Annotated in this window: 60 protein-coding genes and 1 other annotated feature (1 of these 61 running past the window's edge); of the genes, 11 read left to right on the top strand and 49 right to left on the bottom strand. The window is 30.0% G+C overall.

All coding sequences use genetic code 11. The annotated features are described in order from the left end of the window. Nucleotides 1–121: 121 nt before the first annotated feature. Nucleotides 122–469, bottom strand: coding sequence for a DUF3784 domain-containing protein (locus tag CJ192_RS06235; protein WP_102198166.1), 348 nt, complete (start codon nucleotides 467–469; stop codon nucleotides 122–124). A 1,284-nt stretch (nucleotides 470–1,753) separates the two neighbouring features. Between CJ192_RS06235 and CJ192_RS06240 the strand changes: the two genes are divergently transcribed. Beyond that, on the top strand, nucleotides 1,754–2,413 hold the full coding sequence (locus CJ192_RS06240; RefSeq protein ID WP_004815992.1) for a DUF6198 family protein: 660 nt from the start codon (nucleotides 1,754–1,756) through the stop codon (nucleotides 2,411–2,413). A gap of 294 nt (nucleotides 2,414–2,707) precedes the next feature. On the opposite strand, the gene CJ192_RS06245 is transcribed toward CJ192_RS06240, so the two are convergent. Continuing rightward, on the bottom strand, nucleotides 2,708–3,655 hold the full coding sequence (locus CJ192_RS06245; protein ID WP_102198167.1) for a 2-keto-3-deoxygluconate permease: 948 nt from the start codon (nucleotides 3,653–3,655) through the stop codon (nucleotides 2,708–2,710). Nucleotides 3,656–4,341: 686 nt separating this feature from the next. Here CJ192_RS06245 and CJ192_RS06250 point away from each other — a divergent pair. Together CJ192_RS06250 and CJ192_RS06255 are read left to right on the top strand one after the other, a co-directional pair. Then, entirely contained in the window at nucleotides 4,342–6,303 is a 1,962-nt protein-coding gene (locus CJ192_RS06250) for a sodium-translocating pyrophosphatase (protein WP_004815988.1), read from the top strand. Nucleotides 6,304–6,759: 456 nt separating this feature from the next. Beyond that, the gene (locus CJ192_RS06255) at nucleotides 6,760–7,476 is read left to right on the top strand and encodes a TraX family protein (RefSeq protein WP_102198168.1); all 717 of its coding nucleotides are present in this window, start codon (nucleotides 6,760–6,762) and stop codon (nucleotides 7,474–7,476) included. A 200-nt stretch (nucleotides 7,477–7,676) separates the two neighbouring features. Here CJ192_RS06255 and CJ192_RS06260 read toward each other — a convergent pair whose 3' ends face one another. The 21 genes from CJ192_RS06260 to CJ192_RS06360 all read right to left on the bottom strand — a co-directional run bounded on the left by CJ192_RS06260 (nucleotide 7,677) and on the right by CJ192_RS06360 (nucleotide 26,540). After that, the gene (locus CJ192_RS06260; protein ID WP_102198169.1) at nucleotides 7,677–8,627 is read right to left on the bottom strand and encodes a CorA family divalent cation transporter; all 951 of its coding nucleotides are present in this window, start codon (nucleotides 8,625–8,627) and stop codon (nucleotides 7,677–7,679) included. A gap of 108 nt (nucleotides 8,628–8,735) precedes the next feature. Next, nucleotides 8,736–9,368, bottom strand: a complete 633-nt coding sequence (locus CJ192_RS06265; protein ID WP_102198170.1) for an ABC-2 transporter permease — start codon at nucleotides 9,366–9,368, stop codon at nucleotides 8,736–8,738. Further along, the gene (locus tag CJ192_RS06270) at nucleotides 9,349–10,215 is read right to left on the bottom strand and encodes an ABC transporter ATP-binding protein (RefSeq protein WP_102198171.1); all 867 of its coding nucleotides are present in this window, start codon (nucleotides 10,213–10,215) and stop codon (nucleotides 9,349–9,351) included. The genes CJ192_RS06265 and CJ192_RS06270 overlap by 20 nt, the downstream gene beginning before the upstream one ends. Then, a complete protein-coding gene (locus tag CJ192_RS06275) occupies nucleotides 10,208–10,585 on the bottom strand; it encodes a GntR family transcriptional regulator (protein ID WP_004815996.1) in 378 nt (125 codons plus the stop codon). Before CJ192_RS06275 ends, CJ192_RS06270 begins: the two co-directional genes overlap by 8 nt. 217 nt (nucleotides 10,586–10,802) lie before the next feature. Further along, complete coding sequence (locus tag CJ192_RS06280; protein ID WP_004812909.1) at nucleotides 10,803–11,273, bottom strand: ferritin-like domain-containing protein; 471 nt, start codon at nucleotides 11,271–11,273, stop codon at nucleotides 10,803–10,805. A 9-nt stretch (nucleotides 11,274–11,282) separates the two neighbouring features. Next, nucleotides 11,283–12,308, bottom strand: a complete 1,026-nt coding sequence (gene asrC, locus CJ192_RS06285; protein WP_102198172.1) for a sulfite reductase subunit C — start codon at nucleotides 12,306–12,308, stop codon at nucleotides 11,283–11,285. Between the two features lie 9 nt (nucleotides 12,309–12,317). After that, the gene (gene asrB, locus CJ192_RS06290) at nucleotides 12,318–13,151 is read right to left on the bottom strand and encodes an anaerobic sulfite reductase subunit AsrB (protein ID WP_004812907.1); all 834 of its coding nucleotides are present in this window, start codon (nucleotides 13,149–13,151) and stop codon (nucleotides 12,318–12,320) included. Next, nucleotides 13,151–14,191 carry an anaerobic sulfite reductase subunit AsrA gene (asrA, locus tag CJ192_RS06295; RefSeq protein WP_102198173.1) on the bottom strand — a complete coding sequence of 347 codons (1,041 nt, stop codon included), beginning with the start codon at nucleotides 14,189–14,191 and terminating at the stop codon, nucleotides 13,151–13,153. The genes asrB and asrA overlap by 1 nt, the downstream gene beginning before the upstream one ends. A gap of 293 nt (nucleotides 14,192–14,484) precedes the next feature. Beyond that, nucleotides 14,485–14,979, bottom strand: a complete 495-nt coding sequence (locus CJ192_RS06300; RefSeq protein WP_004812905.1) for an SH3 domain-containing protein — start codon at nucleotides 14,977–14,979, stop codon at nucleotides 14,485–14,487. Between the two features lie 9 nt (nucleotides 14,980–14,988). Next, nucleotides 14,989–15,591, bottom strand: a complete 603-nt coding sequence (locus CJ192_RS06305; protein WP_102198174.1) for an AAA family ATPase — start codon at nucleotides 15,589–15,591, stop codon at nucleotides 14,989–14,991. Next, nucleotides 15,584–16,474, bottom strand: coding sequence for a YveK family protein (locus tag CJ192_RS06310; protein WP_102198175.1), 891 nt, complete (start codon nucleotides 16,472–16,474; stop codon nucleotides 15,584–15,586). Before CJ192_RS06310 ends, CJ192_RS06305 begins: the two co-directional genes overlap by 8 nt. Nucleotide 16,475: 1 nt before the next feature. Next, nucleotides 16,476–17,255 carry a glycosyltransferase gene (locus tag CJ192_RS06315; RefSeq protein ID WP_102198176.1) on the bottom strand — a complete coding sequence of 260 codons (780 nt, stop codon included), beginning with the start codon at nucleotides 17,253–17,255 and terminating at the stop codon, nucleotides 16,476–16,478. Between the two features lies 1 nt (nucleotide 17,256). Beyond that, complete coding sequence (locus CJ192_RS06320; RefSeq protein WP_102198177.1) at nucleotides 17,257–18,402, bottom strand: glycosyltransferase; 1,146 nt, start codon at nucleotides 18,400–18,402, stop codon at nucleotides 17,257–17,259. Between the two features lie 111 nt (nucleotides 18,403–18,513). Beyond that, nucleotides 18,514–19,398 carry an undecaprenyl-diphosphate phosphatase gene (locus CJ192_RS06325; RefSeq protein ID WP_102198178.1) on the bottom strand — a complete coding sequence of 295 codons (885 nt, stop codon included), beginning with the start codon at nucleotides 19,396–19,398 and terminating at the stop codon, nucleotides 18,514–18,516. After that, complete coding sequence (locus tag CJ192_RS06330; RefSeq protein ID WP_102198179.1) at nucleotides 19,395–20,204, bottom strand: tRNA 2-thiocytidine biosynthesis TtcA family protein; 810 nt, start codon at nucleotides 20,202–20,204, stop codon at nucleotides 19,395–19,397. Before CJ192_RS06330 ends, CJ192_RS06325 begins: the two co-directional genes overlap by 4 nt. Then, nucleotides 20,204–20,995 carry an MBL fold metallo-hydrolase gene (locus CJ192_RS06335; protein WP_102198180.1) on the bottom strand — a complete coding sequence of 264 codons (792 nt, stop codon included), beginning with the start codon at nucleotides 20,993–20,995 and terminating at the stop codon, nucleotides 20,204–20,206. The genes CJ192_RS06330 and CJ192_RS06335 overlap by 1 nt, the downstream gene beginning before the upstream one ends. Nucleotides 20,996–21,104: 109 nt before the next feature. After that, on the bottom strand, nucleotides 21,105–21,920 hold the full coding sequence (locus CJ192_RS06340; RefSeq protein WP_102198181.1) for a Cof-type HAD-IIB family hydrolase: 816 nt from the start codon (nucleotides 21,918–21,920) through the stop codon (nucleotides 21,105–21,107). A 285-nt stretch (nucleotides 21,921–22,205) separates the two neighbouring features. Then, nucleotides 22,206–23,501 (bottom strand): coproporphyrinogen dehydrogenase HemZ, encoded by a 1,296-nt coding sequence (gene hemZ / locus CJ192_RS06345; RefSeq protein ID WP_102198182.1) that lies wholly within the window; start codon nucleotides 23,499–23,501, stop codon nucleotides 22,206–22,208. After that, complete coding sequence (locus CJ192_RS06350; protein WP_102198183.1) at nucleotides 23,498–24,775, bottom strand: HAD-IA family hydrolase; 1,278 nt, start codon at nucleotides 24,773–24,775, stop codon at nucleotides 23,498–23,500. The genes hemZ and CJ192_RS06350 overlap by 4 nt, the downstream gene beginning before the upstream one ends. Before the next feature lies 1 nt (nucleotide 24,776). Beyond that, nucleotides 24,777–25,223, bottom strand: coding sequence for a PPC domain-containing DNA-binding protein (locus tag CJ192_RS06355; protein WP_102198184.1), 447 nt, complete (start codon nucleotides 25,221–25,223; stop codon nucleotides 24,777–24,779). A gap of 774 nt (nucleotides 25,224–25,997) precedes the next feature. After that, on the bottom strand, nucleotides 25,998–26,540 hold the full coding sequence (locus tag CJ192_RS06360) for an ECF transporter S component (RefSeq protein ID WP_004816086.1): 543 nt from the start codon (nucleotides 26,538–26,540) through the stop codon (nucleotides 25,998–26,000). Nucleotides 26,541–26,757: 217 nt separating this feature from the next. Between CJ192_RS06360 and CJ192_RS06365 the strand changes: the two genes are divergently transcribed. From CJ192_RS06365 to CJ192_RS06375, 3 genes are read left to right on the top strand one after another with little or no spacing between them, the layout of a single operon-like run. After that, a complete protein-coding gene (locus tag CJ192_RS06365) occupies nucleotides 26,758–27,414 on the top strand; it encodes a hypothetical protein (RefSeq protein ID WP_102198185.1) in 657 nt (218 codons plus the stop codon). Nucleotides 27,415–27,463: 49 nt separating this feature from the next. Then, nucleotides 27,464–28,036 (top strand): uracil-DNA glycosylase family protein, encoded by a 573-nt coding sequence (locus CJ192_RS06370; protein ID WP_102198186.1) that lies wholly within the window; start codon nucleotides 27,464–27,466, stop codon nucleotides 28,034–28,036. Between the two features lie 47 nt (nucleotides 28,037–28,083). After that, the gene (locus tag CJ192_RS06375) at nucleotides 28,084–28,371 is read left to right on the top strand and encodes an AraC family ligand binding domain-containing protein (protein WP_102198187.1); all 288 of its coding nucleotides are present in this window, start codon (nucleotides 28,084–28,086) and stop codon (nucleotides 28,369–28,371) included. A 114-nt stretch (nucleotides 28,372–28,485) separates the two neighbouring features. On the opposite strand, the gene CJ192_RS06380 is transcribed toward CJ192_RS06375, so the two are convergent. The 5 genes from CJ192_RS06380 to CJ192_RS06400 all read right to left on the bottom strand — a co-directional run bounded on the left by CJ192_RS06380 (nucleotide 28,486) and on the right by CJ192_RS06400 (nucleotide 34,002). Further along, nucleotides 28,486–29,709 (bottom strand): ABC transporter permease, encoded by a 1,224-nt coding sequence (locus CJ192_RS06380; protein WP_102198188.1) that lies wholly within the window; start codon nucleotides 29,707–29,709, stop codon nucleotides 28,486–28,488. Further along, on the bottom strand, nucleotides 29,702–30,592 hold the full coding sequence (locus tag CJ192_RS06385) for an ABC transporter ATP-binding protein (RefSeq protein ID WP_102198189.1): 891 nt from the start codon (nucleotides 30,590–30,592) through the stop codon (nucleotides 29,702–29,704). The genes CJ192_RS06380 and CJ192_RS06385 overlap by 8 nt, the downstream gene beginning before the upstream one ends. A gap of 73 nt (nucleotides 30,593–30,665) precedes the next feature. Beyond that, complete coding sequence (locus CJ192_RS06390) at nucleotides 30,666–31,178, bottom strand: FUSC family protein (protein ID WP_004816172.1); 513 nt, start codon at nucleotides 31,176–31,178, stop codon at nucleotides 30,666–30,668. Further along, nucleotides 31,175–32,035, bottom strand: coding sequence for a nucleoside hydrolase (locus CJ192_RS06395; protein ID WP_102198190.1), 861 nt, complete (start codon nucleotides 32,033–32,035; stop codon nucleotides 31,175–31,177). The genes CJ192_RS06390 and CJ192_RS06395 overlap by 4 nt, the downstream gene beginning before the upstream one ends. An 803-nt stretch (nucleotides 32,036–32,838) precedes the next feature. Next, nucleotides 32,839–34,002 carry a M20 metallopeptidase family protein gene (locus CJ192_RS06400; RefSeq protein ID WP_102198191.1) on the bottom strand — a complete coding sequence of 388 codons (1,164 nt, stop codon included), beginning with the start codon at nucleotides 34,000–34,002 and terminating at the stop codon, nucleotides 32,839–32,841. 294 nt (nucleotides 34,003–34,296) lie between these two features. Here CJ192_RS06400 and CJ192_RS06405 point away from each other — a divergent pair, with 294 nt between their 5' ends. Continuing rightward, nucleotides 34,297–35,319 carry a PTS sugar transporter subunit IIC gene (locus CJ192_RS06405; protein WP_102198192.1) on the top strand — a complete coding sequence of 341 codons (1,023 nt, stop codon included), beginning with the start codon at nucleotides 34,297–34,299 and terminating at the stop codon, nucleotides 35,317–35,319. A 48-nt stretch (nucleotides 35,320–35,367) separates the two neighbouring features. Here the strand turns inward: CJ192_RS06405 and CJ192_RS06410 are convergent, their stop codons facing one another. From CJ192_RS06410 to gltX, 7 genes are all read right to left on the bottom strand, one after another. Continuing rightward, on the bottom strand, nucleotides 35,368–35,568 hold the full coding sequence (locus CJ192_RS06410; RefSeq protein ID WP_037376590.1) for a hypothetical protein: 201 nt from the start codon (nucleotides 35,566–35,568) through the stop codon (nucleotides 35,368–35,370). Nucleotides 35,569–35,571: 3 nt separating this feature from the next. Beyond that, nucleotides 35,572–35,748 carry a hypothetical protein gene (locus tag CJ192_RS09315; protein ID WP_180960894.1) on the bottom strand — a complete coding sequence of 59 codons (177 nt, stop codon included), beginning with the start codon at nucleotides 35,746–35,748 and terminating at the stop codon, nucleotides 35,572–35,574. 396 nt (nucleotides 35,749–36,144) lie between these two features. After that, complete coding sequence (locus tag CJ192_RS06415; protein WP_102198193.1) at nucleotides 36,145–37,146, bottom strand: sigma-70 family RNA polymerase sigma factor; 1,002 nt, start codon at nucleotides 37,144–37,146, stop codon at nucleotides 36,145–36,147. A gap of 91 nt (nucleotides 37,147–37,237) precedes the next feature. Next, a complete protein-coding gene (locus CJ192_RS06420) occupies nucleotides 37,238–37,762 on the bottom strand; it encodes an NYN domain-containing protein (protein ID WP_102198194.1) in 525 nt (174 codons plus the stop codon). Continuing rightward, entirely contained in the window at nucleotides 37,749–38,462 is a 714-nt protein-coding gene (gene rlmB, locus CJ192_RS06425; protein ID WP_102198195.1) for a 23S rRNA (guanosine(2251)-2'-O)-methyltransferase RlmB, read from the bottom strand. Before rlmB ends, CJ192_RS06420 begins: the two co-directional genes overlap by 14 nt. Next, nucleotides 38,462–39,880, bottom strand: a complete 1,419-nt coding sequence (cysS, locus tag CJ192_RS06430; protein WP_102198196.1) for a cysteine--tRNA ligase — start codon at nucleotides 39,878–39,880, stop codon at nucleotides 38,462–38,464. Before cysS ends, rlmB begins: the two co-directional genes overlap by 1 nt. Nucleotide 39,881: 1 nt before the next feature. Further along, complete coding sequence (gene gltX, locus CJ192_RS06435; RefSeq protein WP_102198197.1) at nucleotides 39,882–41,363, bottom strand: glutamate--tRNA ligase; 1,482 nt, start codon at nucleotides 41,361–41,363, stop codon at nucleotides 39,882–39,884. Between the two features lie 303 nt (nucleotides 41,364–41,666). Here gltX and CJ192_RS06440 point away from each other — a divergent pair, with 303 nt between their 5' ends. After that, nucleotides 41,667–42,347, top strand: a complete 681-nt coding sequence (locus CJ192_RS06440) for a hypothetical protein (protein ID WP_102198198.1) — start codon at nucleotides 41,667–41,669, stop codon at nucleotides 42,345–42,347. Continuing rightward, complete coding sequence (locus CJ192_RS06445) at nucleotides 42,344–42,922, top strand: AAA family ATPase (RefSeq protein ID WP_102198199.1); 579 nt, start codon at nucleotides 42,344–42,346, stop codon at nucleotides 42,920–42,922. The genes CJ192_RS06440 and CJ192_RS06445 overlap by 4 nt, the downstream gene beginning before the upstream one ends. Here the strand turns inward: CJ192_RS06445 and CJ192_RS06450 are convergent. The 9 genes from CJ192_RS06450 to CJ192_RS06490 all read right to left on the bottom strand — a co-directional run bounded on the left by CJ192_RS06450 (nucleotide 42,919) and on the right by CJ192_RS06490 (nucleotide 52,105). Next, complete coding sequence (locus CJ192_RS06450; RefSeq protein ID WP_102198200.1) at nucleotides 42,919–43,800, bottom strand: radical SAM protein; 882 nt, start codon at nucleotides 43,798–43,800, stop codon at nucleotides 42,919–42,921. The genes CJ192_RS06445 and CJ192_RS06450 overlap by 4 nt on opposite strands. 4 nt (nucleotides 43,801–43,804) lie before the next feature. Then, complete coding sequence (locus CJ192_RS06455) at nucleotides 43,805–44,815, bottom strand: threonine aldolase family protein (RefSeq protein ID WP_102198201.1); 1,011 nt, start codon at nucleotides 44,813–44,815, stop codon at nucleotides 43,805–43,807. Nucleotides 44,816–45,007: 192 nt separating this feature from the next. Beyond that, complete coding sequence (locus tag CJ192_RS06460) at nucleotides 45,008–47,080, bottom strand: heavy metal translocating P-type ATPase (RefSeq protein ID WP_102198202.1); 2,073 nt, start codon at nucleotides 47,078–47,080, stop codon at nucleotides 45,008–45,010. 1 nt (nucleotide 47,081) lies between these two features. Continuing rightward, nucleotides 47,082–47,423: a DUF6110 family protein gene (locus CJ192_RS06465; protein ID WP_102198203.1), complete on the bottom strand. Its 342-nt coding sequence runs from the start codon at nucleotides 47,421–47,423 to the stop codon at nucleotides 47,082–47,084. Between the two features lie 184 nt (nucleotides 47,424–47,607). After that, nucleotides 47,608–47,799 carry a hypothetical protein gene (locus tag CJ192_RS06470; RefSeq protein WP_102198204.1) on the bottom strand — a complete coding sequence of 64 codons (192 nt, stop codon included), beginning with the start codon at nucleotides 47,797–47,799 and terminating at the stop codon, nucleotides 47,608–47,610. A gap of 24 nt (nucleotides 47,800–47,823) precedes the next feature. Next, nucleotides 47,824–49,974 (bottom strand): ferrous iron transport protein B, encoded by a 2,151-nt coding sequence (gene feoB, locus CJ192_RS06475; RefSeq protein WP_102198205.1) that lies wholly within the window; start codon nucleotides 49,972–49,974, stop codon nucleotides 47,824–47,826. Further along, nucleotides 49,975–50,199, bottom strand: coding sequence for a FeoA family protein (locus CJ192_RS06480; RefSeq protein WP_102198206.1), 225 nt, complete (start codon nucleotides 50,197–50,199; stop codon nucleotides 49,975–49,977). It lies immediately after the preceding gene. Next, entirely contained in the window at nucleotides 50,199–50,420 is a 222-nt protein-coding gene (locus CJ192_RS06485) for a FeoA family protein (RefSeq protein WP_004814786.1), read from the bottom strand. The genes CJ192_RS06480 and CJ192_RS06485 overlap by 1 nt, the downstream gene beginning before the upstream one ends. 818 nt (nucleotides 50,421–51,238) lie before the next feature. Next, nucleotides 51,239–52,105, bottom strand: coding sequence for a DegV family protein (locus tag CJ192_RS06490; protein ID WP_102198207.1), 867 nt, complete (start codon nucleotides 52,103–52,105; stop codon nucleotides 51,239–51,241). Nucleotides 52,106–52,260: 155 nt separating this feature from the next. Continuing rightward, nucleotides 52,261–52,494, top strand: a binding site (T-box leader). A 75-nt stretch (nucleotides 52,495–52,569) separates the two neighbouring features. Here CJ192_RS06490 and CJ192_RS09485 point away from each other — a divergent pair. Continuing rightward, complete coding sequence (locus CJ192_RS09485; RefSeq protein ID WP_244897295.1) at nucleotides 52,570–52,731, top strand: hypothetical protein; 162 nt, start codon at nucleotides 52,570–52,572, stop codon at nucleotides 52,729–52,731. Continuing rightward, nucleotides 52,673–53,632: a branched-chain amino acid aminotransferase gene (locus tag CJ192_RS06495; RefSeq protein WP_244897296.1), complete on the top strand. Its 960-nt coding sequence runs from the start codon at nucleotides 52,673–52,675 to the stop codon at nucleotides 53,630–53,632. Before CJ192_RS09485 ends, CJ192_RS06495 begins: the two co-directional genes overlap by 59 nt. A gap of 36 nt (nucleotides 53,633–53,668) precedes the next feature. Here the strand turns inward: CJ192_RS06495 and CJ192_RS06500 are convergent, their stop codons facing one another. The 5 genes in view from CJ192_RS06500 to ilvN are tightly spaced (at most 33 nt apart) and all read right to left on the bottom strand, a layout consistent with a single transcriptional unit that may run on beyond the window. Further along, a complete protein-coding gene (locus CJ192_RS06500) occupies nucleotides 53,669–54,019 on the bottom strand; it encodes a hypothetical protein (RefSeq protein ID WP_102198208.1) in 351 nt (116 codons plus the stop codon). 33 nt (nucleotides 54,020–54,052) lie between these two features. Next, nucleotides 54,053–54,889: a threonine/serine dehydratase family protein gene (locus CJ192_RS06505; RefSeq protein WP_102198209.1), complete on the bottom strand. Its 837-nt coding sequence runs from the start codon at nucleotides 54,887–54,889 to the stop codon at nucleotides 54,053–54,055. Then, a complete protein-coding gene (gene ilvD / locus CJ192_RS06510) occupies nucleotides 54,886–56,550 on the bottom strand; it encodes a dihydroxy-acid dehydratase (protein ID WP_102198210.1) in 1,665 nt (554 codons plus the stop codon). The genes CJ192_RS06505 and ilvD overlap by 4 nt, the downstream gene beginning before the upstream one ends. 8 nt (nucleotides 56,551–56,558) lie before the next feature. Further along, nucleotides 56,559–57,554, bottom strand: a complete 996-nt coding sequence (ilvC, locus tag CJ192_RS06515; RefSeq protein WP_102198211.1) for a ketol-acid reductoisomerase — start codon at nucleotides 57,552–57,554, stop codon at nucleotides 56,559–56,561. Between the two features lie 17 nt (nucleotides 57,555–57,571). Beyond that, nucleotides 57,572–57,671: the 3' portion of an acetolactate synthase small subunit gene (gene ilvN, locus CJ192_RS06520; RefSeq protein WP_102198212.1), read on the bottom strand. It continues 380 nt past the right edge of the window; 100 of the gene's 480 nt are visible here — the last part of the coding sequence; its start codon lies off the right edge, out of view; the stop codon is at nucleotides 57,572–57,574.

Genomic DNA, 57,671 nt, shown 5'->3' on the forward strand with positions numbered 1-57,671 from the left:
TCTATCTATACAATTATTATCCCATAAGAAAGTGGGATTGAGAACAAAATGTAGTATTTATTACTACAACTATAATATACGAGGAGGTTTTATACACAAACTATTTCAAATCTTCTAGGAATTATTTTCTTACAGAATAATTAACAACTACAATTCCTAAAATCGTAATTATTCCAAATAACCCCCATGATCCCATAAGAATATCATTATAAAGCTTAATATTCTTAACAAAAAAACTAGACAAAAAGGCAATAACTAAAGGTATGCTCATTATAAAAGTCATTTTTTTGACTTTAGATAGATATCCTTTTCTTATTAGCTCTTCTTTCTTATCTTCTTCCATAGTATTAAATCCTACTATAATATTTCCATTAGTCTTATCTATCATATATGAAGAAAATAAGCATAAAATAATTGGAATCAGCAAAAATATTTTAACAGTAATATCTTTAGGATCTGCTAAATTCATATGTAAATACCCCTCTTCCAAAAGTTAAAATTTTATCTCAATTTAAAATAGAAAATATCATTATATAGTCATTATACCCATCAGGTTTTAAGTCTTTAAATATTTTTCAAAAACTATCATTTTTTTATATTATCAAATATTTTCTCATTAATATATGAAACGACTCATTGTCTATCATTACTTTAGTATAATCTAATTCGGTTTTATTAAACTAATATATTCATTAAACCTATATTTCAATCTAAAATACAACCTTTAGCCTTCAAATAAATACCATATTTATCCATCTCGAGCTTGTCGAGAGATCTCATTTATAATGTATGCAAAAAATTATAAAATAAGAATATATTGAAAATATTATAAAAACTTATATAATAATATTGAGCATGGTACCGAGTTATATCCATGACCAAACAAAAAGACAGGAGCGGCCACTCCTGTCTTTTTTGTGCTAATTATCGTGTTTATAGTATCTATCTAGCCACTTGATAATATAATGAGCAACTACATTACCTACGACAGATATTAAAATGGTACCGAGTTTTTCCATAACCTCACCTCCCAACTGTTACCAGTTTGGGTACGATAACAAAGTTATTATATCATTTTAAAGAATCGTTAACTATTAAATTGAAATTTCACAGGTAAAAAATAAATTAAAATCCTAATTAATAAAGAGATCTCTCGACTCATTTCATTCCCTCGAGATGGGTTTCGCTTCGTTTTAAATTTTATATTAAAATTTTATAAATAAGTAAAAATCTATAATCTTTTTAAAAATACAAACTTTAGCATTAAAATAAATACCATATTTACCCATCTCGAGCCTGTCGAGAGATCTCATAGATTATTTAAGGCTAATATTAATTTTAAACATAGTAATAATAAGGGAAAAATAAATTAAATCCATCATTAATTCATAAATCTCAAATAACTTCTTCTCTATATAGTTTTGGTTTCTTCAAGTTTGAATTCTCAAAAAACCACTAAAACTTTACAATTTTAAAAAACGAGGTATGATAGTATTCGAAGAACTGTTGTAAAACGGTGGTTGCCGATTTTTGTCGGTAGTTTTTATCTGATGCATGGAAGTTGAGTGTGCCTATTAAGTGCCTGATGTGGGATTTACTTGGCCTTAAATTCTTCTATAAGCTCAGAGTTTTTACAAGAAAAAATAATCTAAACAAAAAAGCATCAACACCAGCCGAAGATTGCGCGATTAGTTATTACTAAGACAGCAGTCTTTTTTGTTTTGCTAATCGCCAGAGATTAGGAGTGAAATTTATGCTCAGAAAATTTCTGAGAAGTTTAGAAGTTACGAAAAAAGAATTTTTGATTATTTCCCTTGGTTGTGCCATTATGGCCTTTGGGGTAATAAATGTCCACGAACAAGCACAAATAACTGAAGGTGGAGTTTTGGGACTCGGTTTATTTTTAAAAAAAGCTTTTAATATGAACCTAGCCTACACAACACCAATTTTAGATGGTCTATGCTATGTGCTCGGATTTTCAATGCTAGGAAGAATATTTTTAAAAAAATCAATTGTTGCAACAATAATGTTTGCAGTATTTTATTGGATTTTTGACTTTATTGGACCAGTAATTCCAAGCCTATATGATATGCCATTTCTTGCTGCCATATTTGGTGGAATATTTATTGGATGTGGCTGTGGGATAGCAGTTACAGCCGGAGGATGTGCAGGAGGCGATGACGCCTTGGCAATGACAATTTCCAAAAAAACAAAGTGGCCAATCTCAAGAGCCTACTTGTTTACAGATTATTTGGTCCTCGGCTTATCATTAATTTATATTCCATTTGGACACTTGATTTATTCATTTTTAACAACACTTATCTCATCATTTTTGATAGGACAATTTGAATTAAAAATGGAAATACCAGCATGGCAAGTATGTCAAGGGAATTTAAAGCAAGCTAAAAGCTAAATTAAAAAGGATATTTCAAAGTATTAAGTATTTTGAAATATCCTTTTTTTATTATTTGATATATTTTTTCTAAATTTTCACCTAAATCTTTAATCTTTTAAGTACTTACTTTATTTATAATTATATTTAATTTATAATACAACATACTAAAGCTATTCTCATTTACATTTTTTTATTTTCGTCTTTCTTTTATGGATAAATATGCTACATAAACATATATTTATAGTCTATATAGGATATTTTCACCTAAATTTATGTATTGATTTAAAATTATATTTTTTTACCTTAAAATTTTTATCTTTTAATTTTTTCTACACCAAATTTTTTATTCCACAAGCCTACCACAATAGGAACCAAAATTGATGTAAAAATTACTACTGTACCAAGTTGAGCTTGAGAGATTGCCCTTGTTGCTTGCCGTGATTTATCTAGATCTGAAACCAAAGCTGGGACAATAATAGCATTTCCTGCTGCAGTATAAATTGAAATTGCTGCCCAGCCTGGTCTTTTATTTATTAAAATATCTGCTGGAACTGTAAATAAAAATGCAGACAAAACTGTCAAAATACTTAAAATAATTCCTCCTAGTCCCCCTTCAATTATTGTAGAAAGATTAATACTTGCTCCGATAGAAAAACCCAAAAATACTAATATATACTTTTGACTTTGTCCAAGAAATTTGCAAAAATCCTTGTCAATATTTCCAAGAAAAATTCCAACAAGAATTGGAAGGGCTAAATCTAGAATTGATGATGGAGTTATATCGGCTACTTTTAAAATTGAAAGAGTTAAAAAAGTAAAAATTGGTACAGAAATAATAGAAGTAATAGCTGCTGATGCCATATCATATTCATCTCCATAATCATTAATAAGACCTACAAAAATAGAGTTATTTTGATTAGAAATTGCAGCTATAAAACAAAGACTACTTATACCAAAAATCCCCTTATTTCCAAAAAGTTTTATAAAAATAAAACCTAAAACAATAGAGCTTACCCATTTAGAAATAAACAAAGTAAGACCACGACTAAGGGCTTTTTTTAATCTAGATAATGTAAGTTGACTTCCTACAGCAACTAAAGTTATCGAAATAATAGCATTAAGCCCATCAACAGATGCGATTGAAGATGAGGTTGGACCAAGGTTAAAAAACTTGGGAAAAAATGAATTTATAAAAGCTGCAAAAAGCATTGGAACAACAATCAAAGCAGCTGGTACTTTTCTAAAAACTTTACTAAACATAATTCTCCTTTATAATTATATAAATTTTGACAATTTCCATAACTAATTATACACAAAAAACGAGCAGAGAATAAATCCACTACTCGAAACATTTATTTAATTTTACAATTATTTTTTAATCCATAGCCTTAAAACCGTAAATTTTCTTATTACATATAAACCTATTAACTGTGTGAATTATTATTTTTTGTGCATTAATTATTTTTATATTCACTTAATCAATGAGATCTCTCGACTACTAAAACTCGTTTGCTTCGCAAACTTTTCCGTGTTTTTCACTAGTTTTAGGGATAAATATGCCAAATCAAGGCATATTTATCAGCTCGAGATGGGTAATAGCTCTTTTTGATTTATTACTAAAGTTCTTGTTTTCTCAATATTCTCATATTGACTTTATAATTAATTATTTATTTACGTTAATATAAACTAAACGAAGTATAACCCATCTCGAGCCCAGTCGAGAGATCTCTGGATTGTACTGTTATGATAATTTGATTTTTACCTTGGATTATCTTTGGGTTTTATTTATTTTATTCCTAAAGTCCTAATTTTCCTATAAATTTTTAAAAATTTTCATAAATCCCAAGAATTTTCTCATGTTTTTCCAAGATTCTATCAAAAACAATTGTTTATATCTATATTATGTTATATAATGGTAAGGTAAATATTAAAAATAGGAGGAGTTTATGTTATCTGATTTTTTACCTGTTATAGTAGCAGTTATCGCAATTTGTTTTATGGCATTACAAATTAAAACAAATATACTTCCAGTTAGCGAAGGTAACGATAGAATGAGAACTATATCAGGAAATATTAAAGAAGGAGCTATGGCATTTATATCTCGTGAGTATAAATACGTTATTATTTTTGTGATTGTTGTCGCAATTCTTATAGCAATTTTTATCAACGTAAGTACCATGATTTGTTATATCTTTGGTTCCTTATTATCAATGGCAGCAGGTTATGTAGGTATGAGAATTTCTACAGCCTCAAATGCTAGATGTACAAACGAAGCTAAGGAAAGTGGTCTTTCTTCAGCTCTTAAAGTTGCCTTTGCTGGTGGATCTGTAATGGGATTTGCTGTAACAGGATTTGGACTTTTGGGAGTTGGAATTGTTTATTTAATATTTAGAGACCCAGCAATCCTTATGGGATATTCATTTGGAGCAAGTTCAGTTGCACTTTTTGCAAGAGTTGGTGGAGGAATCTACACAAAAGCTGCAGACGTTGGAGCTGACCTTGTAGGAAAAGTTGAAAAAGGAATCCCAGAAGATGACCCAAGAAACCCAGCAGTTATCGCTGATAACGTAGGAGATAACGTAGGAGACGTTGCTGGAATGGGAGCTGACCTTTTCGAATCATATGCAGGAGCAATCCTTTCATCAATGGTTTTAGGTTTTTCAATCTTTGGAGATGCAGGAATTAGATTCCCACTAGTACTTTCATCAATAGGAATTGTCGCATCAATCCTTGCTGCTTTCTTATTCTTAAGAAAGAAACAAAAATCACCACAATCAGCACTAATGATGACAATTTATCTATCAGGAGCAATAGTTCTTATAGCTTCATTTATACTTTCACCAATTTTCTTTGGAAATATGAAAGCTGCTATTTGTATAGTTGTTGGTATTCTTGTAGGAATTGCAATAGGATTTTTATCAGAAGTATTTACATCTGAAAAATATAGTCAAGTAAAAAGAATAGCTGAAGAAAGCCAAACAGGAGCTGCAACAAACATTATAGCAGGTCTTTCAAGTGGTATGCTTTCAACAGTTGGACCAATCATCCTTATAGCTGTAGGAATCTTAGTATCATTCCACACAATGCAAATGTACGGAATTGCCCTAGCAGCAGTAGGAATGCTTTCAATCACAGCAACAACAGTAACAGTTGATGCTTACGGACCAATTTCTGATAACGCTGGTGGAATTGCTGAAATGAGTGGACTTGAAGAATCTGTTCGTGAAATTACAGACAGCCTTGATTCAGTAGGAAACACAACAGCAGCAATTGGTAAAGGATTTGCGATTGGATCTGCAGCCTTAACTGCACTTTCATTATTCGTAACTTATACAGACACACTAAACCTTGACAATCTTTCATTACTTGATTCAAAAGTAGTTGCAGGAATGTTTGTAGGTGGAATGTTACCATTCTTGTTCTCAGCTTTGACAATGAATTCAGTTGGAAAAGCTGCAACAGAAATGATTAACGAAGTAAGAAGACAATTTAGAGAAAAACCAGGTATCCTAGAAGGAACAGACCAACCAGACTATGCATCTTGTGTAGATATTTCAACAAGAGCATCCCTAAAAGAAATGGTAATACCAGGAGCACTTGCTATAGTAGTACCATTATTTGTAGGAAAAGTATTTGGAGCTGAAACACTTGGTGGACTATTAGCAGGAGCCCTAGTTACAGGCGTATTAATGGCAATCTTTATGTCAAACGCAGGTGGAGCTTGGGATAACGCTAAGAAATTTATAGAATCTGGAGCAGAAGGCGGTAAAAATTCACCAGCCCATCACGCTGCAGTAGTAGGTGATACAGTAGGAGATCCATTCAAAGATACATCTGGACCAGCACTTAATATCCTTGTAAAACTTATAACAGTAGTATCTGTTGTATGTGCAGGATTATTTATCTAATATAAAAAAATAAAAGCTGTTACAATAATTTTTGTAACAGCTTATTTTTTTAACTAATTTTTTATTATATGAGATATATAGGTTTTTGTGATTTTTAAGTTTATTTTTAAATACATACTATATTTATATACTTACTTTTCCATGAGATCTCTCGGCTTCGCTCGAGATGGTGTTTGATTTTCCTTATTTGATTGCTAAAGTATAAGGCTAATAATCATTCTAAGTTTTATTATAATCCTTTTAATATTTTTAAGCTTAATTTAACTCCATTCATAGTAAATAAAAATAGGTAAATAAATACCCCATCTCGAGCCTGTCGATAGATCTCTTTTTTTGTCTTTATAATATTCACCTAGTATATCTTTAATTTATTACCAGTAAATATAATTTCCAAAAATAGATAACGTAAAATAAAATATAGTATAATATAAAAATACCAAAAAGAAAGAGGAAAACATGAAAAAATTAAAACAAATACAAGAAAAATACCAAATAAACGGAGCAGTCTTAAAATATATTGCCTTTATTTCAATGTTTATCGACCATTTTAACAAGGCTATCATTACACCAAAACTAAATTACCAAGAGCCGCTCGTGACCATATCGACTATTTTTGATATAATCGGACGAATCGCCTTTCCGATTTTTGCCTTTATGATCGTAGAAGGTTTTTACAAAACAAAATCTAGAGGGAAATATCTAAGAAATCTTTTGATTTTCGCTATAATATCAGAAATCCCCTACGATATGTTCCAATCAAAAGTTTTTATAAACAACAGGTCACAAAATATAATGTGGGCGCTTGCCCTTGGACTTTTGACCCTGATAATTGTCGATAAATTAAAAGAAAAAATCAATAATAAATACACTTGGCTTATTCTTTCCATATTAATAGTAGGGGTAAATGCCATAATTGCAACCCTTCTATCCTTTGACTACGATTATTATTCCATAATAATAATTTTTATCCTCTACCTTTTTTACGATAAAAGACTTGTCGGAAGCCTTATTTCATATCTTGTGATAATAAAAGAAGTTTATGCAATTTTAGGCTTTGCTGTCATTAATTTTTATAATGGAGAAAAAGGAAGGCAAAATAAATTGTTTAATTATTTGTTCTATCCAATTCATTTGTTGATATTGGGACTTTGTAGGTTTTGGCTTGGTATATAGTTTGAGAAATAATTAATTTAGTAAATAAATAAAATAAATAAAACGTTAATTTAATAAGAGATTTCTCAACTACTAAAACAATGTACAATTAGGGAGAAATTCACCTAGGAAATGAGTTTTAGTTTAGAGAAATCTCTTTATTATATTTTGACTGTAATTGTTATCTCTTGGGTTTTATAATTTTTTATATCCTTATTTTTTCACCTATCAAATTTTTTAAATAACAAATAAACCAAAATCACACTTATTAATGAAATTCCTATTACATACATATAGCCAAAATCCCACTTTAGTTCTGGCATATTTTCAAAATTCATTCCATACCAACCGGTTATTATTGTAATCGGTGTAAATATTGTTGTAACAACTGTCAAAACTTTCATGGTATTATTCATAGAAAGATCCATTTTTGATGTGTATGAATCTTTTACATTTGTTATATATCCACTTAAATAGGAAATATTTGAGGAATATCTTTCCACCCTAAATAAAACTGACTTTAGGTGTTTTACATCATCATCATCAAATATTTCATTTTCATTTTCCATAAAAACTTCCAAGGTATCAAGGAGCCTTTCGTAGGATGCGTACAAATTAAGGGCCTTGTGCCTATTATCAGAAATCACCTCTATGCTATTTCTGAAATTTCTATTTTTTATAATGGCATCTTCTACTTCAGCTGTTGAATTTTTTATTTGGTTAAAAATTCTTGTGTGGTTATTTACAAGGGCTGTTATAAAATATTTCAAAAGCCTTCCTGGAGACCTTGCTGAAAATTTCTTGGTTAGCATCTTTCTAAAGGCCTCTGTTGTTGACTGGTCTCTATCATACATATCAACAATTATAAGCCTGTTATTTTCTATGTAAAATCCTATTAGGTCTGATGTTTCAAGATTTCCCATAATATCCAGCATTTCAAGAATGGCGAAGGTATAATTATCCTCAACTGCCATATAAGATTTTTTTGCCGTATCTGACAAAAGCAAATCAATTATGGCATCATCTAGGTTATAAGTTTTGGCAAAATCAATAAAGCTTGCCTTGCCCAAATACATTAAATAAAAATCATCATCTTCTATTACATCATAAAAACTGGATATATCAGTCATTTCAAACCCATTATCCGTATCAAATTTATATATATACTCCATTTTTTCTCCTTTGTTAGGAAATTTTATATATCTATTATAACTATATGAATTATAAAAAATAAGTCAAATAATCATTAATATGAAAAAGACAGGAAATAAATCCTGCCTTTAAAAATCTTTATTTTCAAAAATTTTAATTGAAGAAAAAATTGAAAGTAGATGAAAAATTATTGTTATGGCAAATATCAATAGAGCTAGAAGTGTCTTATCCATACTTAGACCCTTATTTACATATTCCAACAGCCATTCTTTGTTTGAAGAGATAGTTGAGAAAAATGCAAATACTACAAAATACAAAATCACAAAGACTAGCCTTGCCTTTTCTGCCCCAAACTTATACATCAAAGGAAGTTCAATAACTCCAACTATGCTAGTTACAAAAAATAAGGATGATAAAATTAAGAGCATGGGAATATCTTTTGTAAGAGGATTTTTCTCAAATCCTACTACAAAGGATAGGCCTATTGCAAAAAACGCCATAAATAAAATTATCAAATACCTTGAAATTACAATTTTTTTCCTAGAAATTCCACTTGAAACCAGGTACTTATTTGTTGAATATTGGTTGTCTATTCCAAAAACCATACCCAAAAGTATTACTGGAACCAAGATAAAAAACAAGGGAATTAAAACCAATTGATTTTCTTTGTAAAAATAAAGTCCCAAGCCAATTATAATTACAAATTGTAAAATTAAGGCTTTTTTTATTGAAATCAAATCTTTATATATCAAGGCTTTCATTGTATTTCTCCTTTATCATATAAACCATAATCTCTTCCACACTTGCATTTTCAACTTCAAGACTTTTAGGAAGTAATTGTTTTTTTACCAAACATTCCTTGCCAAATTTATAATCTCTTACAGAAATTATGGCACTTTTATCTAGGCTTTCAAATTCTTCTTTGGAAAGAGAAACTATACCGTACTCTTCCTCCAAAATATCCTTACTTTCTACAAAAATTAATTTTCCCCTATGTATAAAGGCAATTTCATCAGCAATTTTTTCCAAATCCGACAAAATATGGGATGAAATCATAATGCTATTATTTTCATCTTGGATAAATTCCAAAAGTATATCCAAAATATCATCCCTTGCTACAGGATCAAGCCCACTTGTAGCCTCGTCCAAAATCAAAAGCTCTGCCTTATGGCTTAATGCCAAAATTAAAGACAATTTCATCTTCATTCCTCTAGAAAAAGTAGAAATTTTCTTTTTTTCTGGAAGATTAAATCTTTTAACAAGCTTATTAAATTTTTCCTTCTCCCAATAATTTCCATAATACATAGAATGAAATTTTTCTACTTCCTTAACATTCATCTCTTGGGGAAAGAAAAAATCTTCAAATACAAAGGCAATTTTCTTCTTTTCATCTTCTGTCAAATCTTCAATTTTTTTGCCAAAAATATAAATTTGGCCAGAATCTTTTTTCATATCGCCCAAAATCATCTTTATTGTAGTAGACTTTCCTGCTCCATTTTCTCCAATATATCCAAGGATAGACCCTCTTTTGATAGATAAATCTATAGTTCCAAGGTAAAAATCATTCAAAGATTTGCTAAGACTTTTTATTTTTAATATATCATTCATAATCTTGCTCCAATATATCTATAAGAGAAATAATTTCTTTTTTTGAAATTCCTGCAAGTTTAGACAATTTAATAACTTCTCTTAGATGGTCTTCAATTTTTAATGAAAATTTTTCTCTGATTAATTCTGGATTTTGATCTTTAACAAAATTTCCCTTACCAGGAACAGAATTAATTAGACCATCTTTTTCAAGTTCATCATAAGCTCTTTTAGTTGTAGCTACACTAACCCTTAGCTCTTTTGCCAAAAGTCTAATAGAAGGAAGAGCTTTGTCTTTTTCTATCTCATCATTTAAAATTGCATCTCTTATTTGGTTTTTAATTTGTAAATATATGGGATCCTTACTCGAGTATTTGATCTTAATATCCATTTATCCCTCCTACTGTATATAGTGTACATTAACAGTTAATGATTGTCAAGTCCTAGACTAAAGCTAGCTATTTAAAAATTTAATTTATTTTAATTACTATAAAAATCAAAACTTTCATAAGAATTTTATTGTTTTTATAAATAAAAAAACACCCATTTCGGGTGAAAGTAAAGTCTAGCTTTTAAACTTTTCTTTATTCGAAATGGGGTTTTACTTTTTATTTTATATAGTCATTGTACCATTGGTGAATTAATTTGATGTGGCCTCTTTCTTCAGCCTCAACTCTATCTATTAATTCTGGTTCAAAGTCAGGAACTATTGTTCTAACTTCTTTGATAAATAAAATTGTATCTTTTTCAATTCCTATTGAAAATCTATAGATATCTATTGGGTCATCTCCAACATTTGATGAATCAAAGTTAAATATTTGATCGATCATTGATTGGATATAAGCTTTGTATTCATCATCGTATTCTTTGTCAATTGATTGGTTGTTATCAAGTTTTTCTGATAAATTTTTGTATAAAACTTCGTGATGAGTTTCTTGTTCAGCTAAAAATTCAAAGAATTCTCTATTTTTTTTGTCATCTGAGAATTTTTTTGCCATTTCTTCATAAAATTTTTGACCATTTTGTTCTAGTTTTACTAATGTTTCTAGTAAATCTTTTGGTTGAAATTGTGATCTCATATAAGCTCCTTATTTTACATTTTTGTGATCTTCTACTTTCATTACATTTATTGAAGATCTATATTCTTTTTCTGTCCAATTAATTCTATCAGCTATTAGACATTCTGGATTTAAGTCAACATCTTTTAACATCATCTTCTTGAATGTTGGGAATCCTACCCTATCGATCAAGTGGCCACCGTGAAGATAAACTGGTTTGTTATCAAGAACGTAAGCTGAGAAGTCTTTCCAGTTTTCCATCATTTGGATTACTGCATCTTCGTCCATCCATCTTGCGAACATTTGTCCCATTCTTGGGAATTGCTTTCCAGTTCTTCCACCAATTATTACATTCCACATTTGTCTGTCAGGTCTTCTCCATGCATTATTTGGACATCTTGTTACACATTCTCCACATCCAACACAACAACATGGGTCTTTATCTACTTTCCCTTGGTCGTTTAATGACAATACTCTTGTTGCTACAGCTTTACATCTATCAACACAAGCTCCACAACCTATACAACGATCAATATCATAAACTGGTCTTGTAACTCCAACAAATCCAAAGTCAGTAAAGTGTGCTTTTACACAGTCATTTGGGCAACCTGTAACTGCAGTTTTAATTTGGTATGGTGATTCATATATTATTTTTTCTAATTTATCTGCAAGTCTTTGTGTATTTTGTGCAGCTTTTATACAATGTCTTCCACCAATACAAGCCATGATATTTCTTGGTCCAATGTATGGGTATCCTTCGTCATTGTATACAATTTCTACATCTCTACTTCCTTCAATTTCTTCTATGTATGGTCTTATGATTTCATTTACTTTTGGAATATCTTCATATTTGATTCCTGTAATATTAAAAGTTTGTCTTGTACCAAAGTGGAAATTTCCATCTCCATATTTTTGGCAAAGCATTTGTACCATTTCTAACCATTTTGCATCTAAAAATGCACCAGGAGATCTTAATTGAAGTAAAAATTCTCCAGGAATTTTAGATTGACGGTAACAATTATTTCTAACTTTTCCTACATTAATATCTAATGTCATATTTTCTCCTTAATCTAATAAGTCTTTTGCAACTGTATATGGGAAAACTGGTCCGTCTAGACAAACATATGTTTCATTTATTCTACAGTGTCCACATTTTCCTACTGCACAAGACATCTTTCTTTCAAAACTTGTCCAAATTTTATCTTCTGTTACACCTTCTTTAATTAAAGCAAGAGATGTAAATTTCATCATGATTGGAGGTCCTACCATAACTACTGCATAGTTTCCGTCAAAAGATTTTAATGGAAGATCAGGAATAAACGCTGTTACCATTCCTTTTTTAAATCCATCAACTTCTTCATTATCTAATGAATAAACAGTGCTTATTTTTTCTTGGTTTTTCCAATCTTCTAGATTTTCTTTGAAAAGTACTGATTCATGATTTTTAAATCCTAAAATTAAGTTTAGTGATTCGAATTCATCTGGGTTTTCTTTAATGTATTCGATTAAGCCTTTAACAGGACTTACTCCTGTACCACCAGCTATAACAACTACATTTTTGCCCTTTAATTCATCTACTGGCCATCCATTTCCATATGGTCCTCTTAGATAAATTCTATCTCCAGGTACTGATTTGAAAAGTTCTGATGTAACTTCACCAACATTTCTGATGGTCATTTCTACATAGCCTTCTCCCATTCCTGAAACAGAAATTGGAGCTTCACCTATTTTTACTAAAGATACTTGTAAAAATTGTCCTGGTTCAACTTTTTTATCAAATTCAACTTTGAAAGTCCATTCATTATTTGTGTGTTTTTTGATATCCAAAATTTCATAAGATTTTGGTAAAACATAATTTAAATAATCATCTGTTGATCTTTTTATTTCATTTTTTTGCATTATTTTACCTCACTTCTTATTTTTTCTAATTCTTTACTTACCTTGTTGATTGATTCTGGATAAGAAATCAATTGTGGGCAGTGAGCTGAACATCTTCCACAACCTACGCACATTGGGCCATCGCCAAATCTCTTGTTGTGAGCGTAAATTTTATGCATGATTTTATATCTGTATCTTTCTTTCAATTGGTTTCTAAAATGTCCACCACCAGCTACAAGATCGAAATCTTTTGTCATACATGATGCGTTAGTTCTTCTTCTTTCACCAACACGTCTATTTAATGTATAAGTAACGTCTCTTGTTGTAAAGCATGTACATGTTGAACAAGAAGTTGTACAAGATCCACATCCTATACATCTTGAATTGTATTCATTCCAAATATCAGAATTTGCAATTAAGTTTGCTTCCCTATCATCTTTTATTTCTGGGAATGTTACTTTTAATTCATTTTCTTCTGGGAATTTTAAATCAAATTTTTCATTTGAAAATACTGATAAGTCTAAATCATCTTCTGCTTTTATGTTCATAGATCCATCTTCATTGAATCTAAATGCGTATGTATAATTATCTGTTTTGTTTGCATCACATGATACGCAAAAACAATGTTCATCAATATCTGATTGACATTCTAAAAGTGCATAATGAACTTTATTTTTACGTCTTTGATAAAACATATCTTCAAATGGTCCATTTTTGATGAAAATATCATCTAAATGTTTGATTGCATTTATATCACAAGCTCTTGCAAAAACTAAAACTTCTTTTTTGTAAGGTTCTTTTGTTTCTGTATAGTCGTCTTCTGTAAAATAAAATAAGTTTTCAGTCATTGGAAGTAAAGCTTCCTTAGCTGAATATGTAGACTTTTCCTTATACTCGATTTCGTCAAAACTTTGTACGTTTTCGTACATTATTGCATCCATTTCACAATATCTTCCACCATTTACAATTCTTTTTGGGGCAAAAATTGTGTATTTGGATTTTAGGATTTCAAATAAATCCTTGGCCTCATCTTTTTTGATAAGATAATCTGTGTAAGCCATATATCCTCCTAAAAATAATTTTTGGAATTTGATAACAGGTATCATTTTCCTCTGCAACTTAAAAAATTTTACGGCATAGGCCATAAAATTCTTTTTCCATAAACATGATTTAATTACAAAACTAATATAACACTAAATTAAAAAAAAGAAAAGTGTTTTCATCATAAATTTTAAATTATATATAATTATTTTTTTTATATTTTTTTTAAATTGTTTTTAAAAAGATTAATTTTTATTAAATTGTTTTAAAAAAATCGTAATAAAAAAAGCCTGGATTTTCCAGACTTTAAATTTTATTGGATATCAGTTAGTAATTCAGTCAAAATATATCCTTGGTATTGGTCGTAGGAAACTTTTGACCATTTTCCATCAATTTCTGATCTTTCTACTTCAACTCCTGGTTGTATAGTAGCTACAATTTCTGATTCCTCGTTTGTTTCCCTTCTTATGTTTGAAATATCTTTGACTGTAAAAGTTCCTACAGCTTCTTTTACTTCCTTATCTTTATCCTCTGTTTTTTCTTCTTTTTTAACTTCTTTTTTAGTTTCTTTTTTGTCTTCTTTTTTCTCATTAGATTTATTTTTATCATCTACTTTTTCTAATGAGGCTTTTTTAGAATCAGAAGATACAATTTTATTTTCCTTATTTTTTTCTTCTTGATAGCTTACAGATGTTGATACAGGATTACTTTTATTTTCATCTGGATGTCTTTGGGATACATATTGGTCCTTTTTACATGCTGAGAGTGTCAAAGACAAGGCTAGTATTAATAAAATTTTCTTTTTCATTTCTTCTCCTTAATTATCTGTAGTAATTATGCCAGCTATTTGGCAATTTACATTTTCAAGCTTTCTTATTGATGAATTTAGTCTTTTTTTTCTAAAATCTTTTTTGTGGGCTAAGACTATTACAAAATCTGAAAGGCTTGGATAAAAGTTTGCATCATCATAGTTTTCATTGTCTGCTGTATCCAAAAATACATAGTCATATTTTTCTTTTAACGAAGAAAATATGCTCTCTATCCTTTCATAGTTCATTATGCTATGAACATCCTCTCTTTGCTTTGGTGCAAGAATTATGTCAAGATTTTCATAAAAGTGATCTTTTACTATAAAATTTTCATAAGGTTTTTCTTTTTCTAAAATATCAAAAAATCCCCTATCAAAATCAATATCACAAAGCTCTCCTAATTCAGGATCTCTAAAATCAGCTTCTACTATGATAACCTTGTAATTATCTTTTGAAAGGCTTCTTGCGAGATTTAAAATCAAAGAAGCCTTGTTTATTTTTTCATTTGATGAAACAAATTGAACGAGTGAATTTTTTTCTGTAATTTTCAAAAAATTCTTTTTTAATATTTCAAAAGATTTTTCAATATGGTCTGTTTTTTTGCTAAACATCTAAATCACCGTCATCATATTTAGGCATATCTGCTATTATTGTATAATCTTTGTTGTTATCCTTGTTTTCATAGACCCCAAGCTCTTCTTCGTCCTCATCAAGGCTTTCTACATATTTAAAAGATTCATCATAATCTATTTCATCTTCTATAACTTCTGGATTTTCATCTTCTATTTTTTCAGCTACATGGTATTCTTTTACAAAAGTGTCCTCATTATTTTGATCTTCTACAAAGTCTTCATGAAGATTATCATATTGGTAGTCTTCTTTGTCATTATCTTCAAAAACTACCTTTCTAACTACTTTTTCTTCAACTATCTTTTCATTTTCTTCAACTTTTGAATTTCTAATAAAAAGCATTAGAGAGCCAAAAATAAAATATGTTAGAAATCCTGCAAGTCCTACTTTCATTGCATCTTTTTGACTTGTTTTTACTAAGGCTGCATTCGGATAAGCATGGTCAATTATCAAAGCATTTGCCTGATAAAGTTGGTTAATTACAGAAACTGTAATTTCTGCGTATTCATCTGCTATGTCCTCTGCCCTTAGTTTTACAGAATCTTCAACATTTATATTTAAAATATGAGTATTTGGAATAGCTTGAATTTGCATTTTTTTATCAAGTTCATCTTCACTTATATCAAGTTTTAAATTTTCTATTACTCTTTTTTTGATTGCATTAGACTTTACTGTTTCTGCATAAGTATAGGTTGTTTTGTCTTGGTCTTTTATCTTTTCGTTTGATGTTGTAAGGATTTTTGCTTGTGCCTTATAAGTTTTTAAACCTAAACGATCAGATAAAAAATAAAATCCAATTCCCACAATAATTCCAAAAATCAAAGCCTTTTGTATAACAATAAATATTGATTCTTTCTTTTTCATCCTAACCTCCAAAATATTTTGCCCCTTCTAGCATCTTCTTTCTAGCTGTTTTTTTATCTATATTTTCCATGAATTTTTCATGGTTTTTTAAGTAATATTCTATATATAGCCTGTAAAGTTTTGGAAAAAGTGCTCTTGCAAGCTGACCCTTATCAAAAAACATTTTTTCGTCATAGCCTGTAAACCAAGTAGAGTCGTCATTGTAAACTTTTGCTATAAGTTTTGTTGATGTCCTAAATTTTAATTTATTTTTAAAGCCATCTCTTATAAAAAGAGAATCTTCCCCAGAACCATTTTCAGTTCCTGCTCCAAAATATGTCGAAAATGACATATTATATTTTTGGACCCTTTCTCTTTTAAAGGCAAAGTGAACTGATCCGTATTTTAAGGAATTAAAAAATTTCAAGTCTCCATCATTTTTCACCTTAATAATTTCCTTATTATCTTGGTAAATTTTTGTTTTCATTATAAAAAAATCTGTATGGGGATGGTCTTTAAATTCACTTTCAATTTTTTCAACATAATCAGCTTCAAATACTTCATCATCATCGCACAAAACAATTACATCAGCCTTGGAATTTAAAAGTCCAAGATTTCTACTTCTACCAAGTCCACGAGTCTTTGTTGAAATCATCCTGATTTTATTTTCCTTATCATACACTTCTTCATAGGATTCGTGATCAGTTTGGTTAATAATAAGACAGTCTGACTTTATATTTAATTTTTTATAAAAATCTATGGATTTTTGGCCCATAGTCGAAACTAATACTTCTATTTTCATACTATCTTGTTGACTCCGCTTTTTCCCAAGTTGCTTTTGATTTTCCACTTATTTGGTTATAGGCTCCCCTTATTTGGGCAAGCATCATAAGGCTGTAATATAAGGGAAAATATAAAATTTTTGCCTTTGATTTGCTTAGGTATCCCAAAAGTGCCAAAATATAAAATAAGATTTGTCCTATCATTGTTATTTGATAAAAAATTCCACTTTTTATCAAGAATATATTTGCTACAAATATTAAAATATGGAAAAATGCTTGCAAAAACCTTAATGTTTTGTGGTTGAAATGGAAAAATGCAAACCAACCATACTTAAATATATTTAGTCTTTTTAGGTTTGTAAAAATATTAGTAAGAATCCTTCTTTGCATCCTTACCTTTCTTTTAAATTCATCCTTGGTTGTCGCCCCTGCCTTTTCTACTGCTATGGCATCCTTATTATACAAGGCTCTTTTCTTATTAAGTCCTGCATGAAGGGGCATTTCATAATCATGGGATGAAACCAAATTATAATGCCTATAATCTTTTTTCCTACAAGCATAAATAGCACCATTTCCTGCAGCTATGGTAGAAATTTTTGATTCGATTTCACGCATTTTAAGTTCCAAATCCCAATAAGTATTTTCAGCAACAACTGAAGATATTTGCCCATCTTTTTTATAAATAAGAGATCCACAAACATATTCAATATCATCTGAGGTAAAAAATGAAACCAATTCTTTGATTGCATCTTCTTTAAACATGGAATTTGCATCAGAAAACACAATAATTTCTCCACTTGCAACATCAACTGCCTCGTTTTGGGCATTGGTTTTTCCAAAGTGGTCTTTTGCTGTATTTACTTTTATATCAAACTCCGGATGATTTTTTATAAATTTCTCACAAATTTCAACAGTCCTATCATCTGAGCAGTCATTTGCAATTATAATTTCCAAATTTTCATAATCTGATTCTATTATATTTTCTAGTTTTTTCTCAATAACTTTTTCTTCGTTATAAGCAGATATCACCATAGATACCTTTGGCTTATAAGAATAATCTTTTTTATTTTTTTTCTTTAAAATTTTATCTAAAATAATTAAAGTTAAGGGATATCCAACCATCGCATAAAAAAGTGCAATGGCAGAAATCCAAAACAATATTTTCATATATTTTCCTCTTTTTTCAAATTCTTATATACTAATTTTACACTATAAGCTGTTTTTTTTAAAGTTTTATACATTCAAAAAAGACGGATTAATCCGCCTTTTTAAAATTTATTATTTAATTATTAAAAAATATAAAAATACTATTATAGAAAGAACTATCCTATATTTTCCAAAAATTATAAAGTCGTTTTTTTGTACGTAAGAAATAAATTTCTTTATTACTATATAAGCAACTATAAAAGATAAAATCATTCCTATAAGAATTAAAATCCATTCGTATCCTGAAAATCCTGAAACATTTTTTACAACTTTTAAAAGTGTGGCTCCTAGCATGGTTGGAATTGCCAAAAAGAATGAAAATTCTGCACTGGCAGATCTTGAAAGTCCCAAAATCATTGCACCAATTATTGTTGCAGCAGATCTTGATGTTCCTGGAATCATGGCTAAAACTTGAAAACATCCTATAAAAAATGCAGTTTTATAAGAAATTAGGGAAAGATTATCAACTCTTTGTCTATTTTCATTTTTATTTTTCTTCTCAAGTAAAATTATTCCAATACCCCAAACAAAAAGCATAAGGGCAACTACCATTGGATTAAATAAATAAGCATCGATTATATCATCTAACAATAATCCCAATACTCCTGCAGGAATAACCCCAATTATTACTCTTTTCCAAAGATCCATTGTTTCTTTGTGAGGGTGGCTTAACCTGTAATAAATTTTTGATTGACCATTTAGCTTTTCATAATTTTTTGGAAAATATTTTTTAGTTTTTTCCAAATCCCAAGGGTTTAATTTCCTAAAATATAAAACTACTACTGATAAAATTGCTCCCAATTGAATAATTACATTAAAAGCATTGGCAAATTTTTCTGGTTCAAGTTTTACAAATTCATTTACCAAAATCAAGTGCCCAGTAGATGAAACTGGTAAAAATTCGGTAACCCCTTCTACTATTGAAAGGATAAATACCTTTAACAAATCTAATATCATTTTTCAAATTCCTCCAAGAATGAATGTTTTTCTCCCTTTATTTGATATCCCAAGACCATATCGCAATTTACATTTTCTGCTGACCTTAGGATTGATTTTTCTACATTTGGTATATCTTCTTTTAAATCCTCTATAAGATTTTTTATTTTTTTTCTTGTATAAGACTCACTTTTTTTTGTAACAGTACAAGCACAATTTAAAGCATCTAATCCCGCATAATCACGCCAAGCTATTACATCTTTTTCTTCTATAAAATACATGGGTCTTATAAGCTCCATTCCATCAAAATTTTGGGCCATAAGTTTTGGCTTCATTGTTTTATAGTTTCCAGCATATAAAACATTCATCAAGGTTGTTTCTATTGCATCGTTCATGTGATGACCCAAGGCAACTTTATTGCAGCCAAGCTCTTTTGCCTTGGCATACAAAAATCCCCTTCTCATCCTTGCACACATATAGCAAGGATAGTCTCCAGAAATTTTCTCGCTAATTTCAAAAACATCCGAATCAAAAATTTGGGCTGGAATATTTAAATATTTTAAATTTTTCTCCAACAAATCCCTGTTTTCCTTATCATAACCTGGATCCATACAAATATATTCTACTTCAAAATTTACCTTTGAATGTTTGTGCAATTCTTCTACAAGTTTTGCAGTTAAAAGTGAATCTTTTCCACCAGAAATAGCACAGGCCACCTTGTCGCCTTCATTTATTAATTCATATTTTTTTACGGCTTTTACAAATTTTGACCAAATTTCTTTCCTATATTTTTTTATAATCGATCTTTCAATTTCTACTAATTCCATCATAACTCCACTATGCTTGAAGGTGCATGTCTTTTTGCAACTTCTAGTTTTATATCTCTACTTGTGTCTAGGCCACAGGATTTTAGGTAATTATCTACAGTTATTTTGCAAAGTTCTTCTGAATTATTTGTTTCTGATAAGTGGGCAAGAAAAATTTTTTCATTTTTCCCTTGTAGGGCATCTGCCAAAAATTTTGCCGATTGGTCATTTGATAAGTGCCCCATTTTTCCCATAATCCTAACTTTCATTGGATAGGTATAAGGCCCCCTTTTTAAGGCATCAAGGTCGTGGTTAGCCTCAAAATAATAAACATCAGATCCCTTTATTTCATTTAAAATCCTATCATCAATTATTCCCGTATCGGTTAAAACCGTAATTTTTTTATTATCCAAATACAAAATAAAACCAACAGGCTCATTTGCATCATGGTGGATTGAAATTGGAAAAATATCAAAAGAATTAAAGTTCAAAAAGGAATTTGACCTAAAAATTTTAATATTTTCTTCTTTCAATTTGCCTGCATTTTTTATAAAAGAAAGCCAGGTTCCCTTATTTGCATAAATTGGAATATCATACCTTCTACTTATAACTCCTGCCCCTTTTACATGGTCCATGTGTTCATGAGTTAGAAAAATCGCATCCAAATCACTTGGATTTTCACCAATTTGGGATAAAAGATTTTCAATTTTTCTTCCAGAAAATCCACAATCAATCAAAATTTTTGATCCCTTGTGCTCAACAAAAACAGAATTTCCCGAAGATCCTGAAGCTAGAGAGCAAAATCTACTCATAATACTTCCTATCTTTTTAAAAAATTTTAACATAAAAATATGTAAGATTTTAAAAAAATCTTACATAAATAACTAATCATATAATACTGGTTTTGTGCCTTTTTTCAATTTACTTATCAAAAAATATTTTTTCCAAAATATTAGAAACTCCATCTTGGTCGTTTGAATAAGCTGAAACTATATCAACCATTTCCTTTACACTTTCTCTTCCATTTTGGCAGGTTGCTGAAAGGCCAGATATACTTAACATGGTCTTATCGTTATTTGAATCTCCAATAGTTAGGGTATTTTTTATATCAATATTTAAATAATGGCAAAGTCTTTGAAGGGCTTGTCCCTTATCAGCTTTTTTATTTAAAACTTCAAAAACTTCTGGGACATTTCTAACTGTTTGGTAGGTCTCTAATAACTTTTTGTTATAATTTTTCTCAAAAATATCCAAAACTTCCCCATCACCTGTAATAGAAATCCTATCTACACTTTGGTTTTTATTTGATTCATCAAATTTTTCGATTGGCATTTTTAATATTTTTGATTCAAAGGCAAAGTGCTCATTTATTTTTTCGCTGTTAGAGTATAAATTATATTTATTGTAAATTCCAATTTGCATCTTATCATTGATTATATTTTTTAATTTAAAATAATCATCCATTGACAAAACTTCTTTAGAAATATCTGATTTATCCTTATTTTTTATAATAAGAGAGCCTGTATTAGTGATGGAATAATCATCATCTGCAAATAAGGATAAGTCATCAAGAATCCAAGAAAACCCACCTACAGGCCTTCCTGTGGCAATCGTAATATAAATTCCCTTATCCCTTAATTTTCTTATAGTTTCAATATTTTTTCTTGAAACTTTTTTATCAGAATTTAAAAGAGTTCCATCAAGATCTATGGCTACAAGTTTTATATTATTATTCATATCCCCTCCTAAATTATCTATAGGCTTATTCTATCATATAAATTTATATAATATAAAAAATAAGCCTTATATCAAGGCTTAGACTGTTGATAAAGTACACAAATCCTCATGCTAAGAATATCATACGGAAAAAATTGATTTGATCTCAAATTTAAAAATCCGTTAAAAATCGCACTATTCGAGCGTTAGCGAGTTTGCGATTTTAGAATTTTTAAATTTAGAAATCAACAATTTTTGCAGTCAGATATTCGTGCTTGAGGGTTTGTCTACGTTCTGAGCCTTATATCAAGGCATAAAATTTTCTATTAATTTATTCTTATCAGAAATTTCTTTTTCTATATTATTATAGTAATCTCTTAAATTTCTCTCGTTCCTATATTTTTTCCCATTCATCAATTTAGAATTCGCATTCATGCCAAGGCCTATTATATTTTCTAGCTCTTCATTTATCAAAATATTATATCTTTGGGCAGTATTCCCTTTTTCATAACCTACATTTTCCAAATTTCCTATTATATTTTTTTGCCTATAAAGATAATAAGGTTTGTAGGAATTTTCTTTAGTAAATTTTTCTATATCCTTTGAGATTTTTATAGCCTCATTAATATCACCATTTATATTTTCTTCAAAATATTTTGACCCAACTTTTTGAGCTAAGGCGTGAAAGGTAAGGTTGTCTGGCTTTAAGTCCTTTAAAATTTCAAAATTTTTCTTAAAACTTTCCCTATTTTCACCAAAAAGTCCAATTATAAAATCCATATTTATAATAAAGCCCAAATCTTTGGCATATTGGTAAATTTTTATAAAGTTTTCAAAATCAATTGGCCTATTTACATTTTCCAAAACATTTTTTGAAAAAGTTTGGGGATTAAGGGAAATTCTTCCTACATTTTTTTCCTTAAACAAGTCTAATTTTTTAAAATCTAAGGTGTCTTCCCTGCCAGCTTCCAAGGTAAATTCATCAAAAGTAAATTTTTCGTTTAATAAGGACAAAATCCTATCCAAATCTTTAAGAGATAAATTTGAAGGAGTCCCTCCTCCTAGATAAATTGTATCTAATTTTTTATCTAAGTTTATCCCTTTTATTTCTTTTAATAAAAAATCTACATATTGATTTTTATCTACTATGTTTGACACAATAGTAGGATAGGAACAATATTTACACCTTTGAGGGCAAAAGGGAATATTTATATAAAGGTTAAAAGAATTTGGGTTAAATGTTAACCTATCTTGACTTTCTTTTACATTTTTTAAAAGATTAATTTTTTCATCACTTACTTTATAAATATTTTTTAAATCTTCTAGACTGTGATTTTTTAGAAGTTTTGACGGTTTTGATCCTGTCAAAATCCCCCAAGGAGGAGATTTTTTCAATTCATCTTTAAAAATTTCAAATAGAATTTCTTTTAATTTCAAATTTGAATCAAAAAAGTAAGACTTATCTTTTGTAGTAATAAGTCCATTTTTAATTGAAATATCCTCATTTTCTCCTACAAAAGAAAAGTCTTTTTTGTCATAAAAAATATTTAAAATGTCATATACAATTTTTCTTAAATTTTCATTTTCTAAGTATATTTTCATATTTCTTTAACTATTTTCCTAGCCCAATTTTGATCTATCATGTCTGTGTTTTTTATGTCTATAAAGGGAATATATTTTTCATACAAGCTCTCATACAAATCGTCAATAAAGGGCATCTTAAATTTTCCTTCTTTAGTGTTTATAATAAATTCATTGTCCTTATAATAAATTTTTAAAATACTTTCCCTATCAAATTTAAAATCTGGACTTTGGATTAGGACAAGTTTCATTATTTCAACTATATTGTCGATTTTTCCATCATTAAAAATAGAAATTTTTTCTTTCAAGTCCTTATCATCTTGGCACATTCTTATCAAGAAATCTCCTGCCTTATTCTTGTTAAACTTATCCAGAAGTTTCAAAGAAGACTTAAAGGCAAGTTGGTTTCTTTTTTGAGCAAATTTGGGGTCATTTACAAACATTAATTTTTTGTCATTATCTGTGTAAACATATCTGTAGTTTAATTTAAATAATTTTTTACAAGAAGGACATTCTACAAGGCCAATATTTTCTAAAAACTCTTTATCATTTATAGAAAAAACTGCTGTAGGCAAGGATTTTGTAAAATTTTCCCCACAAGATGGGCAGGATAATTTAAAATCCTTGTTTCTAGTATCTATTTTTGTATTTTTTTTTAAATATTCCAAAAATTCATCAAGGGATGAAAATACCAAATCTGCCTGACTTTTTATAAGGTCTGAATCATCAAGGTCAATTATCAAAACAACCTTAGCCCCGCTTGCCTTTGCTGCCTTTACTCCTGCCAAAGAATCTTCAATAACATAAGTTTTATCCTTATCAGCCCCCAATTTTTCCATAGCCAAATTAAAAATTTCTGGGTCAGGCTTTCCCTTTGTTATATCATCTGATGAAACTATTTTTTCAAAATAATCTCTCACACTTTCCTTATCAACGAAAAAATCTATTCTTTTTCTTGAAGATGAAGAGGCTAGGGCGATTTTTTTCTCATTTTCTTTTAAATATGTCAATAAATTTATCAGCCCTGGTTTTTTTATACAATAATCAATTTCGCCAAAGCGTTTATCTCTTAAAGCATTCAAATCTTTCCTGACCCTAATTGCCTTATCATAATCCATAGAAAAATTTTCTACCATATAGTCTATAGCTTCCTTGTCTTGTTTTCCTGATAAGTTTAATTTATCATTTATATCAAAATGAAAGCCTTCTTTTTTACTAATTTCAATCCAAGTACTGTAATAAATTTTCTCGGTATCAAAAAGAGTCCCGTCCATGTCAAAAACAAAATAATCCATATTAAAACTCAATTAAATTTAATCCCAAATCTTCGTCATAAAGTCTATTGATTTGCCCATCAATAATTGTTACAAAAATTTCTGCTGTCAAAGAAATAATAGCCTCGTTTAAATGACCACCAATAGCAGATCCTGGAATTTGTCCTTTTTGGGCATTATCCTCTACCCTTCCACAAGTTATATGAAAGTGGGTATAAAGCTTCCCATCTTTATTTGAAATATTTCCACAAAGATTTGCAATTTCCAAATCTTCTTCATATTTTTTTATATTATAATCCTTAGTTTTTGGATCAAAAAGACCAACCTCAAGATTATCTGTAGCACCAATTCCTGTCAAAAAGCCTGCCTTAACATTTTCTTTTTCAAGAATTTCCCTAACAGATTCCACAAGCTTGTCGCCTTTTTTTAATCTAATAACTAACTTATCACCAAATCTTTTATAAAGCATAAAAAAATCCTTTCATTTTTCCTTTTAACTTAAACATTCTTTAAACATTATACCCAAATAAAAGATAGTTGTTGATTTTTAAAATTAAATTTTTTATTTTTAGTTTTTAATTTTGAAATAAATTATTTTATTAAGTTAATTCTTCGTAATGTTAGGGCGGAGGAAATGGGGGAGTTTCGATTCTCCCCCTTTTTCCTCCCCCTAACGACCCCCTCTTTTTTGCCCCCCTGCAACCGACCATTGCATGGAGCTTTTATTGTAAGAAGCTTCGCTTCTTTCAAGTTTTTAGGGTTTAATCACTATTTAAAAATAATTATAAATTCTAGTGAATTATTAGAGACAAATTGTTTTAACCTTAATGATTTATTTTTTCCATTTTAATTAACTTTGAATTTATTTTAGGTTTTTATTTTTATTAAATTTGGCTAATCAAATTAAAAATCGAAAGAAACGAAGTTTCTTTCTAATTTTTGCTCCCTGCAAGGGCCGGTTAAGGGGTTATAAAGATGGGGGTTCTTAGGGGATATAATTAGCTTAAAATTGTGCCAGTGGTACAATTTCAATAATTATACCGCGGACTTTATTCGTAGTTTTAATTTGAAATCGAATTTTGATTTAAGATTTTTTTAAATTTTAAAATTAAGTTAGCGTGGAAAAAGGGGACAATCGGAAGTCCCCTGTTCCTTCCGCCCTAAGTTTACGAAGTATTAAATAATTATAAAAATAAAATCTAAGATTAAAAACAAAAAATCAGCATTTAAAAAAGGACTATTTCTAGTCCATTTTTACTCTTTTTGCAACTGCAATTGCAAATATACTTGCAACTATTACTGAAATTATTCCGTTTATTGAGGAAACTCCAAGTTTTTGCACAACTTCTACCATATTTGCTTCAAATGATAAGCCCATAGCTACTTTATTTTTTATAAATGTATACAATAAATAAAGTACTATATAGGTTACTTGTCCGCATAAGCCTGCAAGGGCAGCTCTTAATTTTTCATTTTTCATTTTTACCTTATGAAAAACCAAACCTGCCACAAATCCCATCATAAATTTATTTATAAAAGTAAATGGAGCTGATGCGAAATAAAGTGGATTTGTTAGGTCAAAAATTGCAGATCCCAATCCTGCAGCAAGACCACCAAGTCCTGGTCCTAAAATTATTCCTCCTAAAAGACAAAATACATTTCCCAAATGAAATCTTGTATCTCCCATTGGAGTTTTTAATGGAATTTGGAAAAATGCTGAGAAAATAAAAACTAAGGCGATAAAAAGTCCTGTATATGTAATTTTTTTTGTAGTTAATTTGTTCATAACCCCTCCCAATAAATTTATTATTACTTTTTCATTATATAGTATATTTAAAATTGTGTAAATATATCATTTTCCCCAAGAATTTTTTTATAAATATACAAAAGTTTAAGTCTTTATTTTCAAAATATTTCTTGTAAAATATTAAATGTAACATGGGTTACAGAAATAAAATATTTTTTTTAATATAATGAATTTAAAATAAGAAAAGGAGTTTTAAATGAGTGAATTTTTAGGACCAATACATTATATGATGTATGATAAGATAAAGTTTCAAGATAAGATTACAAATTTTCTTTTGGATGGAAATACAAAAGAAATAGACGAAAAAATTGTCCCTGTTTCAACTGATAATTTAGAAAATCTAATTGACCAAGAAAATATTCACGGTTGGCTTGATTCAAAAATTGCTGTTGTTGAAAACAGACTTGCCTTTGCAATAAAAAATAGTCAAAATACCAAGGAAAAATTATTTGAATTTGGAAAAAAACAGGCTGAAGGAAAAAATTTCTCTGATTATAATGAAATTTTCCAAGATTTAAATACCATGCTTCTTGATGGTATGCCATGTGATAATGGTCTTTCTGCAACAATTGATGAAAATGGCGACTTATTTTTAATTACAAATGTAAATACCCACGAAAAATATTTCGAGGATTTTATAAATCCAGAAGATTCTCTTTCAAATACTTGTGAGGGCGGCCACAGCCACGACCACCATGAGGCTTTTGAAGTTAATAAAAATGGTTTTGAATTAAAGGAAGAAATTTCACCTTATCACGAATATAGGTATGAATTTTTGAAAGGATATTTTGAAAATTCCCCTTACGGAGTAGACCTTGTTGGTGGAATTAATTATAGAATTTATAAAAAATAAAATAATAATAAAAGTATATAATTTTATTTAAAAGTAACTAGGGGTGTTTATGCAAGTAGAAAAGATAATTGAAAAATTAAAGGCTGATCCTAGAAATAAAACTTACACCAAAAGAGGAATTGGGCCAATTTTTCAGTTTAATAAAAATGCTAAAATTTTAATAATTGGTCAGGCTCCCGGAAAAAAAGTCGAAGAGAGTGGAATTTTATTTAATGATAAGAGCGGGGAAAACTTAGTTGATTGGCTAGGTATAAGTATGGATACCCTCCACGGCGAAAATTTTTCAATAATTCCCATGGATTTTTATTATCCAGGTAAGGTAAAAAGTGGTGACAAGGCTCCAAGAAAATTTATAGCAAAAGAATACCACTCTCTCCTACTTGAAGGGCTTAAAAATATAAATTTAACAATATTGATAGGTGCCTATGCACAAAAGTTTTACCTTAAAGATGATTTTAAGAAAAACCTAACAGAAACAGTAAGAAATTTTAAAGATTACCTGCCAGAATACTTTCCCCTAGTCCATCCAAGTCCCTTGAATAATAGGTGGATGGCTAAGAATAAGTTTTTTAAAGATGAAACCCTGCCAGAGCTAAAAACAATTATCCAAGAAATAATTTAAATTTTTATAGGATAAGAATTAATGCTAATTATATATAAGGAGGCTTTATGAAAAAATTAAGCGCAAATATTTTAGATGGTAAATTCGAACACTTGCTTGATGAGGATAAACTACAAATTACCCACCTTCAAATCAAACAAGGTGAAGAAGTCCCAAGTCATAAGTCAGATAAAAGTGTAGTAGTTGTAATTTATAAGGGCAAGGTTGATTTTACTGGAGAAAATGGAAATGAGATTATAGTTCCTGGTAATATAATAACTATGGAGCCTAATGAAATGCACGCTTTAAAGGCAATCGAAGATAGTGATTTGATGGTTATAAAAGCAAAAATTTAATAAAATTTTTAAATAAAAAAGGATGTTGCAAAATGCTTACCCCTTTCAAAATAATCATAAAAAATTTATGATTGTAAGACGGTAGTAATTCATATTTTGCAACATCCGCTTTTTTTATTTCTTTTTCTTTTTAATTTTCAATTTTTTTCCTCTTCCAAATAGTTTATTTGTTGAATAATTTAGGATATTTTTCTTGTAAACTCTCGCTGCAATTATATACATTAAAACAATTCCGACTAACAAAATAATTAGTGAAATCATCCCTTGGAAAAGACTTGCATTTTCGTAAATTAATCTCATTGGCATGAAAAATGTTGATAAGAATGGGATGTAGGATAGGATTTTTATAAATAAATTTGGCTCGCTTCCTACAAAGGATGTGGAAATGAAATAGCAAAACATTATTATTAGCATAATTGGGGTTGCCATTTTTCCAGCATCTTCTTGTTTTTGTACCAAAGATCCAAGCATAGCTGAAAGGATTATATATAAAATCAATCCCAAAACCATAAATAAAACTATTTCAAAAACCAAGTTGGTGTTTATTCCCTTGAATAAATCTGAAATATTTATATCTAGCATTGATATTATCTTATCATAAAAACCTGTAAATTTAATTACTGCAAATCCCACAAGTCCCAAAATTACATATATGCCAAAATGAACGAGCATGGCAAGGATTGTTCCAAAAATTTTTCCTGCCATATAGGTTCCCGCCTTAACTGATGAGAAAATAAATTCTAGCATTTTTGATCCCTTTTCTATGGCTATATCTTGCATTATTATTTGTGAGTAAAAAATCAAGACAAAATACATTATGAAAATTGTAGCAAAAAGGGCGAACATATTTCCTGGATTTTTTAAATTGTCTTTTATTTCGTGAAGATTTACCTCAGGTTTTTGGCTAATTATGGCATTTTGCTTGGCATCTATATTTGAATTTTTCAAATTTTCTTTTCTTTGCATATTCTCTGCCAAAGAATTTATGACAAGCATAGGAGTCCTTGCAGTTGTGTCCCCATAATAATTAAAATTTAAAACCCCATCTTTATTTTTCACTTCAAGGTAAGCTGAAATCTCCTTATCATCAAGGGCTTTTTTGGCCTCATTTTTTTCCTTAAATTCAAAATCTACCATAGGATTATTTTGGAAGTTTTTCTTATATTTTTCTTCTGTAACTACTGCAATTGTGTCTGGAGTTTTGGTTGAATAAGAAATGTAGGAAATTATTCCAATAACTACTGCCATAATAAAAGGCATCAAAACCATAACCCAAAAAGTAGGAGTTTTAAGATGTTTTTTTAGAGTATCGGTAGATACAGTCATAAACCTATTCATTTTCTTCCACCTTTCTTGCAAAAATTTCATTTAATGTTGGAGGTGATTGGTCAAAATATGGTACGAAACCAATATTATCGACAATTTTTTTGAAAATTACCTTAGCATAGTCCTCATCTTTTAAAATAAAGGTCCACTTACCCCCGTCTTGAGAAATCATTTCAATATTTTCATCATTTAAGAAAAATAAATCTTCACTTGATTCAACCACAAGTTTTTTTCTCTCGTAAGAATTTCTAATTTCTTGAGGAGAACCATTTAAAACTATGTTTCCCTTTTTAAGCATGATCAATTTTTGGCAAAGACTTTCCACATTTTCCATATTATGAGATGAAAACATAATTGTCGTTCCCTCTTTGTTTACATCTTTGATTATTTTTTCCAAAAGTCTGATGTTATATGGGTCAAGGCCTGAAAAAGGCTCATCCAAAATTACAAATTCCGGCTTATAGATTAAAGCACAAAGAAGTTGGACCTTTTGTTGGTTTCCTTTGGAAAGCTCTTTGATTTTTGATGATAATTTCCCATCAATTTCAAAATAATCAAACCATTCCTTTAATTTTTGGTCAGAAATATTTTTCATTTTATTTAATTTTGCAAAATATCTTATTTGGTCTTCTACTTTTCTTTTAGGATCTAGAGACCTTTCTTCTGGCAAAAAACCGATTTTTTCCAAAGGAACTTTTGAAAAATTTTTGCCATTATAAGTAATACTGCCCTCATATTTTGAATAAAAGTTCATTATACACCTAAAAAGTGTAGATTTTCCTGCACCATTTTGGCCTATAACTCCAAAAAGTTCCCCATCTTTTACTTCAAAATCTATTTTTTTTAAAGCATCAAGATCGCCAAAACTTTTTTTAAGTCTTTCTACTTTTAGCATAAATACTCCTTATTTTTTTTACCTATTTATAATTATTTTACCATATAAAATACAATAAAAAAAAGATAAGAGACTATGACTTATCTTTTTCATATTTAATAAATTTTAAAATTTCAAAATCAATAGAATTAATTAAAATCGCAACCAAAACCCCAACTAGGGTATCCAAGACCCTATTTACTGCAAAATCAATGGCTCCAAAATCTTCTCCTGCATGATTAATTGATACAGATGCCAAAACTATACACATTATAGAAATCGCATTAGGCTTTTCAAATGATGAGACTAGCCAAATCAAAAATGCCATAATCACAGAAAGCAAAAAATATTCTTCTATCTCATTTGTAAGATTTTTCTTTACAAATAAAAGATACAAAAATCCAACAAAACCACCAATAAAAGTGCCCAAAATCCTATTTAAACCAATATTAATAGATCCATTTACATCATTTTTTGTACAAATTATTGCAGCAATAGCCGAATAAAAGGGAAGGGCATGAGCCGACCTAAAATGAGATAAAGTAAAGGCCAAAAAAACTGCTAGGGAAGTTTTGAAAATTCTTTGCCCTGGTTTTTTAAATTTCATACTCCAAGCCTGTCAAATAAAAAGTCAAAAAATGTTTGGTCATTTAGCCTATTTGCCACATATTTTTTATTTTTAGAAGAAATTTCACTAATAGCTCCCCTATCAAAATCTTCATTAACCTTGATTGATTTTTCTTCAAAAATAAAGGCTTGAGGTTTTACTACCATGTAAAGCAAGATAGCAGCCTTCAATTCCCTTTCATTTTTTGGATAAATTTTATAAATTTCCTTTATCTTATTTAAAACTGGGTCAGTAGAATTTTTTTTCAAAATCTCATCAGGCAAGGACAAAGAGTTTGAAAGGTCTATTGGTAAAATAAAAGTTTCAATTTTTTCTTTCAAAACAATATTTGCAGCCTTTGGATCTGTAAAAAAATTAAATTCTGATGACTTGGTAATATCACCTGATGAAAAATTTGATCCTAAAATAAAAATATGGTCAATATAGTCTACAAAATCATCATATTTTTCTATAGCTTTTCCTATATTTGTAAGAGGACCTGTTGCAATGATATCAAGCCTTCCGCAGTCTTTTGCCAAATTATAAAGAAAATCTTCAGGATCTTCTTCTGACAAGTAGTCATCTTCTTTATCAAAAATCACAGAATTTTCTCCCCTAGTCAAAATCTCTTGATTTTTTAAATTAAAAGATGAGCCCTGGCAAATTGGCAAAATCAAATCTTCCATACAAGTCATAGACAAAATATTTAAAGCGGCACTTTTTGCATCCATAAAAGAATTTACAGAAGAAATCCCAACGATTTCAAACTCATTAGAATTAAAAGCAAGCTTTAACATCAAAATTTCTGACAAACTAAAATTAGTATCTATATAAACAAATGGTTTTTCCTTTTCCATAATTCACTTCCTTTTATAAAAATTATACTAATATAAAGGAATTTTTCTATTGATAAAATTTAAGGATTAAAGAAATAAAAAAATTATTTGAATTACTAAAGAAATCAAAAATTAAAATATAAATAAAACAAAAGAGATCTCTCCGCTCACTTCGTTCGGTCGAGATGGGTAATGTGTAAATATAGCTTTAAGCTAAAGTTTAAATTGTAAGATTAGATTTTCTTAAATATTTAAACTAAATAATTAAATATATAACTATAATTTACAAATTGAAAAATTAAGAATTTAAAAAAATAAAAATATCCTTCAGTACTAAACCCAATCCCAAAATCACCCATCTCGAGCATAGCCGAGAGATCTCATAAGTTAAATAAGGCTAAAGTTTCAAAAATTCTTTGAATAATTGTAGAAATAAAAGTCAAAAAATAAAACAATGAAAAGAGATCTCTCCACTCACTCCGTTCGGTCGAGATGGGGAATTTGTATATATAGTTTTAAGATAAAGTTTTAATTATTGCCAAATTCTCATTAAATATTAACTCAATAATTAAATATAAAAATAAAAATTTAAAGAATCAAATAAAATATCCTTCAGAAATATACTCAATCCTAAAATTACCCATCTCGAGCAGATAAATATGCCTTGATTTGCCATATTTATCCCTAAAACTATTGGAAAACACGAAAAAGCTTGCAAAACAATTTAGTTTTAGTATCCGAGAGATCTCATAGCTTAAATTTATAAGATAAATTCTACATCTTAGAGAAATAAAAAATAGGCTAATAAACTTAGCCTATAAAAATTAATTATTATTTAACCAATTAATAGCACATGTCAAAAATAAGCCTACACCTATTGGCATTGCCTCTTCTGAAAAATCAACCTTTGGATTGTGGTGGGAATAATCATTTCCTGGGACTTTTGAATTTAGTAGGAAATAAACTGTAGGAACTTTTCTTGAAACAAAGGCCATATCCTCACTTGCCATTAGCCTTTCACCAGAAATCATTTCAATATCAGATGATTTTTCTACATATTCAACAAGCTCTTTTGTAAGGTCTGGATCTGAATAAAGTGAAGGTACTGAAGCAAAATATTCCAAATTAACTTCACATTCACTTGCCTTTGAAACTCCTTCTACAATTTCATCAATTCTTTTCAATAATTTTTCCCTAATTTCTGGGTCATAAGTTCTCATTGTTCCTTGTAAAATTGCTATATCAGGAATAATATTTGAATTTGAACCTGAAGAAAATTGTCCAAAAGTTAAAGTTGTGTGCTTAGAAGGATCTGCATCACGACTTATAAGTTGATTAAATTGTTGGTAGATCATAACTCCTGCATTAATAGGATCTTTTGTTGTGTGAGGATAACCACCATGTCCTCCTTGACCCTTAATTGTAACTTTAAAATTATCGCAACTTGTTGCCATATATCCTGGATAATAAGAAATAGATCCTGCCTCATGAGTTAGGTTTGTGTGAAGGGCAATTGCTACATCAACCCCATCAAGTACACCTTCTTCAATCATCATCTTTGATCCCTTAAAAATTTCTTCGGCAGGTTGGAACATAAATCTTACCTCGCCCTTAAAATCTTTTTTATGCTTTGCTAATAATTTTGCACTAATAAGACCAATTGATGTGTGAAGGTCGTGTCCACAAGTGTGGGCTACCCCCTTATTTTTTGATGAAAAATCTAGACCACTTTCCTCATCCATTGGAAGAGCATCCATATCTGCCCTAATTAAAATTCTTTTACCAGGACCCTTTTCTCCTTTGATAGTAGCTTGAACTCCACTTTCTCCAACTTCCTTTATTTCAGCCCCGATTTCTTTTAAATTTTTTATTACAAATTCCTTAGTTTGAGGTAAGACTAATCCTAATTCTGGATTTTCGTGAATATTTCTACGATTTTTAACTAATTCATCTTTTAATTCTTCTGCTTCTTTAAAATAATTTGTCATAATATCATCCTTTCTTTAAAATACAAAAAGCTTTCTTAAAAAACTTTTTGCTAGCAATAAAAAAGACATAATAATGAAATTTTTATTCCTTAATATTTATACCCTATTTTTTTCTTTTAATAAAAAAACTATATCCTTAATTTTTTCGATTATTTTAATATGGTTCGCCTATATAATAGTTTGATAAAATACAAATTATCTAAATATTTATAAAAAAATAAACAAATTTTGCGAATATTTACAAATTTTTATTTATAATATAAAATTGTATTTAAAGAATTTTAGGAGGGAAAAATGAAAAAATTTTTAAAAAGAAAAGGAATAAGCTTATCGGCAAAAGTTTATTTTATTGATGCCTTAGGATCAATGGCCTTTGGGCTTTTCGCAACACTTTTGGTAGGGACAATCTTAAATACAATTGGAAACTCTTTTGGAATTGACTTTTTATCTAAAACTATCTGGCCCCTTGCCCAAGAAGCAACCGGCCCTGCAATAGCAGTTTCAATTGCCTACGCCTTAAATGCTGACAGATTAATTTTATTTTCATCAACAATAGTAGGGCTTGCCGCAAACAAATTGGGTGGACCTATGGGAGTTTTTATAGCAACACTTTTTTGTGTAGAAATTGCAAAATTAGTTTCAAAAGAAACAAAAATTGATATAGTTTTGACCCCAATTGTTACAGTTTTAGTTGGAGTAATGATTGCAAATTTAGTTGGCCCATTTATCCAAACACTCATGACAAAAATCGGAATTATAATAATGGATGCAACTAAACAAAAACCCTTTATCATGGGAATAATTGTATCAGTAATAGTTGGAATAGTTTTAACACTTCCAATTTCATCAGCTGCTCTTTGTATGACCATAAGCCTTTCAGGCCTTGCTGCAGGAGCTGCAACAATTGGTTGTTGTTGCCAAATGATTGGCTTTGCAGTAACTTCATTTAAAGAAAACAAAACCCAAGGCTTAATTGCCCAAGGACTTGGAACAAGCATGTTGCAAATGCCAAACATAATGAGAAATCCAAAAATATTAATCCCACCAACACTTGCATCAGCAATACTTGGACCATTTTCAACAATAATTTTTAAACTAGAAAATTCTCCAATAGGAGCCGGAATGGGAACATGCGGTTTGGTAGGACAAATCTCAACCTTCACAGCAATGAGCACTGTCCCATTTTTTAAATTATTATCGGTAGTAATCTTAATGCACATAATCCTTCCAGCCATAGTTTCTTTGATAATTTATTATTTTGTAAGAAAAATAGGCTGGATAAAAGATGGAGATATGAAGTTGGATTTTTCTAAATAAGATATTTTAAGCAAAAAATAGACTATGCATTTAATACATAGTCTATTTTTATTTGTCATTTTCTATATCACCTATCAAATTATTTACATCAGATAAATCTAAAAATGTCACAAAATTTAAGATATTTGCAAGTGCTTTTGCTATTTTATATTTTGGGCTTTTTTTGTTCTTATTTTTATTTTTATTAGCCTGATAAATTGCACACAAAACTGCACATATAGTTAAGATAATAAAAACTAAATCTATCATAGTCTAATTTTTATTTTTCCCTGCAAATTTTTTAAAGCAAAAATATACAAGGGCAAAAGCAAGGTAGGTTATACTTGCATTTGTATTATAAAATTCAATATCTAAGATTAGATTTAAAATTAAAGTTATAAGAAAAATCAAACCCATTACTGATAAAGTTTCATTTAAAGGATTTTTCATGAATAATCTCCTTTCATTTTTTGTATAAACATTCTTATTAAGAGCTTACCCGATATGAGCTTGATTAAACTTTTGATTTTTGGAGTATTATTTTTTGTGAAATTAAAAAACGTGCACACTGGCACGTTTTTAAGCTAATTAACGCTAACTTATCACTCGTTTTTTAATAAACTAGCATAAAGATTTATTTTGCAGAATTTTCCTTCTTCGTTCTATTCCGCGGGATAAATATAAAAAACGTGCCACGGGCACATTTTTAAGCTAATTAACGCTAACTTATCACTCGTTTTTTAATAAACTAGCATAAAGATTTATTTTGCAGAATTTTTCTTCTTCGTTCTATTCCGCGGGATAAATATTAAAAACGTGCCACCGGCACGTTTTTAAGCTATTTATCTAATCTTGATCACTGTATTGTTTTAGTTTTCCTAGGGCTTGGTTTTCTATTTGTCTGATTCTTTCTCTTGATAAGGAATAGATTGTTCCTATTTCTTCTAGGGTTTTTGGTTTTTCGTTATCTAGGCCATACCTGTAGATTATTATTTGTTTTTCTCTATCTGACAATTGGTCTAGGGCCTTCATTAGGAAATCTTCCATATCTTTTTTTAGGATTTGATCGTCTACTGGGATTGAATCATCTCCTACCATATCCATTAGCTCATCACCTGTTGAGTCTTCTGAGTCTAAATTTATATTTAGACTTGTAGAATTTACTTGATTTCTGTTTATTAGGAATAAATCATCAGCTTGTTTTTTGTCAATTCCTTCTTGTTTTAAAATCTTGTATAATTCTTCTTCGCTTGCTTCTGGATTTGCCTTTAATATTTGTTTTAGTTTGTTTAATTTCAAATATTTTCCAGCTGGTATTCTTATTGTGTGACCTTCTTTGTTGATTGCTTTTCTTATAGCCTTGTCAATCCATTTATAGGCGTAGGTTGTAAATTTGTATCCTAAGGTCAAATCAAATTTTTCGGCAGCTCTAATCATTCCAAGCATGCCTGATTGGACCAAGTCTTCTAGTTCAAGGTCGTTTCCGTGTGAGCGATAAAAGTATGAAGCCCTACTTCTTACAAGTCCTTGGTTTTTGTCTACCAAGGCTCCAAGGGCATTTTGGTTTCCTTCTTGAAATTGTTCTACAATTTGCTCGTTTGTTAAGTCGGAAAGCCTTATTATATCACTTCTTTTTTTTGCCACTAGGGAGTTTTTTATTTTGTGTATATTTTCTTCTTCGTCATCTTCTAATTGTTCATCTTCTAAGTATTGGTCAAATTCTTCTTTTTCGTCTTCTGCTAGGCTTTTATATAATTTTTCTGCCTCTTTTTGATCAATATCTTCTTCGTCAAAGAAATCCTTAAATTTTTCAAAGATTTCTTCATCATTAAAATTTATTTTATCCATATAACCACCATAAATTTGGTCTGCCTAAGCAGCCAAGTTCTTATAAAAATGATTTGAATTTTTATAAATTGAATTTATCTACCTTTACCATTTATTTTTCCAAGTCTTTTTTTATATCATCAAGTTTTTTTATTATATGATCTGATAAGGGAAATTGCTTGAAATTATTTGAAAAGTCTTTTTTTTGACTTCTTTTTATTTTTACCCTTTTGTTTAAAAGATCATTCCTAAGCTCAAGGGCAGTAATCCTACTTGCTCCTCTTTCAAAGGCAAGTGATTGGACTTGCCCATCGTCGGTTACAACTTTTACATTGTGGCGACGTGCGTGTTGGTTGGTCATTTTTTCGATGTAGGTGTCAGCTGTTTGAAATTTTTTGGTATAGACAATCTCTACTCCTAATTTTTCAAATATATTTTCTTTTTCACCATCAGAATTATAGGCATCAAAAACTACTACAACTTTTTCATTTGAAAGGGAAGCATATTCTGCCATCTCGTCTATTAATTTTTCACGAGCAAGCTCTAGGGAATTTTCTTTTATATGATTTAAGTCAGGCCAAGAGTTTATTATGTTATAGCCATCAACATAGGTTATATTTTTTTTAGTTAAAGCCATTTTGTCTTAGACTTTCATAGATTGCGATTGCACTTGCTACCGATGCGTTTAATGAATTTATTTTGCCAAGCATGGGTATTTTTATTAGTCCATCGCAATTTTCTCTTACAAGTCTTGAAAGTCCCTTTCCTTCATTTCCAACAACTAGGGCGATTTTTCCTGTAAGATCTGTTTGGGTAATATCTCCATCAGCCTCTCCTGCTAGTCCATATACCCAAAAATTTTCTTCTTTTATTTCTTTTATGGCCCTATTTATATTTTTAACCATGGCTATATCTATGTTGTTGATTGCTCCTGCACTTGTCTTATATACTGTTGAATTTACTTTGGCAGACCTTCTTTCTGAAATAATTATTCCATCAAATCCAAAAGCCTCTGCACTTCTAATTATTGCACCAAGATTGTGAGGATCTTCTATTTGATCTAAAATCATTAGTCTTTTCTTATCTTTTAAATCATCAAGGTCCTTGTATTTGTAATCTTCTACCTCGATTTCAACACCTTGGTGGTTGCCAGAAATTTTTGAAAAATAATCCTTGTCTTCAAAAAATATTGGCACATTTTTATCTTCTAATTTATTTATAATCTTATCGATTAACTTGTGATTTTTACCCTTGTTATCAAGGATGTGGGCTTTTTTTATATTTTCACCTGCATCAATAGTTTCAAGTACAGATTTTCTTCCATATATGCTTGCCATTATTTAAGCTCCCACTTGGTTCCTTCTCTGGTATCTTTGATTATAATTCCCATATCAGAAAGTTTGTCACGAATTTCGTCAGCTTTTGCAAAGTCTTTTGCCTTTTTAGCTTCTTTTCTCTCATCAATTAGTTTATTTATCAAATCTTCATCAAGGGAATCGTCTGTTTTTTTCCTATTTTCTATACCAAGTACATCTTCAAGTTTTATAAATAAAGCTCTAGTTTTTTCTACAAATTCTTTTGAAGAATTTTCATCAAGTTTGGTATTGGCAAATTTTGAAATTTCAAATAATACTGTAAGGGCATCTGCAGTGTTTAAATCATCATCCATTACTTTTCTAAAATTATTTTCAAAATTATCAAGCTCTTTTACCAAGTCTTTTTCTTCATCTTTTAAATTTCCACTTGCTTTTTCTAAAAGATCATCCATCCTAAATTTGGCATTGTTTAATCTTTCTAGGGAATTTTTGGCTTGTTCTATTATTTCTCTTGTGAAATTTATTGGAAGTCTATATCCCGCAGATAGGAGCCAAAATCTTACAACCATTAGGTCGTATTCTTTTTTAATATCGTGGAGGGTAAAGAAATTTCCCAAAGACTTGCTCATTTTGGTTCCATCAACTTGGATCATGCCGTTGTGCATCCAATAATTTGCAAATTTTTTGCCTGATCTTGTTTCTGATTGGGCAATTTCATTTTCGTGGTGAGGAAATTGTAAATCTTCTCCCCCAGCATGAAGGTCGATTGTCTCTCCCAATAATTTTTTGCTCATGGTTGAACATTCTATATGCCAGCCCGGTCTACCCTTGTCCCAAGGAGAATCCCAAGAGATTTCCCCTTCTTTTTTTGTTTTTTTCCAAAGGGTAAAATCCATAGGATTTCTTTTTTTGCCCTTGTCCTTATCATCTAATCTGTTTGATGCGCCTTCTCTTAAATCTTCAATCTTTTTTCCTGAAAGATGGCCATAATCTTTTGCTTTTGAAATATCAAAATAAACATCTCCATCAGATTCGTAAGCACAATCCTTATCCACCAATTCTTTTACAAAATCTATAATATCATCCATAGTTTCTGTAGCTTTTGGGTGGATGGTATGCTCTTCGTCAAGATTTAAATCTTTTGCATCATCCATATAAGCTTTTATATACTTATCTGTAACTTCCTTAGTTGATATATTTTCTTTTATGGCCTTATTTATGATTTTATCGTCAACATCTGTAAAATTAACAACGTATTTTACGTCGTTGCCAAGATATCTTAAATATCTTCTCATTGTATCAAAAATTACCAAAGGACGAGCATTTCCTATGTGCATATAATCATAAACAGTTGGGCCGCATACATACATTCTTACCTTATTTTCATCGATTGTTTTGAAATCTTCTTTTTTTCTTGTGAATGTATTATATATTTTCATCTTAAAAATTTTCCTTAACGTAGTTTAATCTGTCGATCATTTTTTCCTTGCCCATAATTACAAAGGCATTTACAAGTTCTGGTCCGTGAACATTTCCTGTAAGTCCTGCCCTAACTGGGAACCATAAGTTCTTTCCTTTTATTCCTGTTTCTTTTTGGATTGATTTCATTATGGTTTTTGCAAAATCAAGGTCAACTTCATCAACTTCTTCAAGTTTTTTAATGAAGGCATCAAATAAAGTTTTAGCCTCATCTGTTTTTATAGCTTCAACTGCTTCATCAGTCCATTTCATATCTTTATCATCTACATAATAAACATAAGCTTCATCCTTGATGTCAGTGAATTTATCAATTGCTGATTGCCAAGTAGCTGCAAGTAGATTTAATTTTTCTTCTGGATAATCTTCCCCGAAAAATCCTGCTTCAATACAATATGGTTTAATTGCAGCTGCCAAATCTTCAACGCTCATTTCTCTTACATAATGACCGTTAACCCAATCAAGTTTTCTTACATCAAAAACTGCTCCGGTTTTATTTACCCTATCAAAAGTAAATTGATCAGCAAGCTCTTTCATTGTGAAAATTTCTTCTTCACTATCAGGTGACCATCCCAATAGAGCCAAATAATTTATTAATCCTTCTGGTAAATATCCTCTTTCGATGAAATCTTCAACCATTCCATCTCCATTTCTCTTAGAATATTTTTTGTGATCTTTATTTAAAACTGTAGGAAGGTGGATGTATTCTGGAGCTTCCCATCCAAAAGCTTGGTATAAAAATACGTGTTTTGGAGTTGAAGAAATCCATTCGTCCCCTCTTACAACGTGGGTGATTCCCATTTCATGGTCATCAACAATAACTGCAAAATGATAAGTTGGATATCCGTCTTCTTTTATCAAAACTTGGTCGTCCATATCATTTGTATTAAAGGTAATTTTTCCCTTAATCCTATCTTCAAAAGAAATATCTGTATCTTTTGGAAGTTTTAATCTTACAGTATATTTTTCACCATTGGCAATTTTTTCTTTTGCCTCTTCTAATGTTAGTGAACGGCAAAGTCCATCGTATTTTGGTGTAAGACCATCAGCTTTTTGTCTTGCTCTTAAATTATCTAGTCTTTCCTTTGAGCAGAAGCAATAATAAGCCTTGCCTTCTTCGATTAATTTTTCAATATATTTATCATAAATTCCAGCCTTAACCCTATCAGATTGGATATAAGGACCGCAGTCTCCTTTTTCAGTAACCTCACCATTTTCATCAAGCATAACGCCTTCGTCAATTTCAATTCCTGACCATTTTAAAGTCTTCAATAAATTTTCCAAGGCTCCTTCAACAAATCTGGTTCTGTCTGTATCTTCAATTCTTAAAAGCATTTTTCCACCAGTATGTCTTGCATAAAGGTAATTAAAAAGTGCTGTTCTAAGTCCACCGATGTGGAGGTAACCTGTTGGTGATGGTGCAAATCTAACTCTTGTTTCTGTCATAAATCCTCCTTAAAAATATTACTTTTATTATATAATATCTTGACTAATTTATAAAATCATATTTTTTCAATTTTTTCGTAAATTTATAAAAAAATAACGAAAAGGAAAGGGAGTGCAAAACTCACTCCCTCCTAAATACTGCTTTTATTTTAGCATAAAATATGTTTTTTTTCAAGATTTATTATCAATTACAAAGATTTATATTTTAAATTTTTATTTTTAATTTTTTTCCTCTAATATATTTATGTTATAATACGAGAAAGTGTTTCTGCTTATTCAAAAATAACTATAAAGGAAAATATCATGTTAAAATCGCTAATAAAATTCAACTTCAAGATAATTTTTAAAGACAAAATTTCTATATTTTGGTCAATAATTCTTCCCCTAGTTTTTTTGCTTATTAATTCTCACAAAAAAATTGATATCAATGAAGCTTTAATCTATTGTGCCTATATAGTAGTAACCTCCTATATTTATGGGGTGGGATTAAGGGCCCTAAGACAAAGAGAAAGTGGTATGTGTAAATTTATTTTCGGTTTAAATTATCAAAAAACAAAATATTTTGGGGCTCTTCTCCTATCACAAATTATTTATGCAAGTCTTTGCAGCCTAATATTTTGCATCGGCGCAAGCTTTGTTCTTAAAATAAGTTTTTTAAAACTTTTTTCCTACGATATTATATTAGTTTTTCTTTTGATAAATATAGGATTTTTATCTTATAACCTAACCCTTTTAAAAGATGTCCACGTAAACTCCATTTCAACTATAACCGATATTTGCGTATTTGTCGGAGTTTTTCTTTTAAATAGCCCTTCAAAAATCAATCTTATAAATCCTTTTTATCAAATATTTTTATTGATAAATGCCCTAATAGATAAAAATTTTTCCTATATAGGAATTTATATTTTAATATTTGTCCTAACTAGTGTTTTATCCCTATATTCAATAAAAAATTTCAGTCCATTTTCAAAGGAGCGTAGATGATGTTTAGTGTTTTTAATATAGAAACTTTGATTTTTAAAATTAATAGGATAGATTTTTCAGATAAAATAAATTATATTTGCGACAAAAATGGTTCAGGAAAGACTCTTTTTTTGGATAGCCTTTATTTTGATGATAAGGTTAGGATAGAACCTCATATAGACAAAAAAGACATAATTTACCTAAGCCAACATTTTTCTTTTTATGAAAGAATAAAGGTGAAAGATTTTGTGGAATTTTTTGACCAAATAAATAATGAAAATCTTCTAGAAAAAATAAGAAAAAATTCTTACATAAATAATTTTATTAATGAAAATTTCGATAAAACCCTCTACCACCTATCAGGTGGAGAATTTAAATTTTTATATTTGATTTTACTTCTATTTACTGATAAAAAATTATACTTATTAGATGAACCTTTTAATGAACTTGATAAAGAAAAGGCAGAATACATAGCAAATTTAATCAAAGATTTAAACAAAAATGGCAAAAAAATAATAATAACCAACCACTATGATTTGGGATTATTTGAAGAAAAAGATATGAAAAAAATAAGGCTATTAGACCATACAGTCTAAATAGCCCTGCCCTTATTTTTTGAATCTAGGATTTTTTCGTCTAGATTTTCTAGTGAATCTTCTAATTTTTTTATCATTTTTTCTTTATTTCTCATGTGAGATGTTACTTTTACAAGATTTACTATGTGGCCTGATGAGTAGAGGACATTTCCCGGAACATCTAGATTTTTTAATAATTCTATTTGTTCTTCTAGGTTTTCTCTGTTACTTGTTTCTTTAAAATTTCCTTCTTCTCTCATTTTATATAATTTTGAACCTCTTTGAACGTCTGTACTCATTATAAAAATTCCTATTGGTGGATAGAGGTTTAAAAATTTTGCCGTTTCTCTTGCGTTTTCTATTGAATTTCCATTTCCTGCAACTCCTTGCATTACTATGGCGTTGTAGGTCATATTGGCATATTTCATTTTTTCTATACCATCTTTATAATCGTCAAGATCAGCCCCCTTATCAAGCCAGTCTAGGACTTTTTGATACCCTGTTTCTACTCCAAACCAAAGTTCATTATAGCCTTTTTCTCTTAAGAGTTTTAAATCTTCTTTGGTTTTATTTTTCAAATTATAAAAACTTGCGTAGGAAGTTATAGTTTTTACTTCTGGTATATATTTGTGGATTAAATCGGCAATTTCTACCAATTTTTCTGTCGAAAGAACAAAAGGATCTCCATTTAATAAATAAATTCTTTCAATTGGCCTTGGATAGGTCATGGAAATTTCCAAAATATCACTTTCTATATCTTTTAAAGGTGAAATCCCAAAATTTGTCATATGGTACATGGTACAAAAGGCACACTTGTTGTGAGAACATCCATAAGTTACTTCCAAAAGTGGAGTGTAGGCCTCAAGTGGTGGTCTATAAACTTGTCCTGTGTAATGCATAATACTAAATCCTTTCTAAAAATTCTTCTATTTCTTTTTCTTGGCTTTTGTAAGTTGTTACAAATCTTGCTACGAATTTGTCTTCTCTTTTTTCTCCAACTTCAAAATAGGCAAATTCTTCCCATTTTTTTATATCTTTATCTGAAATTTCTACAAAAACTTGATTCGATTCAAATTCATAGGCAAGTTTGTAGCCTTTTTCTTCAAATCCTTGAGCCAATTTTTTTGCCATTTTGTAGGCTTTTTTTGCACCTTTAATGTACAAATCATCTTGGAAGAGTCTTTCAAACATCATTCCTGTTACAAATCCTTTGGCAAGCATGGCCCCCTTTTGTTTTTGTAAATTTCTAAAATTTTTCTTCAAATTATCATTTACAATTACAAGGGCTTCCCCAAACATAAGGCCATTTTTGGTTCCTCCAAAATAAAATATATCGCAAAGCTTGGTCAAATCTTTAAATTTTAAGTCTGATTTTTCATTTGCAATTGCATGGGCTAGTCTTGCACCGTCCATAAATAAATATAAATCGTGTTTTTTACAAAAATCGTAAAGGTCTTCCAAATCTTTTTTACTATAAAGAGTTCCAACTTCTGTTGTATTTGATATATAAACTTTTCTTGGAACTGTGTGGTGTTCGTTGGTAAAAGATTTATATTTTTCTTCCAATAATTTTTTTGTAATCTTCCCGTCATCTGTTAGAATTGTTTCAATTTTTATTCCACAAGCCTCGATTGCTCCTGCTTCTTGGTCTTCAATATGGCCACTTGTGGCAGCAATTATTGATTCTTGAGGCATCATTCCTACACTTGCTCCAAGAATATTTGCTCCTGTGCCTCCGTGGATAAAATAAATATCAACATTTTCATCTTCTAATTTTTCTTTTATCAATTTTTCAGCATTTTTACTGTGATCATCAACCCCGTATCCTGGATTTATTTGGTCAAGATTTTCTTTTATATAATCTAAAATTTCTGGATAACAAATATCAGAATAGTCATTTCTAAAATTAAACATATCTTCTCCTTATAAAAAACGATTTGCTTATTTCTACCATACATTTTTCATAAGTTTTTTCCATTCTTTAAATTTTTAATAATGATAAGGGGATAATAAAATAATTTTATTTAGAATATTGCATTTAATTAATTTATCTAATCAATAAATTAAATTTTCCCAAAGAAAAAACCAAAGTATTAAACTTTGGTTTTAAAATTTGTATTTTTTCATATTATTGCTTGCTATTGCAACTGTAGATATATTGTGCAAGAGGGCTGATTGGGTATTTGTTATAAATGAACCCAAGCCTAGTCCGATTAATAGGGTATTGAAAGCTATTATTCTTTCATAATCCTTTCTAACTCTTCTATCTACACTTTTTGAAAGTTTTACAAGGTCAACTAATTCTTTTAATGAATCAGTTTTTATGGAAACATCAGAAATTTCTTTTGCAAGGTCTGCTCCTTTTGACATTGAAATTCCTACATCAGCTTGGGATAGGGCAATTGAATCATTTACTCCATCTCCTATCATAATTACTTTTCTTCCCATATCTTTCATTTTTTTGATATATTCTTCCTTATCTTCTGGAAGAACTTGGGATTTGTAAAAGTCTAGGTCAAGTTTCTTGCTTACAGCCCTTGCTGAATTTTCATTATCTCCTGTTAGCATTGCAATATGAGTAAATCCTAATTTTCTAAGATTTGAAACAGTTTCTTTTGCATCTTTTCTAATTGGATCATCAATACATAAGACTGCCAACAATTTATTATCAAATGCCATAAATAAAAGTGAATATTCTTCTTTTAAAGAATTAATCAAATCCCCTTGGTCAGGGCTTATTTTTATTTTCTCATCTTCCAAAATAAAATGTTCACTTCCAATTAAGGCTGGTTTTCCATCAATTGTAGATTTTATTCCATGAGCCATTACATATTCTGGCTTAGAGTGCATTTCTTCGTGGTGAAGATTTTTCTCTTTTGCTTTTTTTACAACTGCTCTTGCTATAGAATGTGGGAAATGTTCTTCAAGACAAGCAGCAATTCTTAAGGCCTCATCTTCATCAATATCAAAAGAAATTACTCTTTTAACTTCAGGTTCTGACTTGGTCAAAGTTCCAGTTTTATCAAAAATAATGGTATCTGCCTTTGCTATACTTTCAAAATATTTTCCACCCTTTACAAGGATATTTTCATCTCCTGCTTGGCTTATAGCCTTCATATAAGCTATTGGAATTGTAAGTTTTAAGGCACAAGAATAATCAACCATCAAAAATGATTTTGCTTTTATAAAGTTACGGGTCAATAAATATGTTAAACCTGCCCCAATAAAGGAATATTTTACCAAAGAATCTGCCATAGATTCTGCCTTTATTTGTGCCAAGGATTTATTTTTCTCGCTATCTTCAATCAATTTTATAATATGGTTTAATCTAGAATCATCATATTTTTTCTTACTTCTTACAAGAAGGTCTCCCTCTTCAAGGACAGTTCCTGCAAAAACAGAGGATTTTTCATTTTTTTCTACAGCCTTGGCTTCTCCTGTAAATGAAGATTCATTAACCATACCAAAACCTTCAACAACTTCTCCATCAACAGGAATTGTTGTTCCCATAGAAACATAAATCAAATCACCAATTTCAACTTCTTTTAGGTGTTTAAAGACCTTTTTGTCCCCATCTTTTACCAAAACTTGATCAATATTTAGGGCTAGGGAAGATTTTAAATTTAACCTTGATTTTTTCAAAGTATAATCTTCAAGCTCTTCTCCCAAAGATAAAAGGGCCATAATACTTGCAGCATCTGCAAATTGACCAGTTACAATTGAAACTGAAATTGCACTTGCATCCAAAAGAGCCACATCCATTTTTCTATTTTTTAAAGATTTTAACCCTTCTTTTACAAAAGGATAAGCCCTTAAAATTGTAAAAAATGGCCTAAGTGGCATTGGCATAATTTTTCCAAAAATTATCCTCTTGTATGCTGCATTTCTTAGTATATGAAAAATTGACTTATCAACTTGTGGGATAAAGTCAGCATCATCAATCTCAAAATCATCCAAAGATTTTAGATCAAAGTCAAGAATAAATCTTGCTATTTCTCCAATATAATCTTCATCATAATTTATTATAATAGATTTTGAAATAGGAGAAATTTGGCAAAACTTTACACCTTTTAATTTTTCAATTTTGTACTTTAATTTATTAACGTTAGAATCTTTAAGATGGTCTTCAAACAAAAACCTAGACCTACCAAGGGTTCTAGCCTTTATAGACGCTCTCATCCTAATCCTCTTTAGCTTCTTCTTTTAACTCTTCCTTTACTTCTTCTTTTACTTTTTCTTCAGCTTCTTTTTTAGCTACATTTTCAATATCAAGATTTGTCTTCGCTTCAGCTTCAAGTCTTTCTTCAATTTCATTTTTAACCTTAGCTTCTGCAACAATATCATCAGTTGTAAGCTTAATATTTTCTACAGTTTTATCAACTGCTCCCTTAGCCTTTAGTCCTTGTTGAACTGTAGCTACTGCAGCTTTTTTTGCAAATTTTGATGTAAGAATTTTTCCACCAATTGCTCCTGCTAATACTCCTGCTCCTGCACTTAATATTTTTTTGTTTAACTTAATCATCTCTTCCTCCTATGATTTTAAAATAATTATATCAGTTCTATTCTAGCAAATTTTTTTATATTTTAAAAGCTAAATTTTTGATAGTTACAAATAGCTAAAAATATAAAATCTAAAATTTTATATTCTAAAAAGAAGACCTTCGCAAATTTAAAAACTTTGCAAAAGTCCTCCTTTTAAAAAACAATCAGTCACAATATGGGCATGATTTCTTTTTTGTTTTTTCTTTTTTGCTATGGCAAGTATCTGATGAACAAGAACTTTTTTGTGCACAATCCTTGCATCCAAAATTTGATCCTTCTTTTATAAATCTTGTATAGACAATATAAGAGCAAATGCCCAATATTACTAGCAAAAATATCCATGATTGTAAGTTCATAAAATCATCCCTTTCTATTTTTTACTATTTTCTAGCTAAATTTAATTTATAAGTTCTCTTTTCTTCTTTATATTTAACAGGTCTAAATATTAAGTATAAGATTCCTGCTAAAACAATTAAAGAAAGTATTGTCATAATTGAAAATTCTTTATAAACAAAGAAGTTTGCTAAATGATAGAAAACAAAGGCAATAGCATAGGCAAATGTCATTTGATATCCTATTGCAATTAAAGTCCATCTATTGTTGTTCATTTCTGTTTTTATAGCTCCAACTGCTGCGAAACATGGCATACAAAGCATATTGAAAAGTAAGAATGAATATCCAGCAACTGGTGTTCCTATAGCTTGGTTGAAAGCTGTAATTAATTGTCTATTTGTTTCATCAAGATCTGCTCCTATTCCAAGAACAACACCCATTGTTGAAACTACGTTTTCTTTTGCAACGAATCCTGTAATTGTTGCTACTGCTGATTGCCATTGTCCAAATCCTAATGGTTTAAATAAAACTGCTAAATATCCACCTAAAACTGCAAGTATTGAGTTTTCTGATTCAGCTTCTACCAATTTAAATGAGAAGTCGAAGTTTGATAAGAACCAAATAATTATAGATGATACTAAAATTATTGTTCCTGCTCTTTTTACAAAGGCCATTCCTTTATTAAACATATCTCTTAAAACTGAAGTAACTCTTGGTGCGTGATATGGTGGAAGTTCCATAACAAATGGTGCTGGATCTGATGCAAATTCTTTAAATTTCTTTAAAATAATTCCAGAAATTATTACAGAAACTATTCCAACTATATAAAATGAAAATGTCACCAAAGCTTGGTTTTCTTTGAAAAATGCTCCTGCTATCAAGGCAATTACAGGAAGTTTTGCAGAACATGGCATAAAAGATGTAGTTATAATTGTAATTCTTCTATCTCTTTCATTTTCGATTGTTCTTGATGATTGGATTCCAGGAACTGAACATCCTGTACCTATCATTACTGGTATAAATGATTTTCCAGAAAGTCCAAATCTTCTAAATACCCTATCCATTACAAAGGCAACTCTTGCCATATATCCAATATCTTCAAGAATTGAAAGTTGGGCAAATAATACTAACATTTGTGGTAAGAATCCTAATACTGCACCAACTCCTGATATGATTCCGTCTGTTGCAAGACTAACTAAAACGTCACTGATTCCAATATTTGTTAGAAAATCTGCAACGGCAGGTGTCATTGTATCTTCAAAAAATCCATTTACGGCATCAGTCGCCCCAGTTCCTATAGTTGAAATTGCTATATAATAAATAACAAACATTACAAGGGCAAAAATTGGAAGTCCCAAAATCCTATTTGTAACTATCTTATCGATTTTATCAGTTGTTGAAAGCTTTGGTGGAGCTTTTTTAAGAACTTTTTCTCCAACTTCTCCAAGAGCTTCATATCTTTCAGTAGTTACAATACCTTCAGCTACATCATCTTCTATTTTTTCAAAATCTTCTCTTATCTTATTAATATTTTCTTTCTTATCAGCTGATAAAGAAATATTTTCAAACATATCTTCATCATTTTCAAAGGCCTTGATTGACAAATATCTTTCAAGTTTAGAATCAACAGATCCAGAAATTTCACTAGAAATTTTTTCCAAAGCTTCTTCTAATTCTCCAGAATATTTTAAAGGATTTGGTAAAGATAATTTATTTTCTGATTTTACAATCTCATTTATTAAGTCCTTTGTACCTTGTTTTTTGCTAGCAACAATTTCTACAACAGGACAACCCAAAATCTTAGAAAGATTATCTTTATCAATAACATCGCCGTTTGATTTTACTATATCCATCATATTCAAGGCAATAATTGTTGGAATTCCAAGTTCAATTAATTGGCTTGTAAGATATAAGTTTCTTATAAGATTTGATCCATCAACAAGATTTACAATAAGGTCAGGTCTTTGGTCAACCAAATATCCTCTTGAAACAACTTCTTCCATTGTATAAGGGGAAAGTGAATAAATTCCTGGTAAATCTTGGATAATAATATCCTTGTGTCCTTTTAATTTTCCTTCTTTTTTATCAACTGTAACTCCTGGCCAGTTTCCTACTCTTTGGCTTGAACCTGTAAGTTCATTAAAAAGAGTGGTTTTTCCTGAGTTAGGGTTACCAGCTAAAGCAACCGTATAAGTCATCTATTCCTCCACTATTATGTTTTTTGCATCTTCTTTTCTAAGAGTCAATTCATAACCACGTAAATTAACTTGGATAGGATCTCCTAATGGGGCAATTTTTCTTACATAAACCTCAGTTTTTTTTGTAATCCCCATATCCATAATTCTTCTTATGGTAGCTCCATCTCCTTTGATTTTTTTAATAACAGCACTTTCTCCTACTGCTACATCTCTTAAAGATTTCATTAATTTATCTCCTTAACATATATTCTCTTAGCTAGATCTTTGTTTAGTGCATATTTACTATTATCAACCATAATAATATAATTTACTCCATCAAAGAAAAATAATTTAATTGTCTTTCCCTTTACAAAACCTAGATTTGATAAGTGAGTTTTTATCTCATCATCTCCTTTGATTTTTATAACTTCTGCTTCTTGTCCATTATTTAATAAGGTAATTGGCATCTGTTCCTTCTTTCTATAATTAATTAGTTCGACTATTACTATAACAAATTTGATATAATGGCTTATAAATGTGATTTTTTTATAATAATATTCAATATCAGCAATCTCTCAAAAAAAAGAAAACCAGCTTAAGCTAAACTGGGCAATTATTATATTTGAGTTAATAATAGTTTATGTAAAAAACAATGATAAAAATTATCACTATCTTCATTAACAATTATACAACCAATTTATGATAGTGAATATCATTATATTGGTTTTTATTTTTTTATTTTACAATATTTATAAAAAATTTCTGGTTTTTTCTTTGTTTGGAAAAATTTATATAGCTTTACCCTTTAAAAATAAACCTTATTAATAATATTAAAAAAAATAAGGCCTTTATTATTTTTTATGTTTATTACAATTTTTTGTCATAATCTTTCAATTAAAAAATTACTTTATAAATTTTTCCTTATTTAAAAAATAAAATTGGAGAGAAACTTATGATAAATTTTCACTTATATAATACTATTACAGGCTAATTTTTTTATACGGATAGAAAAAATCTTTTTTGCTTCTTATCCTGCCCTATCCTAATTAATTAGTTGAGAATACTTATAAATTTTCATGTCTAGCTTTAAATATCTTTAAAACTTGCTTTTAAAACTTTCTTGTAATTTATAATAAATTTTATGGATGATTGGGCTATATCAAAGTACAATCATACAGTTAAGATAGCTACTAAAATTTTTTATAAATAAATTAAAATTGGCTTTTCTATACTAGCTACTTATATTTTTTAGCTAAGCTTCTTTTAACTTATATAGACTTAATTTTTATTTTATTGGAAATACTGAGCAAAATACTACCCCATCTCCCAAGTGAACTCCTATTACTGGGGTTACGTCTATTATTTTAAAGTCTAGGGCTTTTTTAATTTCTTTTTCTAGTCCTTCTTTTAATATTTCTATTTCATCATCACTATCTGCCCCTCCTATTATAATTTGGTAGGAGTCGTATTTTTTACATAATTTTTGTATGTATTTTATTAATTCTTTGTAGGATTTCTTTTTCCCTGTCACTTTTTTTCTTAATTTTATTTCCCCATCTTCTATGCACAAGACAGGTGAGAATGAAATTAAATTTGCAAGTTTAACTAGGGTTTTTGGAAGTCTTCCCCCTCTTTGCAAGGCATCTAGATTTTTTACAACTCCTGTTACATTTGCATATTTTAGGTTATCTAGGCTTTTTTTGTAGATTTCATCAAGTCCTAGGCCATTTTTTGCATATTCTGAGGCTTTTATTACTGGATAAATTGCTGCAATTGTTGCTGTATAGGTGTCTATTACTTTAACTTTCGCATCTTTTCTTTTTTCTAGGAATTCATCTTTCATAAGCTCCATCATTTGGTTCATTCCTGAAAATTTTTTACTTATGGAAAAAACCAGAAAATTCCTATAGCCTTTTTGGTATTCATTTTCTATTAATTTTAAAAATTCTCCCGGTCCTGGCGTTGATGTTGTTACTCTTTCCTTGCTTTCTTTGTATTTTTTTAAGAAATCTTCCCTGCTTAATTCGTAAAGGTCTGTATAGGACTTGTCTTTGAAATTTATTTTAAAAGGAAGAATTGATATATCGTATTCTTTTGCCATTTCAAGGTCTATATTGCACCCTGAATCTGCTATTATTTTTACTTTTTCCATTACTTCTCCATTTTTTTCTTTTCAAATTCTCAATTTTTCTAAACTATACTGTTTCAAATTTTTAAAACAATTTTATTAAGAATATTTTACTTATTTTTTTGCATAATTTTAAAAATAAATGATTGATTTTTCATAAATCTATAGTATTATAAAATTATAAAGCTATGATGTGGAAAAGTAAGCTAGATGAATTTTTAGAGAGACATTGGCTGGTGAAAAATGTTAAGGATTCTAGTATGAAAAATCACCACTAAGCTATAGGACCCAAGTTATTGTAAGTCTTATCGGCTACTCCCGTTATCGAGTTATTCATTATAATTGAGTGCATCAACTGATGAAGAAGAGTGGTACCGCGGGAATAATTTAAAATTTTATCTCTCGTCTCTTTGCTTAGGCAATAGAGACGGGAGTTTTTTATTGCTTATATTTATAGAAAAGAATTTTTTAGGAAAGAAGGGAAGATTATGGAATATGAATTTATTAAAAAAGAAGTTTTAGATGAAAAGCCTAGGGATAATTTGGGTTTTGGAAATTATTTTACCGACTATATGTTTGTAATGGATTATAGTGAAGAAAAAGGATGGCATAATAAAAAAAATTCTCCCTTATGGAAATATCACTGTTAATCCTGCTACTATGGTTCTTCATTATGCCCAAGAAACTTTTGAAGGACTCAAGGCTTATAAGGCAGCTGATGGAAAAGTTTATCTTTTTAGGCCAGATATGAATGCAAAAAGATTTATAAATTCTAATAAGAGAATGTGCATGCCAGAGATAAGCGAAGATCTTTTTGTTGATTGTGTTAAGGAATTAGTTAAAGTTGAAAAAGATTGGATTCCAACAGGAGAAGGGGAAAGTTTATACATAAGACCTTTTATGTTTGCAGATGAATCATCTCTTGGCGTCCATGTTGCAAAATCTTATAAATTTATAATCATTCTTTCTCCAGTTGGGGCTTATTATCCTGAAGGAGTTAATCCTATAAAAATTTATGTTGAGGATGAATATGTTAGGGCAATTCTTGGTGGAACTGGTTTTGTAAAATGTGGTGGAAATTATGCTGCAAGTCTTAAGGGCCAAGAACGTGCAGAAGATTTGGGTTATACTCAAGTTTTGTGGCTTGATGGAGTTCATAGAAAATATGTTGAAGAAGTCGGATCTATGAATGTTATGTTTTTAATTGATGATAAAATCGTAACTGCCCCTCTCGAAGGAACCGTCCTTCCTGGTGTTACTAGGGATTCTATTTTGACAATTTTAAAAGATTTTGGCTTTGAAGTTGTTGAAAAACATCTTTCTATTGATGAATTGATAAAGGCAGGAAAAGAAGGCAGGTTGAAAGAAGCCTTTGGTACGGGAACTGCTGCTGTAATTTCTCCAATTGGAGAATTATATTACAAGGGTGAGGAAGTTATTATAAATGATTTTAAAACTGGAGCTTTGACTCAAAAATTATATGATACCCTAACTGATATCCAATGGGGAAAATCGGATGATAAGTACAAGTGGAGACTAGAAGTTAAATAAAAAAAGCTGTTGCAAAAATTCTTGCAACAGCTTTTTTTAATTTTTTTGGAGTATAAAACCTTTATTTTTTAAGGTGTTTTTTATTTTCTCTTCATGACTTTTATTTCTTGTTTCACATTTTATATTTAAAACGCAGGAGAAAAATTCGTTGGGTTTTTCTAAGGTATTGTATTCAACCCCTATTACATTGGCTCCAGAATCTGCTATTATTTTTGAAACTGCAAGAAGTTCTCCTGACTTATCAGTAAGTTCTATTTTTAGGTTAGTATTTCTTCCTGACTTTTCCAAGCCTCTTTTTATAATTCTTGATAGGATATTCACATCAAGATTTCCTCCAGAAAGGATGGCTAGGACTTTTTTGTTTTTTATATCAATTTTTTCATGCATAATAGCTGCAAAGCTTGCTGCTCCTGCCCCTTCTCACATTAATTTTTGCTTTTCTAGAAGAACTAGGATAGCAGATGCAATTTCGTCTTCGCTGACCGTTACAATTTCATCTAGGTATTTTTTGCAAAGGTCAAAGGCAAGTTCATTTGGTTTTTTTATGCAGATTGCATCAGAAAAGCTTGATACCTTATCAAGTTTTTGGATTTTTCTAGCCTCTAGAGATTTTCTCATACAAGGAGCATTTTCTGCCTCAACTCCTATAATTTTTGTATCAGGCTTTAAGGATTTTATCAAAAATGAAAGTGCCCCTATAAGACTTCCTGATCCAACAGGAAGGACAAGAATATCTAAATCTACCAATTGGTCTAAAATTTCAAGACCTAGGCTTGCATAGCCCAAAAGATAGTCAACATCTTCTGATGAGTCAAAAAATATCTTATTATTTTCTTTACAAAATGACCTAGCATAGTCTAGACTTTCTTCATAAGAATTGCCAACTAAAATAACTTCTGCCCCGTAGGATTTTATATTTTCAACCTTAAAAAGAGGGCTTTGCTCTGGCATAAAAATCATAATTTTTATATCCAATTTTTTGCAAGAAAGGGCAAGGCCCAAGGCGTTATTTGCATAAGCTGCAGTTACAAGGCCCCTTTCTTTTTCTTCCTTTTTAAATTTAGATAATTTATTATAGGCTCCCCTAATTTTAAAAGATCCTGTTTTTTGTAAATTTTCAGTTTTCAGATAAATATTATCGCCTAAATTTTCAGCCTGAATAAGGTCAGTTTTTCGAATAATGGGTTTTAAATTAAAGGCAGCACTATAAACCCCATCAACTGTCAATTTATTTTCTGTCAATTTATTTTCTGTCATTTTAAAACTGCCCCCTTGTCAGAACTTGTAACAAGTCTCCTATATCTTGAAAGCCAACCTTTGACTTTATTAGTTTCAAGAGGGGTGAATTTTTCCATTCTTTTTTCAAATTCCTCATCAGAAATTTCTAAATTTATTGAATAAGCTGGGATGTCGATTTTTATCATGTCACCTTCTTCTATAATTCCTATAGGTCCTTTTAAGGAAGCTTCTGGGGAAACATGACCTATAGATGCCCCTCTAGATGCACCAGAAAATCTTCCGTCAGTTATAAGGGCAACGCTTTTATCAAGTCCCATCCCACAAAGAGCAGATGTAGGATTTAACATCTCACGCATACCAGGACCTCCCTTTGGTCCCTCGTATCTTATTACAACCACATCGCCTTTTTTTATTTCTCCAGAGTAAATAGCCTTTATGGCTGTATCTTCTGAATTAAAAACCCTGGCAGGTCCCTTATGAACTAACATAGAATCATCAACGGCAGATCTTTTTACAACTGCACCTTTTGGGGCAATATTTCCAAATAAAATTACAAGGCCACCAACTTTTGAATATGAATTTTCTATATCTCTTATTACATTTTTATTTTTCACTTGGGCATTTTTGATATTTTCTCCCAAATTTTTTCCACTCACAGTTAAAACTTCAAGCTCTAGCAAATCTTTTTTGCTTAGCTCTTTTTGCACAGCAGAAATTCCCCCGCTCAAATACAAGTCTTCCATGTGATGATCTCCTGCTGGGGCAAGGTGGCAAAGATTTGGAACTTTTTCACTTATCTGGTTAAACAAATTTAAATCTACATCAAGCTCTGCCTCACTTGCTATAGCCAAAAGATGGAGAACTGTATTTGTTGAACAACCTAGGGCCATATCACAAGCTAGGGCATTTTTTATAGATTTTTCTGTGATTATATCTTTAATCCTAATATCTTTTTTCAAAAGCTCCATTATTTGAAAGCCAGTTTCTTTGGCAAGCCTATATCTTTCAGAATAAACTGCAGGAGTTGTTCCATTTCCTTTTAAGGAAAGACCTATTGCCTCTGATAGGCAATTCATAGAATTTGCTGTATACATTCCTGCACAAGATCCGCAAGTTGGACAAACTGATTTTTCAATTTCATAAAGATCATCATCAGAAATCATATTTGCCTTGTTTGCACCAACTGCTTCAAAGGCTGATGATAGGGAAAGTTCTTTTCCCTTATTTTTTCCAGCAAGCATTGGCCCTCCAGAAACCAAAATTGTAGGAAGATTTAATCTTAAGGCTCCCATAATCATTCCTGGAACAATTTTATCGCAATTTGGAACCAAAACCAAAGCATCAAGTCCATGGGCAATAGCCATAGTCTCCACACTATCTGCAATTAATTCCCTACTTGGTAGGGAATATTTCATTCCAAGGTGTCCCATGGCAATTCCATCACAAACACCAATTGATGGAATTGTAATTGGCGTTCCCCCATTCATCAAGATTCCAATTTTTACAGATTCTGAAACCTTATCAAGGTACATATGTCCCGGAACAATTTCGCTATAAGCTGAAATAATTCCAACAAGGGGTCTTTCTAGTTGTTTTTTTGTATAGCCAAGAGCATAGAAGAGAGACCTGTTCGGTGCCCTTTCTACTCCTCTTAAAACTTTATCGCTTTCTAATCTCATATATCCACCTATTTATTTAACCAAGACATCATTGAACGTAGATCTTTTCCAACTTCTTCTAATTGGTGATTTGCTTTTCTTTTTCTTGTTGTCAAGAATTTTATTTTTCTTCCAGAAGAAAACTCTCTCATAAAGTCGCTTGCAAACTCTCCTGACCTTATATCTTCCAAAACATCTTTCATGGCTTTTCTTGTTTGATCTCCTATGATTTTTTTGCCAGCATGGTAATCACCATATTCTGCCGTATTTGATATAGAATTTCTCATATTTGAAAATCCACCTTCAACTATCATATCAACTATTAATTTCATTTCGTGGATACATTCAAAATATGCCATTTCTGGTTCATAGCCTGCTTCTACCAAAGTTTCAAAACCTGCTATCATTAATTCTGTGATTCCCCCACAAAGTACAGCTTGTTCCCCAAATAAATCTGTTTCAGTTTCTTCTTTAAAAGTTGTTTCAAGGATTCCTGCCCTGCCAGCTCCAAGGGCTGATGCATAAGCCAAGGCCACATCCTTTGCCTTTCCACTTTTATCTTGATAAACTGCAACAAGGGATGGAACTCCATTTCCTTTTTGGTATTGACTTCTTACTGTATGGCCTGGACCTTTTGGTGCAACCATAGAAACATCTACTCCCTCAGGTGGATTTACCAAATTATAATGAACATTAAAGCCATGAGCATACATCAAAGTGTCTCCATCTTTTAAGTAAGGGGCAACTTCCTTATTGTAGATATCTGCTGAAACTTCATCTGGAACTAGCATCATAACAAGGTCAGCAAGTTTGGCAGCCTCTTTTACTTCATAGACATCAAGTCCATAATCTTCTGCCACTTTCCAAGATTTTGAATCTTTTCTAAGTCCTACTACAACCTTTACTCCACTTTCTTTTAAATTTAAAGCGTGGGCATGGCCTTGAGAACCAAATCCCATTATAGCTACAGTTTTTCCTTCTAATAATTTTAAGTCACAATCCTTATCGTAATATTTATTAACCATTTTTTTCTCCTTATTCTTTACTTTCTTTTTATTCCTGTTATTCCCGTTCTTGTTACGTCTTTTATTTCATATTTTTCTAATATTTTTAAAAAATCATCCAATTTTTTCCTATCACCA

This window comes from Anaerococcus hydrogenalis, assembly GCF_002871895.1.
Classification (GTDB): domain Bacteria; phylum Bacillota; class Clostridia; order Tissierellales; family Peptoniphilaceae; genus Anaerococcus; species Anaerococcus hydrogenalis.

Bases quoted from the DNA above. Each gene is read 5' to 3' on its own strand.
- CJ192_RS06320 (WP_102198177.1), bottom strand. From the start codon at position 18,402: ATGAAAATATTGTTTTGGATTTCTGCCATTGCACTTTTTTATGCGATG.
- CJ192_RS06335 (WP_102198180.1), bottom strand. From the start codon at position 20,995: ATGAGTAGATTTTGCTCTCTAGCTTCAGGATCTTCGGGAAATTCTGTT.
- CJ192_RS06275 (WP_004815996.1), bottom strand. From the start codon at position 10,585: ATGGATATTAAGATCAAATACTCGAGTAAGGATCCCATATATTTACAA.
- CJ192_RS06480 (WP_102198206.1), bottom strand. From the start codon at position 50,199: ATGAAATCTTTAAGAGATGTAGCAGTAGGAGAAAGTGCTGTTATTAAA.
- CJ192_RS06420 (WP_102198194.1), bottom strand. From the start codon at position 37,762: ATGGCTTTAACTAAAAAAAATATAACCTATGTTGATGGCTATAACATA.
- asrA (WP_102198173.1), bottom strand. From the start codon at position 14,191: ATGGCTTACACAGATTATCTTATCAAAAAAGATGAGGCCAAGGATTTA.
- CJ192_RS06300 (WP_004812905.1), bottom strand. From the start codon at position 14,979: ATGAAAAAGAAAATTTTATTAATACTAGCCTTGTCTTTGACACTCTCA.
- CJ192_RS06350 (WP_102198183.1), bottom strand. From the start codon at position 24,775: ATGGATTATTTTGTTTTTGACATGGACGGGACTCTTTTTGATACCGAG.
- feoB (WP_102198205.1), bottom strand. From the start codon at position 49,974: ATGACTTATACGGTTGCTTTAGCTGGTAACCCTAACTCAGGAAAAACC.
- CJ192_RS06265 (WP_102198170.1), bottom strand. From the start codon at position 9,368: ATGAAAGCCTTGATATATAAAGATTTGATTTCAATAAAAAAAGCCTTA.
- CJ192_RS09315 (WP_180960894.1), bottom strand. From the start codon at position 35,748: ATGAAAAATCCTTTAAATGAAACTTTATCAGTAATGGGTTTGATTTTT.
- ilvD (WP_102198210.1), bottom strand. From the start codon at position 56,550: ATGAGATTAGAAAGCGATAAAGTTTTAAGAGGAGTAGAAAGGGCACCG.
- CJ192_RS06360 (WP_004816086.1), bottom strand. From the start codon at position 26,540: ATGAACAAATTAACTACAAAAAAAATTACATATACAGGACTTTTTATC.
- hemZ (WP_102198182.1), bottom strand. From the start codon at position 23,501: ATGAAAATATACTTAGAAAATGAAAATTTAAGAAAAATTGTATATGAC.
- rlmB (WP_102198195.1), bottom strand. From the start codon at position 38,462: ATGGCAAGCATATATGGAAGAAAATCTGTACTTGAAACTATTGATGCA.
- CJ192_RS06255 (WP_102198168.1), top strand. From the start codon at position 6,760: ATGAAAAAATTAAAACAAATACAAGAAAAATACCAAATAAACGGAGCA.
- asrB (WP_004812907.1), bottom strand. From the start codon at position 13,151: ATGCAAAAAAATGAAATAAAAAGATCAACAGATGATTATTTAAATTAT.
- CJ192_RS06400 (WP_102198191.1), bottom strand. From the start codon at position 34,002: ATGACAAATTATTTTAAAGAAGCAGAAGAATTAAAAGATGAATTAGTT.
- CJ192_RS06310 (WP_102198175.1), bottom strand. From the start codon at position 16,474: ATGAAAAAGAAAGAATCAATATTTATTGTTATACAAAAGGCTTTGATT.
- CJ192_RS06390 (WP_004816172.1), bottom strand. From the start codon at position 31,178: ATGAAATTTAAAAAACCAGGGCAAAGAATTTTCAAAACTTCCCTAGCA.
- CJ192_RS06270 (WP_102198171.1), bottom strand. From the start codon at position 10,215: ATGAATGATATATTAAAAATAAAAAGTCTTAGCAAATCTTTGAATGAT.
- CJ192_RS06355 (WP_102198184.1), bottom strand. From the start codon at position 25,223: ATGCTTTATAAAAGATTTGGTGATAAGTTAGTTATTAGATTAAAAAAA.
- CJ192_RS06280 (WP_004812909.1), bottom strand. From the start codon at position 11,273: ATGAGATCACAATTTCAACCAAAAGATTTACTAGAAACATTAGTAAAA.
- CJ192_RS06410 (WP_037376590.1), bottom strand. From the start codon at position 35,568: ATGATAGATTTAGTTTTTATTATCTTAACTATATGTGCAGTTTTGTGT.
- CJ192_RS06465 (WP_102198203.1), bottom strand. From the start codon at position 47,423: ATGATTAAGTTAAACAAAAAAATATTAAGTGCAGGAGCAGGAGTATTA.
- CJ192_RS06235 (WP_102198166.1), bottom strand. From the start codon at position 469: ATGAATTTAGCAGATCCTAAAGATATTACTGTTAAAATATTTTTGCTG.
- CJ192_RS06330 (WP_102198179.1), bottom strand. From the start codon at position 20,204: ATGGAATTAGTAGAAATTGAAAGATCGATTATAAAAAAATATAGGAAA.
- CJ192_RS06245 (WP_102198167.1), bottom strand. From the start codon at position 3,655: ATGTTTAGTAAAGTTTTTAGAAAAGTACCAGCTGCTTTGATTGTTGTT.
- CJ192_RS06365 (WP_102198185.1), top strand. From the start codon at position 26,758: ATGAGTGAATTTTTAGGACCAATACATTATATGATGTATGATAAGATA.
- CJ192_RS06505 (WP_102198209.1), bottom strand. From the start codon at position 54,889: ATGACAGAAAATAAATTGACAGAAAATAAATTGACAGTTGATGGGGTT.
- CJ192_RS06395 (WP_102198190.1), bottom strand. From the start codon at position 32,035: ATGGAAAAGGAAAAACCATTTGTTTATATAGATACTAATTTTAGTTTG.
- CJ192_RS06250 (WP_004815988.1), top strand. From the start codon at position 4,342: ATGTTATCTGATTTTTTACCTGTTATAGTAGCAGTTATCGCAATTTGT.
- CJ192_RS06500 (WP_102198208.1), bottom strand. From the start codon at position 54,019: ATGCATGAAAAAATTGATATAAAAAACAAAAAAGTCCTAGCCATCCTT.
- CJ192_RS06460 (WP_102198202.1), bottom strand. From the start codon at position 47,080: ATGAGAGCGTCTATAAAGGCTAGAACCCTTGGTAGGTCTAGGTTTTTG.
- CJ192_RS06260 (WP_102198169.1), bottom strand. From the start codon at position 8,627: ATGGAGTATATATATAAATTTGATACGGATAATGGGTTTGAAATGACT.
- CJ192_RS06375 (WP_102198187.1), top strand. From the start codon at position 28,084: ATGAAAAAATTAAGCGCAAATATTTTAGATGGTAAATTCGAACACTTG.
- CJ192_RS06315 (WP_102198176.1), bottom strand. From the start codon at position 17,255: ATGAAAATAGAAGTATTAGTTTCGACTATGGGCCAAAAATCCATAGAT.
- CJ192_RS06305 (WP_102198174.1), bottom strand. From the start codon at position 15,591: ATGTTTAGCAAAAAAACAGACCATATTGAAAAATCTTTTGAAATATTA.
- CJ192_RS06445 (WP_102198199.1), top strand. From the start codon at position 42,344: ATGATGTTTAGTGTTTTTAATATAGAAACTTTGATTTTTAAAATTAAT.
- CJ192_RS06325 (WP_102198178.1), bottom strand. From the start codon at position 19,398: ATGATATTAGATTTGTTAAAGGTATTTATCCTTTCAATAGTAGAAGGG.
- CJ192_RS06455 (WP_102198201.1), bottom strand. From the start codon at position 44,815: ATGTTTAATTTTAGAAATGACTATTCTGATATTTGTTATCCAGAAATT.
- CJ192_RS06470 (WP_102198204.1), bottom strand. From the start codon at position 47,799: ATGAACTTACAATCATGGATATTTTTGCTAGTAATATTGGGCATTTGC.
- CJ192_RS06385 (WP_102198189.1), bottom strand. From the start codon at position 30,592: ATGCTAAAAGTAGAAAGACTTAAAAAAAGTTTTGGCGATCTTGATGCT.
- CJ192_RS06380 (WP_102198188.1), bottom strand. From the start codon at position 29,709: ATGAATAGGTTTATGACTGTATCTACCGATACTCTAAAAAAACATCTT.
- CJ192_RS06240 (WP_004815992.1), top strand. From the start codon at position 1,754: ATGCTCAGAAAATTTCTGAGAAGTTTAGAAGTTACGAAAAAAGAATTT.
- CJ192_RS06405 (WP_102198192.1), top strand. From the start codon at position 34,297: ATGAAAAAATTTTTAAAAAGAAAAGGAATAAGCTTATCGGCAAAAGTT.
- cysS (WP_102198196.1), bottom strand. From the start codon at position 39,880: ATGAAAATATATAATACATTCACAAGAAAAAAAGAAGATTTCAAAACA.
- CJ192_RS06450 (WP_102198200.1), bottom strand. From the start codon at position 43,800: ATGCATTACACAGGACAAGTTTATAGACCACCACTTGAGGCCTACACT.
- CJ192_RS06415 (WP_102198193.1), bottom strand. From the start codon at position 37,146: ATGGATAAAATAAATTTTAATGATGAAGAAATCTTTGAAAAATTTAAG.
- CJ192_RS06370 (WP_102198186.1), top strand. From the start codon at position 27,464: ATGCAAGTAGAAAAGATAATTGAAAAATTAAAGGCTGATCCTAGAAAT.
- CJ192_RS06340 (WP_102198181.1), bottom strand. From the start codon at position 21,920: ATGAATAATAATATAAAACTTGTAGCCATAGATCTTGATGGAACTCTT.
- CJ192_RS09485 (WP_244897295.1), top strand. From the start codon at position 52,570: ATGGAATATGAATTTATTAAAAAAGAAGTTTTAGATGAAAAGCCTAGG.
- asrC (WP_102198172.1), bottom strand. From the start codon at position 12,308: ATGACATTAGATATTAATGTAGGAAAAGTTAGAAATAATTGTTACCGT.
- CJ192_RS06485 (WP_004814786.1), bottom strand. From the start codon at position 50,420: ATGCCAATTACCTTATTAAATAATGGACAAGAAGCAGAAGTTATAAAA.
- CJ192_RS06440 (WP_102198198.1), top strand. From the start codon at position 41,667: ATGTTAAAATCGCTAATAAAATTCAACTTCAAGATAATTTTTAAAGAC.
- ilvC (WP_102198211.1), bottom strand. From the start codon at position 57,554: ATGGTTAATAAATATTACGATAAGGATTGTGACTTAAAATTATTAGAA.
- CJ192_RS06490 (WP_102198207.1), bottom strand. From the start codon at position 52,105: ATGGAAAAAGTAAAAATAATAGCAGATTCAGGGTGCAATATAGACCTT.
- gltX (WP_102198197.1), bottom strand. From the start codon at position 41,363: ATGACAGAAACAAGAGTTAGATTTGCACCATCACCAACAGGTTACCTC.